Origin of the sequence: Paenibacillus sp. FSL R7-277, from assembly GCF_000517965.1 — a bacterium.
Classification (GTDB): domain Bacteria; phylum Bacillota; class Bacilli; order Paenibacillales; family Paenibacillaceae; genus Paenibacillus_AQ; species Paenibacillus_AQ silagei.
This window is the reverse complement of sequence record NZ_ASPX01000054.1, coordinates 1-57,671: the sequence shown is the minus strand read 5'-3', so window position 1 is coordinate 57,671 and position 57,671 is coordinate 1. Positions and strand designations below refer to the sequence as shown.

The following is a 57,671-nucleotide window of genomic DNA, read 5'->3' as shown; positions in this document are numbered from 1 at the left end:
CAATAAAGCGCAGAATTCTCCATTTGGACATCCGCAGGAGCGAAACCAGGATGCCTAGTACGAAACCGAAGAATACCCCCAGCACCGCAAGCAGCAGTGTATACTGCAGACCGGATAAGAATAAATTGCGGTACTCATAAGCCATATCGAATACATTCATTGCCCTCAAACCCTCCTCTTCTCAAAAAAATAGAAAACGGCGGATCACCGCCATTTTCTGCATGGTAGAGCATAATCCCGCAGCCAGCTGCGGGCCTATCTTGATCTCCGCTAACCTTATATGCGGCTTTCGCGTGTTATTTGCTCTCAGCAAGCTCGCTTGCTGCCGCTACAAATTCATCAATCTTGCCTTCGGATTTCAGCCGTCCGAGTGTCTTATTCACTTGATCGAGCAGCTCGGTGTTGCCCTTCTTCACACCGATGACATAGCCGTCATCTTCAACCTCCGGCTTGGCATCCGTGATCACGAGGCCCTTGACGTTCTTCACAAAGGACTTGGCAACAGGTCCTTCCATGATGGAAGCATCCACCCGGTTCGACTGCAGCTGCAGGACGATTTCGGAGATTTTGCTGAGGGAGGTCAGTTGTGCGCCTTCGATGCCCTTGGCGATCCCCTCCTGGATGGAACCGGTCTGAATTCCGATCTTGGCACCCTTCAGTGCGTCCATGCTGGCGAATTTGTCCTTGTCGGCTTCACGCACTACGACAGCCTGCTCTGCCTTATAGTAGATGTCCGAGAGACCTACAGCTTCAGCGCGTTCCGGTGTCGGGCTAAGTCCCGAGATCACCATATCGATCCGGCCGCTTGCCAGCTCATTCAGCAAAGAGTCGAACGGAAGATCCTTAACCTCCAGCTCCTGGCCCAAATCAGCGGCAATCTCCTTGGCAATCTCGATATCAAAACCAACAATCGTATCCGTACCTTCAACCATCTTGTGGAATTCATATGGAGGAAAGTCTGCGCTTGTACCCATAATCAGCTTCTTGGCCGGCGCCTCCGTGCTTGCAGCACCGCCATTTCCGCTTGCTGCGGTATTGTTCTTATCGTTATTGGAGCCGCATCCGGCCAAGAGTCCTGCTGCCAGCAGCAGTCCCATAGAAAGTTTACCCCATTTGTTCATTTGTCTCGTCTCCCTGTTCTATTTATATTCTCTATTCTATCCGTCCCATGGACCGACTTATTATAAATCACTTCGCATGAATATGCAAAGACGATTTTGTGACAAAAACCTGTTACGGCGACAAAAAAATGCACATCCTATGAAGGTGGTATATAATACTATCTACTATAGATTATCTCCAAATGCCGCACGAATCATTACAGCTTCCACCCAACTTACAGGAGGTGCTACTATGCTGCTTGAAGCGATGTACCATGTTCCCCGTGACAAATGGGCCTATGCCTATGATACTGAAACGATTCATCTGCGTGTGCGCACCAAACGTGATGATGTGGACTACGTAGTCGCCCTTACCGGCGACAAGTATGATTGGCAGCATACCTCTTATGACATTATCATGGAGAAGGCCGCCTCCGATGACAAATTCGATTACTGGGAAGCAGCGGTCCGGCCCAAATATAAGCGGCTTAGCTATACTTTTCGCGTAAGTAAGGGTATGGAGACGGTCTATCTGCTCGATAACGGTATTCGCTCTGAGTGTCCTCCTCCGCCGAATCACTTCTACGAATTCCCATATATCCACGGGATCGACTTGTTCCGGGTTCCTCCCTGGGCAAAGGATGCCGTATTCTACCAGATCATGACCGAGCGTTTCGCGAATGGCAATCCCCTGATTAATCCGGAAGGCACGCAGCCTTGGGGCGGCAAGCCTGAGCTGAATAATTTCTTCGGCGGCGACCTTCAGGGCGTGCTGGACCATCTGGATGATCTGCAGGAGCTGGGCGTCAACGCCCTCTACTTCACGCCGCTATTCGTCTCCCCTTCCAACCATAAATATGACATTGTGGATTACCGGAGAGTTGACCCGCATTTCGGCGATAATGAGCTGCTGAAGCAGGTTGTCGAGGAATGCCACAGACGGGGCCTGCGCGTCATGCTTGACGCGGTGTTCAACCATTGCAGCGATCAGTTCCCGCCCTTCCAGGATGTGCTGGCTAAAGGGGAGTACTCCGTCTACCGGGACTGGTTCCATGTGAACTCTTTTCCGGCTGAGATTGTGGACGGTATTCCCACCTATGACACGTTCGGCTTCTACGGCAATATGCCGAAGTTCAACACCGCCAATCATGAAGTAAAATCTTATCTGCTGGAGGTGGCCGAATACTGGATCAAGGAGATCAAGGTGGACGGCTGGCGGCTGGATGTGGCCAACGAGGTGGACCATCACTTCTGGCGTGATTTCCGCAAGGTGGTCAAGGCCGCGAACCCGGATGCCTACATCGTCGGCGAGGTATGGAGCGACTCCTTAACCTGGCTGCTCGGCGACCAGTTCGATTCGGTGATGAACTATCCCTTCTCGGGGACGGTGCTGGAATTCTTCAACGGCGGGATGGACGGCATCACCTTCGGTCACCGGATCGGCGGCCTGCTCATGCGTTATCCGCAGCAGACGAACGAGGTGGTCTTCAATCTGCTTGGCAGCCATGACACCCCCCGCCTGCTCACCGTGCTTGGTGAAGACAAACGGAAGCTGAAGCTGACGGTCGTCTTCCTGTTCACCTTCATGGGCACCCCCTGCATCTATTACGGCGATGAGATTGGCCTGACGGGCTACGAGGACCCGGATTGCCGCAAATGTATGGAATGGGATCAGGGCAGGCAGGACCGCGAGCTGTATGACTTTTACCGGATGATGATTAGTTTGCGCAAGGAGCATAAGGCGCTTCGTGAAGGCCGCTTCCGGATTCTTCAGGCCTGTGAGCATGACCCGTGCATTGTCTATGAGCGCGCAGATGAGCTGATCCATTTCACGGTCTGGATGAACAATTCACCGCAGCAACGCACGCTCAGCCACCCGATGGAGACCAGTGACTGGCTGGATGCGCTGACCGGCGAAGCAGTAGCCCCGGAACGCGGGATGATGAATGTGGCACTGGAGCCGTACGAGTACCGGATTCTGTTCCGGCATATTGTGGAGGCTTGATGAAATTAGACACATTTAAGTTTTGAACACGTTGCATGGTCGCCGTTGCGGTGAACAACGTCAAAAAGGCATCCCTAAGTTCATCATGAACTGAGGGGTGCCTTTTCCCATCTAAACCTTACTGTACCTATTCCGCTGCAGTCACAGTAATCTTGTTATAAATATCAATGTACTGCTGTGCAGACACGTTCCAGCTGTAGTCGCCGGAGAATGCGTTTTTGGCTACTTTTTTCCAGTGCTCGGGCTTGTGGTAGAACGATACGGCGCGGCGGAGCGTGTGCATCATATCATGGGCATTATAATCCTTGAAGGTGAAGCCGTTGCCCTCTCCGGTGTATTCGTTGTACGCCTGCACGGTATCGTTCAGCCCGCCTGTCTCACGGACCACCGGAATGCTGCCGTAACGCAGCGCGAGGAGCTGGCTGATGCCGCAAGGCTCGAATTTGGACGGCATCAGGAAGATGTCGCTGGCGGCGTAGATTTTGCGGGACAAGGCATCATTGAAGGTAATCTGTGACGACAGCTTGGTCGGATAACGCCACTGCGCCTCACGGAACCAGCGTTCGTAGACCTCATCCCCCGTGCCTAGCAGCACGAACTGAATATCATCGTAGTACAGCAGCTCATCCAGCACACGGGTTAGCAGATCCAGTCCCTTGGAATCCACCAGACGCGTAACCATAGCTACCATTGGAATGTAAGGGGCCACCGGCAATCCAAGCTCCTGCTGGAGTCCCAGCTTGTTCTCGGCTTTTTTGGCCAGGTTAGAGCGGTACTTGGTGAAGATTGCCGTATCACTGGACGGATTATAGCTCTTGGTATCAATTCCGTTCACAATGCCGCTGAGCGCGTCAGAGCGCGCAGTCAGGAGACCATCGAGACCATAGCCGTAGTACGGGGTCCGGATCTCATCGGCATATGTCGGGCTGACGGTGGTGACATGGTCACTGTAGACAATCCCGCCCTTCATATAATTCACATTCCCGTAATACTCCACGCCCAGGAAATAACTGTCGTCCAGACCCAGCAGCTCACCCAGCACGGTATACGGGAAGACTCCCTGATACAGGAGATTATGTATGGTGAATACCGTACGCATCTCACTGTAGAACGGATTATGCCGGTAATGCGCCTGCAGCAGCAGCGGAACCACCGCAGCATGCCAGTCATGGCAATGGATTACATCCGGCTGGAAGCTAATGGCCGGCAGACATTCCAGCACCGCCCGGTTGAAGTACGCGAACCGCTCGCCGTCATCCATATAGCCATAGATTCCGTCACGGCCGAAGTAATACTCATTGTCGATGAAATAGACGGGAATCCCTTCAAATACCACCTTTTCGATCCCGCAATACTGATTGCGCCAGCCAATCGGGACCTCCAGAGTAGCGACATGCTCCATCTGAGCGGAATACTTCTCAGGAATTCCTTTGTATTTGGGCAAAATTACCCGGACATCGACCCCGGCCGCCTTGAGGGCTTTCGGCAAAGCGCCGATGACATCGGCCAGTCCGCCTGTTTTGATAAATGGATGGGCTTCCGCCGCAGCAAATAATACTTTCATTCCATCTCCCCCTTATATAGTGGCTTATTCGGACACTTCCTGCCCTTAAACGGTCTTGCGGCCTGACTTCTTAAGCACCAAGAAGCTAAGTGGCGGCAGGGTCAGTTCTATACTGTTCACCTGATTATGCCACTCGGTCTTGGTGCTCTTCAGCGGCTCATTATGGAAGCCCGATCCGCCGTATTCGTTGCTCTCCGAGCTAAATAACTCTTCATAAACACCCGGACGCGGCACGCCGATACGGTAATGGCGGCGCTCGGCCGGCTGGAAGTTGATAATAATCAAGAGCGTGTCTACCGGACGTTTGCCTCTGCGGATATAGGATACGACACTCTGCCCGCTGTCATCGGCATCGATCCACTGGTAGCCCGTCATGTCATGATCGAGCTCCCACAGCGCTTTTTCGGCAAGGTATAGCTTATTCAGCGCAGCTGTATAGGCCTGCATCCGCCGGTGGCTCTCATAATCCAGCAGCAGCCAGTCAAGCTGATCCTGATCCTTCCATTCTATGAATTGCCCGAACTCTCCGCCCATGAACAGCAGCTTCTTGCCCGGATGGCTGATCTGATACCCCAGAAGCTGGCGCAGACCGGCGAATTTCTGCTCATAGGACCCCGGCATTTTGTCCAGCAGCGACTTCTTGCCGTGCACTACTTCGTCATGCGACAGCGGAAGTGTATAGTTCTCGGCATACGCATAGCATATCGGGAAGGTCAACAAATTATGATGATAAGGGCGCGAATCGAAATCCCGTTCTATGTAGCCCAAGGTGTCATTCATCCAGCCCATATTCCATTTGTAGTTGAAGCCCAGGCCCCCTTCATGCACCGGAGAGGTTACACCGGGCCAGGCACTGGATTCTTCCGCCATCATGAGCGCCTTCGGATAATACCGGAAGATCGTCTGGTTGAGCTGCTGAATGAACCGGATGGCCTCCAGATTCTCCAGCCCGCCATGCTCATTCGTCCGGTACTGATGGGGTTCCTTCTCGAAATCAAGCCGCAGCATACTCGTAACCGCGTCCACGCGCATGCCGTCAATATGATACTTCTCGAACCAGAACAAGGCATTGGAGATCAGGAAAGATGAGATTTCCGGCTTGCTGAAATCGAAGGACAAGGTGCCCCAGCCCGGCTTCTCCGCCAGCATCGGATCAGCATACTCATACAGCGGCGAACCGTCGAACAGGCGCAGGCCATGAGCATCCTTGGCAAAATGGGCAGGAACCCAGTCCAGAATAACCCCGATGCCGGCCTGATGCAGCTGATCGATCAGATACATCAGATCCTGCGGCTCTCCGAAGCGGCTGGTAGCCGCAAAATAACCGGTTCCCTGGTAGCCCCAGGACAGATCATATGGATGTTCAGCGAGCGGCATAAACTCCACATGGGTATAGCTCATTTCGCTCAGGTAAGGAATCAGCAGACTGCTGATCTCCCGATAAGTATAGAGTTCACCGTCTTCCTTTTGCCGCCAGGTGCCCAGATGCATTTCATAAATATTCATGGGTGCCTGATACGGACCTTTACTCTTCCGCCTCCAAGCAGCATCCCCCCATTTATAGCCGTCCAGATTCGCTACAACGGATGCTGTTGCCGGGCGAACTTCCGCGTGGAAGGCATATGGGTCTGCTTTGAGGAAGCTTGTACCATCTGCTCCTGTAATCCTGTATTTGTAAAAAGTTCCCGGCTCCATTCCCGGAAAAAAACGACTCCAAAATCCTGAATCGGGTATCTTATATAACGTATCAAGATCGGATGTTCCATCCCAGCTGTTATGATCTCCCGCCAGTCCTACATATGCCGCATGAGGAGCCCACACGGTAAAGCGAACGCCGGCCTGCCCTTCTTGGACGGCAATGTGCGCGCCAAGCATCGTATAGCTGCGATAATTCGTGCCCTCATGGAACAGATAAATATCTTCAGCGGACGGGAGGTTTTCTGTTTTTGGTAAATCGGCCAAATCATCACCACCTTAGGATATATGATGCACCTATTACATTACCCGAATATATAGATTTTGAAAATGATTTTGAGAGAAGTCCGGGCAATTTCTGAATATTGAAAATAAACATGTAATTTTTGCAGATATGCAGCAATATAATTCACCTATGTCGTTTCAAGCGCTTGATCTGCGTGTATATTACAAGCATTGACAAAAAAATGGGAGGGATAACACATGAGTAAGAAAGAATGTATCGCCATGCTCCTGGCAGGCGGGGAAGGCCGCAGATTAGCCCCGTTGACTTCCAGCATGGCTAAGCCTGCAGTCCCTTTCGGCGGACAGTACCGAATTATTGATTTTCCCCTAAGCAACTGTGTGAATTCCAAGATTGATACCATCGGAGTACTGACTCAGTACGAAGCAGAATCGTTGCATCAGCATATCGGTGAAGGTGAGCCCTGGGGGCTGCACAGCCGCAGTGACCGGGGTGTAAGACTGCTCCCTTCTGGGATTGAAGGCAGAGACAGCTATACAGGCACCGCCGATGCTATTTATAAGAATATTGAATATATTGACAGTCAGAACCCGGAGCATGTACTTATTCTGTCGGGAGACCATATCTACCACATGGACTACCGCAAAATGCTCGATTATCACATCGCCAAGTCTGCGAAGGCAACGATATCGGTTATGGAGGTTCCTTGGGATGAAGCGAGCCGCTTCGGCGTGATGAACGTGGATGAAGATTTCAAGATCTCCGAATTTGCCGAGAAACCGAAGGCTCCGAAGAGCAATCTGGCTTCCATGGGTATTTATCTGTTCGAGTGGGCGTACTTGAAGGCTCATTTGCTGCGGGATGCCGCAAATGCGGAATCCGGTCATGATTTCGGCAAGGATGTCATTCCAGCTATGCTGGATGCGAGTGATGAACTGTTCGCTTACCGCTTCGAGGGCTATTGGAGAGATGTCGGTACAGTTGGCAGCCTCTGGGAAGCTCATATGGATCTCTTGCAAGAAGACGGCTTCCAGCTTGATAATTCACGCTGGCCGATGTACAGCCGTGCACAGCGGACCAAGCTGGCTGCGCTCAGACCCCGCACTCAACAAGCGGCTTCAGCAGATTGCCTGATTCACGAGACCTGCCAGCTCGAAGGCAGCCCTCAGCGCTCGGTCATCTTCAGCGGTGTAGAGATCGGCAAGCAGAGCAGAATCAAGCAGAGTGTGGTAATGCCCGGTGCCCGTATTGGACGCGGTGTTCTGATTGAACACGCCATTATCGGTGAAGGTGCTGTGATCAAGGACGGCGCTGTGATCAAAGGCAGTGCAGACAACATTGTGGTTGTCGGCCCGCATGAGATTGTAGCTGCCAAGCCGCTGGTCCGTACCCAGCCTGCCCGCCTGCTTCAGGAGGTCTATGAGAAGGCCGGCCGTCTGCGTGCGGAAGGAATGCCTTCATAACAATCGTTCAGCACAATCGTTCAGCCCTTAGGGCTGCTACATACAAAGGGATACAGCTCCGGTCTGTCCGGACGATAGCTGTATCCCTTTTGTATAAATATAAGAAATTATATGTTTCACACGATAACTTATCCTTCTATTTCTCGCTGAAACGGGTGCCGTCCCTGTAAGGACGCCAAAGCCGTTTCCAATTGGCTTGCTTATGAAGTTACCGGTGAGTTGCTGGGACGGGCATTCCCCTGCTGGCTGTCATCCAGCGGCAGAATGACGGTAACCTGGGTACCCTTGCCCAGCTCACTGTCCATTTCCAGCTTGCCGTTATGAAGCTCCACAATCTGCTGGGAGATCGCCAGCCCGAGGCCCGTTCCCCCGTTAAGGGCATCGACCTGGAAGAAGCGGTCCCGTACTCTGGCCAGGTGCGCTTCACTAATGCCAATACCGCTGTCACGGACAGTGACAGCCATCTCGGTACCGGAGAGACGCTCCGCCGACAGCACGATACTGGAATCCTCCGGCGAGAATTTCACCGCATTATCCACCAGATTGAGGAAGACTTGCTTGAGACGGTTGGCATCCGCCTTGATGAAAATCGTCTCCTCACATTCCAGCAGCAGATGAATCCGTTTCTTCTCGGCCTTGGCCCAGATATTGAGCAGCGTCTCCTGCAGCAGAACCTTAATATCCACCTGCCCCATCGACAGCTTCATTTCGTTCTGTTGCAGCTTCGAGAAGTCGAGGATTTCCTCCACCAGCCCGATCAGCCGGTCACTCTCCCTGGAGATAATTCCGACCCCAAGCTTGGTCTCTTCAGGGTCATAGCCCCCGGAGACCAGCGTCTCGCTCCAGCCCTTGATGCTGGTCAGCGGAGTGCGCAGCTCATGAGAGATCGAGGAGATGAAATCATCCTTGATCTGGTTGCTGCGGACAATCTCGTCCGCCATATAGTTGAGCGTTGAAGCGAGTTCGCCGATCTCGTACCGGTAATCGCCTTTGATCCGGGTAGTGAACTTGCCCTTCGCCATCTGCGCCGACACGGCCGTAATATTATTCAGCGGACGCACAATCGAATTGGCGAGCCCGAAGCTGAGCAGCAGAACAATCGTCAGCACTACCACACCGATGCCAATGGAGAGCAGGGTCAGATTAAGCAGATCTTTATTAACGCCTTCCATGGAAGTCAGATACCGCAGAATATAAGTATCGTGAGCATTAATACGCACCATCTTGGAGACCGCCATGACACTTTCATTAGTTCCGGCTTGCCGGCCTAGCCAGCGTCCTATACTGCCGCCCACCGCCTCCGGGACATCACTGGTGGTGATGGTCCGGTCCGGCTGAAACCCTGTTGTACTGGTAAGGATGTCCCCCTTAAGGGTCAGGACCTCCAGCTCGGTATACTCCAGATTAAAATAATCGAGTAACCCCTTCAACTGGTTCGCTGATGTGCCGTTTAAGACCCCATATTTAACCATACTTTCGGCTGCACTAATCTGTGTAGTGATCTTGGTGTAGATGCTGTCGTAATAATAGGTGCGGATCGCCAGCAGAAAGGTTGTCTCAACCAGGAGAAGCGCTACAAAGACTACAAGAATATAGTGCAGTACGATCTGTCTGCGCATCCCCTTCTTGATCATTGTACCTGGCCTTTCCATTTATAGCCGTGCCCCCACACCGTCTGCAGGTACTCAGGCTCCGATGGATTGTTCTCGATTTTTTGGCGCAAGCGGCGGATATTGACGTCAACAATCTTAGGGTCCCCCATATATTCCTTGCCCCAGACATGATCAAGCAGGGAGTCACGGCTGAGCGGCGTATTCTCCTTCTCCAGGAAGAACTGCACCAGCGAGAATTCTGTTGGGGTAAGCTCAATGGCTTCCCCGCTCCGCTTGAACTGCTTGGAGATCAGATCTAATGTGAACGGACCCGACTGGAACGAGACCTTGGCCGACTGCTCGCGGTGAACATTGACCCGGCGCAGCAGCGACTGGATACGTGCGATCAGCTCGGTTGGACTGAACGGCTTGCTGACATGGTCATCTGCTCCCACCGACAGCGCATAGACCTTGTCCTGTTCCTGTACTTTGGCCGTCAAGAAAATAATTCCGAGGCGTTCATTGGTCTCCCGGATGCGTCTGCATACCTCAAAGCCGTCGATGCCGGGTACCATAACATCCAGCAGGGCGATATCAATGTCATGTATAGTAGTCAGCTTATGCAGCGCCTCATGGCCATCTGCCGCCTCCAGCACCTCAAAGCCGTTACGCTTCAGATTAATAACAATAAAACTGCGGATAGACTCTTCGTCCTCCAGTATCAGTACTTTACTCATTGATTCCCTTCCTTTCAATAGAGGATTGAATTCGCCCGTCTCCTCCTCCGATTGTATTTTGTTCCAGTCCTCCCCGGTACCCGATCATTTTATCCAGATCGCGGCCGAGCAGCTTCCAGCCGGTGTTCTTCGCATTGTCCCATTCCGCAGGCGAGAAGAATGTTACTTCGGCGACCGTCTCTCCGGTATCCGTCATAATGAATTTGAGTGATTTGTTCTGAACCGACTTCGTGTCCACGGTCACCCGCTCCTGCCATTCGGGGGCGAAGTTAATAGTGAACCGGTCCAGCGGATCATTATAGAGCTGGGTACTGAAGGTCAAGCCGTCTTTCCCGTCCCATTTGTAATAGGAATTGAAATACGGAATGGTCTCCGGATCGAAATACTCCCATCCCTTGGGGGGAACCAGCATCCCTATCTCAATAATTCCGTCCGAATCAATATCCTCGCTGACTATTTTGCGGTCCTTGAAGGTGAGGTCATTCCCGGGAATAGCGACACGCAGCTTGTTATTCTCCATTACAACCACTGTTGTATACGCTGAGTGAGAATCCACGGCTGAATCCAGGACTATACCTTCTTTGTTCGCAGCTACTTTTCCTGAGACAATATTGTAATAACTATTGAAATAAGGGTCTAAGTCGTCCAGTTGATCCAGCACCTGGAAGCTGTCATTGTACTGGTAAGTAGCAATTGTTGCGAATTCATTACGCTTGAAATACACCACGGTAATATCCGCGATTCCATCCTCATTCAGATCATCGATGATGTATTTGGTGTACGGCTTCGTTAGAATCTCTTCCAGCACTCCCCCGGAATAGCTGTAGACGACCATGCCCTTCTCTTCCCCACGGGAATACCCGGCAATAATGTTGAGCTTACCGTCACCTGTTACATCCTTAAGATCTACAGAATCAAGATTGTTGCCAACACCATCGAACGTAAGCTTCTTGACCCAGGTATCCCCCTGCTTCTCCAGAATCATTCCGTGATTAACCACGGCTTCATTCTTGTTCTGGTAGAACACAAGCGTCTCCATCACGCCATCCTGGTCCAGGTCCTCTGTAAAAATAGAGCTGTTATCATCATTGGCCGGACGGGTCAAGGTGCCATCCAGCGCCTTCAGAGAAGAGTTAATGGCGGCCATCAGCGAAGCCTTGTCCGCAGGCAGCTGGGGCACCCTCATCTGGGATACCGGATCACTGATGAAAGTGCAGCCCGACAGGGCAAACAGCGACAGGGCGGCTGCGGCAAGTCCTCCCAGTAGACGCATACGCATATTCAACTTCATTTACGCTCTCCTTACTGAACGCCTTGCCTCACTTCACAGATGCAGCCGCTCCTGTGAGGTTAGCCGGCGTCCTTTGACATCATGCTTGATTCTTCCGTCCTCCAGCACCCACAGACGGCTGGCATAACGCTCGGCCAGCTCGATCGGCAGCACCGTAAGCACGGTAAGGCCTGTCTCCTTGCACAGATTGCGGAGGGTCTCCAGCACATTCTCCGCAGTCTTGGGGTCAAGGCCCGTCACCGGCTCATCCGCCAGGATGACTTTGGCGCCGTGGACCAATGCCCGGGCAATGGCTACACGCTGACGTTCACCGCCGCTGAGCTGGCCGGACTTCAGCTTGGCCTTGTCCAGCAGGCCAAGCAGATCAAGCTGGTCCATCGCCCCCATATAATCATCTGAGCGGACCATGCCTGTAGCCATCCGCCACAGCGGCGTCTGGGAGGCCTGTCCAATCAGCACATTCTTCAGTGCAGTGCGGTTCGGATTCAGCTCCGCATTCTGCTCCAGATAAGCCCATTCCCGGCGGATTTTACGTTTGCCGGCGAAGGGGCTCTTCATAATATCCTGCCCATCTACCCTGAAATTCCCTCTGTCCCACTTCTCACGCAGGGCCAGGCAGCGCAGCAGTGTTGATTTCCCGCTGCCGCTGGCTCCCAGCAGCGCTACAAATTCTCCCGGTTCTAATTGAAATCCGATATCCTGAAGCACCGGTGTTTTATCTTCCCCGACCGCTTTGGCCAAATGTTCAACTGTAATCATAGGTCAGCCTCTCCTGTCTTCGACTCTACTCTATAGTGTACTCTGAAAGCGGGATCAAATTCCATGCGAGCATTCGTTCTTATTCTACCTCATATCGTCTTCCGTGGCGAGAACAATAACCCTGCCAGCCCAAATACAATATACAGGCCGCCCATTACGGCAAACACACTGCCGCCCCAGCCGAATTGCAGCAGCAGCCCGCCGATGCCCGGCCCCGCAATACTTCCCAGACTATAATGGAAGGAAGCGACTACATTGGCAGCGGGAAGCAGCTTGCGCGGCAGGATATCGGCGGCATAGCTTAATCCTAGCGAGAAAAAGGAGCCAACAAGCCCCCCGGCCACCATCAGCACCAGCAGGGTGAGCAGGACATGGTCGCCGGTAAGCGGCTGCAGCGTGAAGGCCAGGCCTCCTCCTGTCCCCGCAGCAATCAGGATGGCCTTGCGGCCATAACGGTCGCTCCATATGCCGAGCGGCAGCTGGAGCAGCAGGCCTCCAATGCCTGCAAAGGGCAGCAACGCGGCAATCTGGTCTGCACTGAACCCGGTGCGCAGCCCGTATACCGGGAAGCTGCTGTTCAGGCTGGCTTCCATATAGCCGTATAGCAGTGCCGGAATCAGCGCATACCAAGCAAGCCGGTAGCTCCGGCCGAATCTGCTCGCCTGGCCTTCGCTGTGATCCATAGCTTCCGGCCGCGAGTCAGGCAGCTTGAAGCCCACAATCAGCAGCACGATTACGAACAGCAGGGCTGTAATCAGGAACGGTGCGGGCTGCCCGAACCGCAGCAGGCTGATGCCCAGCGGTCCGAGGCTGAAGCCCAGTCCGTAGGACATCCCGTAGAGCGACAGGTTCCGTCCACGGTGCTCCGCCGGTGTCATGAGCAGCACCCAGAGCTGCGCGGCGTAATTCACCGCTGAATCGCCGATCCCGACCAGCACGCGGAGCACGAACCAGACCTTCACGCCGGTAAGGAGCGGGAACAGCAGGAGTGATACCAGCACCAGCGCGAGACCCGCGGCGATTAGCTTCTTGAAGCCGATGGCGCCAAGTACCCTTTCTGCAATCAAGGTCATGGCAAATGAGCCTACATACAAGGCAGCCGCATTAAGTCCGTTCAGCGAGGACGATACGCCTTCCTGCTCCAGTAGAATAGATAAGACCGGCAGCAGCATCCCCTGGCTCAGCCCTGCCAGAATAATCACGGCAATCAAAATCGAATAATTCATTCTACCGCTCTGTCCATGCGGCATCGGTATAGAATCTGACACAAATAAATCCTCCTATGTAATTCATTGATGAACGGAACCAGATGTCCATGCGGCAAACACCGAACATTATAGTAGACAACCCTCTTCAAAACAAGAGATAATATATAGAAGTGACTGATTTTCTGGAGGTGACCCGGCTTAAATGAAGTATGAACTGAACATTGATGTTTCCCCCGTATACGAACTGCTGGACAGTTTCATGTTATATGTGACCAAGAAATGGACCTCCAATCTGGACATCGGCACCGACTGGATCCGGGATGTGGATGGCCGCTTCACTCCCGCACAGCTGGCTGCACTGAAGCAGGCCGCCGAGTGGCCGTTCGAAGATTATGATGTACTCTACGCCTGGGCCTACAGCCGGGGCGAGGCTTCCAAGGTGCTGCAGTTCCTGGCTGAGCTGGAGAGCTTGTCTCTGGAGGATTGCCTCCGGCGGACCGAGCCTTTCTTCCATCAATTCACGGCCGAGGAATGCGCACGGATCAAGAACGGATATACGCCTCTTTTGCGGATATGGTATGAGCATTATTTCCGCCATGTGGAGCATACCCTGCTGCCGCTGCTGATTGAAGACGCTTCTGAGAAAAAAATGCTGGAAAGCAAAATGGACATGGTCCCGCTGATCGAATATGCTTCCGGCGGAATTGTCATTGAGGACATTCCCGGACTGAAGACGATTGTGCTGCTGCCTACCGTGCATAACCGGCCGATCAACACGTACTGCTTCTTCAAGAACCTGATGCTGGTGCAATATCCGGTTGATGTCCCCTCAGACAATGAGGAGGAGCCTCCAACGGTGCTGCTTCGTTTAACACAGGCTCTCTCTGATCCTACCCGGCTGAGACTGCTGCGCTTCGTAGCGAACGAACCGAAGACACTGTGGGAGATGCAGTCCGAGCTGAGCCTGTCCCGGGAGATGCTGATGCATCACCTGCTTAGTCTAAGAGTCGCCGGGCTTCTGCGGGTCCATTTGCGCGGTGAAGGCACCGAACGCTACAGCATACGTCCTGACGGGGCCTCGGAGCTCCAGATGTTTCTGGAGTCCTACATCCGTATCTAACAGACCAACTTAGGAGTGAACCTCATGAAGTATTTGACCCAACAAGTGATCTTTGATCTCGACGATACCCTGGTGCATTGCAATAAGTATTTTGACCTTATCCTTGGACAATATTTCGAGCTGATGTCTGACTGGTTCAGCGATTACCAGCCTACCATCGGCGAACTGCGCAGCAAGCAGGTGGAGATCGATGTCGAGACCGTTAGCACAAGCGGCCTGGCCAGCGACAATTTCCCGAAATCGCTGATTGCCACCTACCGTTACTTCTGCAGCAAATATAACCGCAAGCCGGATGCCTTCGAGGAGCGGCAGCTGATGAAGCTGGGACTGAGTGTGTACGACCAGGAGGTGGAAGCTTATCCCGGCATGGTAGAGACGCTGGATACCCTCAAGCAGGACGGCCATTCCCTCTATCTCTATACCGGCGGCGACGACACCATCCAGCAGCGCAAAATCGCCCAAATGAAGCTGGACGCCTATTTCGATGACCGCATCTATATCCGCCAGCACAAAAATGTGGAGGCGCTTGAGAATATCCTGACTACCTATCCGTTCGACCGTAATATCACCTGGATGATCGGCAACTCCCTGCGTACAGATGTACTGCCCGCGCTGACTGCCGGGATCAATAGCATCTATCTGAAGCAGCCGAATGAGTGGCTCTACAATCTGATTGAGCTGGAACGGGAGATGCAGCAGTCCGTCCTGACCATCTCTGCCATTCACGAGGTGCCTCCGGTGATCCGCACCGCTGCGCTGCGGGAGCATCACGGCTGATTGACTTGCACCATCAGAATCGGGCAATTGTTACAAATGGCATAGGCAGCCTGCCGCCGGTATGATTATACTATTTGAGTAGATTTTCACATCGTGCAGGAGGCTGGCCATGAATAACAAAGCTAACCGTTCCAGGAATACCCCGAATCACGGGCGTCTGCTCCCTATGCTGCTTGCAGTGATTGCCGTGCTGCTGATCGCCCTTCTTGCCTTCTTCCTTACACAGGGCAAATCGTCCGGCACTGAGGCGCTCGATAATCTCCCCAACTACACCGATGTGAAGGGCAAGATCGTGGTGGACGGGCTGAAATACGAGAAGCAGCCGCATCTGGGCAGCGAATCCGCCAAGGTGAAGGTGATTGAATTCGCCGATTTCAAATGCCCTGCCTGCAAAAATTGGACCGCCTCCTACCTGGATACGTTCATCAAAGACTACGTAGACAGCGGGAAAGTCCAGTTCTACTTCATGAACTTCGCCTTCATTGACCGGGACTCTTACCTGGCCGCCAGTGCGGGGGAAGCTATCTATCAGCAGAATAATGAGAAGTTCTGGGAGTATCTCCACAAGCTCTACGAGAGCCAGGGCGATGAGAGCAAGATCTGGGCAACCCAGAAGTTCATCCTTAAGTTCGTGAAGGACAATATTGCAGGGATTGACCAAGAGCGGTTCGAGCAGGATCTGAAGAACCATACGTATATGTACGATGTCAAAGAGGACTTCAAAATCGCCGGAGCTTATGGCGTCAACGGCACACCGAAATTCATGGTGAACGGCGTCCTGCTGCCGGATTCCTCCTATGAAGGCTTAAGTGCCGCCATTGAAGCGGCTTTGAATGTATCCCCGTAATCTTTCTTGCAGGTGAAGCTCATCATCCTATAACAAAGCGCCCCGCCATGAAAATCTGGCCGGGGCGCTTTTGGTATTCAGGAATTATGATTCCACGGCCAGCTGGCCGGTATCCATATTCTGCAGCACCAGCTTGCCTTCAAGCGGCGCGCCGTCCTCACCGGTCAGCTTCAGCTTCCCGGTTCGGCCCTTCTCAATCAGGGCCTTCACCTGGGTATCGGTGAGCGTGCGCCCGTGATTCTCCTTCCAGATCACGAAGGCGCAGCCCTCCTTATAATGGGAGCAGCCGTAGCCCTTGCGGCCCATGAAGATCATGCCGCCGCAGCTTGGACGCGGGCAGCTGCCGATGACCTTCGGCCCGGCATCCCCGCTCTTCCCGGCAGCGGCAGACGCCGCGCTGCGCGGTTTGGCCGTTGCCGGCTTGCGCCCGGCCGCCTTGGATTCGGCGGGCTTGCGCGTCGCAGCAGCCGGGCTGCGGCCCTTGCCGCCGCTGTTTAGCGAAGGTGTATCCCCTTCGAAGGAGGTCTTAGCGGCGCGCGACTGCACACGGACCTTGTCCACAATCATCGAAGCGAATCGCTTGACGTTCTCCATGAATTGCCCGTCCGCTGCGGTGCCGCGGGCAATCTCATTCAGGCGGCGCTCCCACTGCCCGGTCATTTCCGGGGAGGTCAGCAGCTCCACGCCAGCGCCGCGGATCAGTTCAACCGCCGTCCGCCCCTTTTGGGTGATGGCGATCTTTTTCCCCTGCATCTCCACATAGCCGACATTCTTCAGCCGTTCAATCGTAGCGGCTCGGGTCGCCGGAGTGCCCAGCCCCGAATCCTTCATGGCATCGCGCAGCTCTTCGTCCTCAATCTGCTTGCCTGCGCTCTCCATCGCCTTCAGCAAGGTTCCTTCGGTGTAAGCTTTTGGAGGCTGGGTATCCTTCTCCTTCACAACCGCATCGCTGCAGATCACTTCACCCTCCGCTTGAACCGAGAACGGCTCGTTCACCTCAAGCTCCTCTTCCTCCTCGTCTTCCTTGCCTTTGCCCTTGGCCGGTTTGGACTTGTCCTTCTTCTGGTCTGCGTAAATCACCTTCCAGCCGAGGCTGAGCAGTTCCTTGACCGTAGTCTTGAACTTCTCGGCTTCCACTTCGGTCATCACCGTATGCACCTTATATTCCGCAGCCGGGTAGAACTGGGAGAGGAAGCGGCGGACAATCAGATCGTACAGCTTAGCCTCGTCCGCACTCAGCCCGTTCGCCTTACGGTTCGTAGGCAGAATCGCATGGTGATCCTCCACCTTAGACGGATTACAGATAAACTTGTTGCCTTTATGGACCAGGTTACGGTTCGCACCCTTCACCCAATCGTCGTACTGCGTGCCTTGAAGGGCCGACAGCGTCTTGTGCATTTCAGGAATATTCTGCTCCGTGACATAGTTGGAGTTAGTACGCGGGTACGAGATTACTTTATGCTTCTCATACAGCGCCTGGGCGATATCCAGTGTTTTTTTGGCGGAGAAAGCATATTTCCCGTTCGCCTCACGCTGCAGCAGCGTCAGATCGTACAGCTTATTCGGATATTCCTTGGTCTCTTTGACCTCATAGAGAACAATCCGGGCGGGCTTGCCTTTGACCTTGGCCGCAAGCGCCTCTGCCTTCGTACCCTCCGTTAACCGGTCGCCTTGCCACATTCCCTTATACATCAGCTCATTCTGGGTGAAATGCCCTTCCACCTCAAAGAACTTCAGCGAGGAGAAGGCTTCAATGGTCTTCTGACGGTCATAGATCAGCGCCAGCACCGGGGTCTGCACCCGGCCTACAGAGAGCAGCACATTATGCTTGGTGGTAAAAGCGCGCGAGCCGTTCATCCCGATCAGCCAGTCCGCCTCGCTGCGCGCCCGGGCCGCTTTGGTCAGATTCTCGTATTCCGATCCGTCCTTCAGCTCCTGGAAGCCCTTGCGGATCGTCTCCGGCGTCAGGTCGGAGATCCACAGCCGCTTCACCGGCTGGTTCAGCTCCAGGTAACGCTGGATTAATGAGAAAATATGCTGGCCCTCACGCCCGGCATCGCAGGAGTTCACCAGCAGATCGCTGCGCTTCGCCAGCTCCCCGATTACCTTCAGCTGATCCATGGTACGTGCATTGGGCAGCAGCTTGAACTCCTCGGGGATGATCGGCAGATCATTCATGTTCCATTTTTTATATTTATTGTCGTAGGCTTCGGGCTCTGCCAGGCCAATCAGATGCCCAATCGCCCAGGTGATGATGTACTGCTCCCCTTCCAGATAGGAACGGTAGTTTTTGGCCTTCGGTTCTATTGCGGCGGCGATATTCCGCCCCATGTCCGGTTTCTCCGCAATAATGAGTGTCTTCAACAATAATCGCTCCTTACCCTTGGTTCATTACAAAAGTTGTCCAGTAGTTTATTATACCATTCCTGGCCCCCAAAATCCGCTGCTCATTATTGAGGCCTGCTTACGCGCAGCACGGCCTCGCCCATATCAATGACTTCCTTGTTACCCGTTCTGCGGTCCATGTATTCAATCCTTTGCTCTGCGGCCAGCTTGCCGACCACCAGCGCAACCGGTATACCGATCAGTCCGGCATCCTTGAATTTGACCCCGGCCCGCTCATCGCGGTCGTCAAGCAGGGTATCGATGCCCAAGGCGGTCAGCCGTGCATACAGGGCTTCGGCCAGCTCACGCTGCGCTGTATCTTTGACCGACATCAGCAGAATATGAACCGCATACGGAGCTAGGCCCTGCGGCCAGATCAGCCCCTGGTCATCGTTGTTCTGCTCAGCCACTGCGGCCAGCAAGCGGGAGATTCCGATGCCGTAGCAGCCCATTACCATAGGCCGGGTGCGGCCGTCTGCATCCAAATAATCTGCCCCCAGCTTCTCACTGTAGACCGTGCCCAGCTTGAAGACATGCCCTACCTCGATGCCCTGCTGGAAATCCAGCTCCCCTTCGCCGCACTGCGGACATCAGTCGCCGGCAACCGCATTACGGAAATCCCCCACCTGCGTCAGCGGAAAGTCCCGGCCGGGCACCACTCCACGCAGATGGTAATCCTCTTCCCCCGCGCCTGTGACTGCTTCTGTCATGGCTGCAACAGCAGCATCCACCAGGATAGGCACGGACAATCCGGCAGGACCGACATAACCACTTCCGGTTCCGGCAGCCTCCTGCACATGCATGGCATCAGCCAGCGTAATGTCACCGCAGCCGAGGTGCTTTTGCACCTTCAGCTCATTCACCTCATGATCTCCACGGACCAGCACAGCAACTGTCTTGCCTCCGCCCGTGTAGATTAATGTCTTGATGATCTCATGCGGTCTGAGCAGACTCTCCTGCTCCAGCTGCTGAATTGTCTTCTGGGAAGGCGTATGGAATCGCTCTGGAGCAGGTCGTCCGGCAAAATCTTGTCTATCCGGTTCGGCTCCGCTCCGCACTTCCGCCTGCTCCAGATTCGCAGCATATCCGCACAGGGAGCAGACTGCTATCGTATCCTCACCTATCTCTGACAGGGCCATAAATTCATGATTCTGGCCATTGCCGCCAATCGCTCCGGCATTCGCCTGCACCGCCCGGTACTTCAGGCCGCAGCGGTCAAAGATCCGCTCATAAGCGCTGTACATCACCTGATAGGCCAGATCCAAGCCCTCCCAATCCGTATCAAACGAATAGGCATCCTTCATCAGGAATTCCCTGCCCCGCAGAAGCCCTGAACGCGGACGACGTTCATCCCGGAACTTCGTCTGAATCTGATAGACAGTCACCGGCAGCCGCCGGTAAGAGCTGATCTCTGCGCGCATTAGCGCTGTAACCACTTCCTCATGGGTCGGACCCAGCACGAACTCACGGTCGTGACGGTCCCGGAGCTTCATCAGCTCTTTGCCGTACACCTCATAACGTTCCGATTCTCTCCAGAGCTCTGCGGGCTGCATTGAAGGCATAAGAACCTCCTGCGCACCGGCGGACTCCATTTCCTGGCGTACAATCTGTTCCATTCTGCGCAGTACCCGCCGTCCAAGCGGCATATAGGTGTATACCCCGGCAGCGAGCTGCCGGATATATCCGGCACGCAGCAGCAGCTGGTGGCTCCTTGTCTCTGCTTCCGCAGGAGCTTCGCGCAGAGTGGTAACTAATAGATTGGTTTGACGCATACAGATCAGCCTCTTTCGTCGAAAAGTGTGTCCAGCTCCAGAACATTTCGCTGCCATAATGAGAACGCAAAAAAGACGCATCCGTCAGGGACGAATGCGCCGTGTTACCACCCTGTTTCAACCCCAAGACTCTCTAAGCCTGCGGTCCTCTAATCCGGATAACGGCCGGTTCCGGCAGACTTATGCCCATCTTCAGCATAAGCTGCAGCTTCCAAGGCAGGATTGGTGTCTTACGCACTCGGGGGATCTTTCAGCCGGTGAATCCCCTCTCTGCTTACGGCGTTTACGGATACCAGGTCCTTGGTCAACGCTGTTACGTTATAAATGTTGGTTCTTAATCTATACGATATTCGAGGCCGCGTCAAGCGGGCGATGAATAGATTGTGAATGCAATTAAATATTTTACACCAAATCCTTAAGATATGAAAAGAATGTGTCGATAAACCGAATATGAGTTGAGGTATTCAGAGAGAAACGGCTAGCTACCAGCCGATTTCCATGTACCAGAGGGGGAACCGTTCCAATGTTCAAGTCAGTCAACCGCTTCACCGGCAAGCTCAGATCGCGATCACTGCAAAGACAAATGATGATGCTTTTCACCATTATGCTGGTGATCCCGATCCTCTTGGTCAGTTATTTCTCCTATTCCAGTGCGAAAGGGGAATTGGAGCTTAAAATGCAGAAAGCCACGCATTCCAGTGTAGATCTGGTCGCCGGGACCATTCAAGAATATGTATCCGCTGCTATGCGGAATGTAGATTTGCTCAGCCGCCAGATTGAGTCTTCCGGGCTCGATGTGAAGGCTCCCGCAACACGCACACTCATCGATCAGTTCATGAAGGCACATCCTGAGCTTGAGATTCTTACGGCGGGCAACGAACAAGGTGCCTGGATGAAGGCTCCGGACCCCGGCAAACAGGATTATGATCCGCGTACACGGGACTGGTATAAGGCGTCCATGCAGAATGCCGGTACCACTACAATCATTGATCCTTTTGTCTCCGCAACAACCGGCAATTATACGCTGTTCATCTCCCATTCGCTGGAGGATGGCAAAGGAGCTGTGACCACAAGCCTCAATCTCAAGGCAATGAGTGAAAGAATCCATACTACCCATCCGGGTGAAACCGGCTACTTCTACATTGTGGACCGTAATAATAAATTCGTCTCTTATCCGGGCAAAGCAGCAGGTGAGGATGTAGCAGATTATATAGTGAAAATGCTGGCAAACGACAGCGGGGACCTGCACTATACCAATCCGGACACGGAGATGGACATGCAGGGTTATTATACAACCGACCCGAACACCGGCTTCAAAATTGTCGGCATTCTGCCTACCCAAGAATTCTCGGATGCCTCACAGCCCATTATCTATACCGGACTTATGGTTCTGGCCGTTGCCCTGATTGTCGCCTTAACCTTGATGTACCTGATTGTCCGCTCTATTACGAAGCCGATCCGCAGCCTGAACCGTTCTGCACAGCGGGTAAGCGAAGGCTATCTGAATGAGCAGATTCAGATGAACCGGGTGGATGAAATCGGTCAGCTGGCACAGAATTACAACCTCATGGTAGGCTCTCTGCGCGGCATCGTATCGGATATTTCGGACACCTCGGGACAACTCGCAGCCTCCAGCCAGCAATTGAATGCAACCACTGAAGAGAACTCCAGAGCCACCGCTTACGTGGCTGAACTGGTGCAGGATTCTTCCGAGGGTGCGCAGACACAGACCTCGGCCATGGCAGAGACCTCGCGCGCGATGGAGGAAATGTCTTCCGGTATTCAAAGGATCGCCGAAGCCGCCGCCTCCATCGTCGATTCTTCCGCCAGCACTGAAGCAGATGTGCGCAGCGGCAGCCGGAAGATGGAACAGGTCAGCCAGCAAATGGATGCCATCCGGACCTCTACCCACCACTCTTCGCAGCTGATCGGGCAATTAAACGGCTTGAACGATGAGGTGTCCGCGATGAGCAGTGCAATTTCGGCGATCGCCGTACAGACGAATCTCCTGTCGCTGAACGCCGGCATTGAAGCGGCCCGGGCCGGAGAGCAGGGCCGGGGCTTCGCCGTCGTGGCTGCTGAGGTGCGGAAGCTGGCCGATCAATCGAAGAATACCGCCGGAGATATTCAAGATACCCTCCAGCAGATGACCCGGTTGATCGACCAGACCTATGAAGCGATCCGGCATACCGTTGCAGCTGATGTTGAGCTGGGTATTCAGGTTACCGCCGAAGCCAAGGAATCCTTCAACAGCATTGAACAGTCTACAGCCAAAATCAACAGCCAGCTGCATGACATCTCGGCTATTACCGAGCAGATGTCAGCGGGAGCGCAGGAGGTCGCCGCTTCCGTTCACGAGATCTCCGGCATCTCCCGTTCTACTTCTGACGCCTTCCAGAGTGTAACGGCAGCTACAGAGGAACAGCTCGCTTCCATGGAAGAGATCTCCGCCTCCTCTACGGAGCTGTCCAGGATGGCGGGCGATCTGCAGCTTAAGATTGAACGGTTCAAGCTGGAAGACTAGCCCCCGTAATCATGTGAGCGGTGAAGGCCATTCAATAATATAGCAGCATAATAAAAAGCCGTCTCTCAGCAATGCTGAGAGACGGCTTTTTGGTACATATAGGGTTAAGCAAGTACAGTCGAACCCATCAGGTATTTATCCACTTCACGCGCTGCTTCACGTCCCTCGTTGATAGCCCAGACGACCAGACTCTGTCCGCGGCGCATATCTCCGGCTGCGAATACTTTATCCACGTTCGTGTTGAATTTGCCATAACGGGCCTTCACATTGGTACGGCGGTCCGTATCCAGCTTAAGCTGCTCAATGATATCCTGCTCCGGTCCGTCGAAACCAATCGCGATCAGCGCCAGCTGGGCCGGATAGACAGCCTCGGTTCCCGGAACCGGCTGGTAGATCTTCCGTCCTGTCTCGTCCACCATCCGGCGGATCTGCACCGTGTGCAGCTCCTTGAGGTTGCCTTCTTCATCGCCGACGAACTTCGTCGTCATGATAGAGAATTCACGCGGGTCTTCACCGAAGACCGCTTTGGCTTCCTGCTGGGCATAATCCAGGGTGTAGACATTCGGGAACTGCGGCCAAGGGTTGGCAATCGGATCACGCGTAAGCGGTGCTTTGTCGTGAGTGCCGAATTGGGTGATGCTATTGCAGCCATGCCGCAAGGAAGTCGCTACACAGTCAGAGCCTGTGTCGCCTCCGCCCAGCACGATTACGTCCTTGCCTGCGGCGGATACATAGTTGCCATCCTCCAGATTGGAATTCAGATAGCTCTTGATCGTGCCGTTCAGGTAATCCATGGCATACATAACCCCTTTGAGGTCATGGCCCTCCACGTTGAAGCGTCTTGCCTTGGTAGCCCCGCCGCAGAGAACAACGGCATCATATTCATCCACCAGCTGCTGCGCCGGAATGTCTTTACCAATCTCCGTGTTAACCACGAACTCGATACCTTCTGCAGCCAGCAGATCGACACGGCGCTGTACGACACGTTTGTCCAGCTTCATCGTCGGGATGCCGTACATCAGAAGTCCGCCGATACGGTCACTGCGCTCAAAGACCGTTACCGTGTGACCCGCCTTGTTCAGCTGGGCGGCTGCGGCCAGTCCTGCCGGACCGGAGCCGACAATGGCGATCCGTTTGCCTGTACGCTTCTCCGGCGGACTCGGGACTACCCAGCCCTCTTCAAAGCCCTTGTCCACAATGGCCAGCTCGATCGTCTTAATCGTAACAGGCTGTCCAATCAGACCGACGGTACAGGAGCCCTCGCAGGGTGCAGGACAGATGCTGCCGGTAAATTCAGGGAAGTTATTGGTCTTGTGCAGGCGCTCCAGCGCTTCCTTCCACAAGCCACGGTAGACCAGGTTATTCCACTCCGGAATCAGGTTATGCACGGGACAGCCTGAAGTACCGCCGCTCATATCCATGCCGGTGTGGCAATACGGTGTGCCGCAATCCATACAACGGGCACCCTGGGTCCGAAGCTCGTCCTCGGTCAGATGCTCGTGGAATTCTTCCCAATCCTTCACGCGCTGCTCGGGATCGCGGTCCCCTGGGAGCTGGCGCTTATACTCCATAAATCCAGTAGGTGTAGACATATATACGTTTCCCCCATCCGTTCTCTTCGTGTTGATGTATAGTACACCATTTCTAATTTTAATTATATTAGCATTCAATACTTTCGCACTGTAATGGACTAATCTGCTGATTATTTGTACTATTTCACATCTTGTGTCAGAGAAAACGCTTCATTGTCACTCCTTGCGGTCGTACACCATAAAACGATAATCATACGGATTCTGCTCATTCTTGAGTCCCGGTGTATTGGAAACTTCCTTCCACCGGCTCCAGTCTACCTCAGGGAATGTCGTATCGCCTTCAATCTCCGCCTCTATCCGTGTAACACGCAGCTTGTCGGCATACGGCAGCATCAGGCTATAGATCTCGGCTCCGCCGATCACCATCAGCTCATCCTCTTTGCGCCCCTCAGCCAGCGCCTCAGCCAGCGTATGGATGACCTCAGCCCCTTCGGGTACGAAGCTCTTATCGCGGGTCAGAATCAGGCTGGTACGGCCCTTCAGCGGCTTGCTGCCCAGCGACTCCCAGGTTTTTCGGCCCATCAGCATCCGTTTGCCGAGTGTCTCTGCTTTGAAATAAGCGAAATCCAGCGGCAAATGCCAGGGCATGTCATTATTTTTGCCAATTACGCCATTTGAGGCCATCGCCCATATCATGGTAATGCTCATATAGCAACCGGTGCCTTGATTCCCGGATGATAGACATAGTCGGTAAATTCAAAATCCTCAAAGGTATAATCAAAAATACTGTCCGGTACTCTGCGGATGTTAAGCTTCGGCAGCGCATAAGGCTCCCGTGCAAGCTGTGTGGCCACTTGTTCCATATGATTTGTATATATATGCACATCTCCGCCGGACCAGATGAAGTCTCCGACCTCAAGCCCCGTCTGCTGCGCCACCATATGCGTAAGCAGCGCGTAGCTGGCAATGTTAAACGGAAGCCCCAGGAACGTATCCACCGAACGCATCGTAAGCATGCAGGAGAGCTTGCCGCCCGCTACATAGAACTGAAATACGAAATGGCAGGGCGGAAGCTTCATCTGCTCGATCTCGCCTACATTCCACGCACTAACGATATGACGCCGTGAATCGGGATTATGCTTAATTGACTCAATCACATTCGCAATCTGATCGATATGCTGCCCGTCCTTGCTCTCCCACGCCCGCCACTGCGAACCGTATACCGGTCCCAGCTCCCCGTTCTCATCGGCCCATTCATCCCAGATCGAGACGCCGTTCTCCTTCAGATACGTTGTATTGGTATCCCCTTTGAGGAACCATAGAAGCTCATGTACCACCGATTTCAAATGAATGCGCTTGGTGGTCATCAGCGGGAAGCCCTTCGACAGATCGAAGCGGAGCTGACGCCCGAAGACGGACACTGTACCTGTACCTGTCCGGTCGCTCTTAGCTGTACCGTTGTCGAGAATATCCTGCAATAAATCCAAGTAATTACGCAAGCCGTATCACACCCCACTCTCTTTTTTCTTCTATTAGTTTACCATGAGCTGACGGTCGTTGTAACTTCCCTAACGATAAAAATACGCAAAAAAACATACATTTCTCTGCCCGAATTGGGCTGACTGCCAGCTATTTCCGAACGTTCAGGACAGTGACCTCAGTCAAAAGAGGATGTTCCCTGACCATCTGCATGGCTTCGGGAACATCCTCTTGTGTTCTTACCGCATAAGCTTAAGCGGTTATTATTTCATTACGTGGATCGGGTGGCCTTCTACCAGCTCAGCCGCTTCCATAACGATCTCGCCAAGGGTTGGATGCGCATGGATGGTCAGTGCGATATCTTCAAGCGTTGCGCCCATTTCAATCGCCAGACCCAGCTCAGCGATCAGGTTGGAAGCTTCGATACCGACGATTTGTGCGCCGAGCACCTGATTGTTGTCGCTCTTCGCTACAATCTTGATGAAGCCTTCAGGAGCATTCAGGGACACCGCACGGCCGTTGCCTGCGAACGGGAACTTGCCGGCCTTAACCGCATAGCCCTTATCCTTAGCTTCCTTCTCGGTCAGACCTACGCTGGAGCATTCAGGATCTGTGAAGACTACAGCCGGCATTACCTTGTAATCTACAACCGATTTGTGTCCGGCAATGGCTTCCGCAGCAATCTTACCTTCGTAAGAAGCTTTGTGCGCCAGGGCAAGACCCGGAACGATATCGCCGATTGCGAAAATGTTAGGAATATTAGTCCGTCCCTGATGGTCTACCTTCACCAGACCGCGGTCATCCAGCTCAACGCCGATCAGATCCAGGCCCAGCTCGCCGTCAGTATTCGGACGGCGTCCTACGGTTACCAGCAGGTATTCAGCAGTCACTTCTTTGGACTCTCCGCCTACGGAGTACTTTACAGTAACTTCCTTGTCGTTCTGAACCGCAGATTCGGCTTTGGCATTAGTCACAATTTCAATGCCGGTCTTAGACATATTCTTGGCAACCAGACGGGTCATGTCTTTGTCGAAGCCAGGCAGAACGGTATCCAGACCTTCAATGATGGTAACCTTGGTGCCGAATTTGGAATACATCTGACCCAGCTCCGCACCAATGTAGCCGCCGCCGATAACGATCATGCTCTTAGGAATTTCAGGCAGATCCAGCGCTTCCGTGGAGGACAGGATGCGTCCGCCGAACGGGAATGGCTTCAGTTCAATCGGACGGGAGCCCGTTGCAATAATGCAGTTATTGAACTTGTAACGCGGGGATTCATGATCATTGAACAGACGGGCTTCGTTTGTGCTGATGAACATAGCTTCTCCGCTGAATACTTCGATCTTGTTGCCCTTCATCAGGCTGGTAACGCCGGAAGTCATTTTCTTGACTACGCCGTTCTTGAAGGCCTGAGTCTTGGACCAGTCCACCTTGACGTTCTCGGCAGTAACACCGAATACTTCACCGTGCTGGGCAGCCTCGAATTGATGAGCGGCTGAGATCAGGGCCTTGGAAGGAATACAGCCGCGGTTCAAGCACACGCCGCCGAGTTCCGATTTATCTACAATGATGACCTTTTGGCCGAGCTGGGCGGCACGAATTGCCGCCACATACCCGCCGGGACCTGCACCAATAACCAATGTGTCAATTTCGATTGAAGCGTCTCCGACTACCATTAATTACACCTCCATAACTAACATATCAGGATTTGCAAGCAGGGTCTTAATGTAATTCATGAAATTCTGTGCTGTTGCGCCGTCAATAATCCGGTGGTCAAAGCTCAGGGACAGTGCCATTACAGGTGCTGCAACGATTTCGCCGTTCTTCACAACAGGCTTCTCAGTGATACGTCCGGTTCCGAGAATAGCAACTTCAGGGAAGTTGATGATCGGAGTGAAGAACATACCGCCGGCAGAGCCGATATTGCTGATCGAGATCGTGCTGCCCTTCATTTCATGCGGAGCCAGCTTGCCGTCGCGTCCGCGCACAGCCAGATCTGAAATCGCGCTTGCGATCATCCAGATGCTCTTGCGGTCAGCGTCCTTGATGACAGGAACGATCAGACCGTTGTCTGTATCTGTAGCAATACCGATGTTGTAGTATTTCTTGTAGACAATTTCGTTGGTAGCTTCGTCAATCATCGCGTTAAGCGCCGGGAACTGACGGGAAGCGGCCACGAGTGCCTTCACGATGAACGGGAGGTAAGTAACCTTCACGCCCTTCTTCTCGGCTACCGGCTTCATGCGGGCACGGAAGGCAACGAGCTCCGTAACATCCACTTCGTCCATAATCGTAACATGCGGTGCAGTGTAAGCCGATTTAACCATGGCATTGGCAATCGCCTTACGGATACCCTTGAATGGTACGCGTTCTTCTTCCAGACTTGCATTGCCGGAAGCTGCTGCTGCCGGTGCTGCCTTAGCTTTTGGCGCTTCTGCTGCTGCCGGTGCAGATGCTGCTGGAGCCGATGCCGCTGGTGCTGTAGAGCCGCCCTTCAGGAAGGCTTCCACATCTTCCAGGGTGATCTTACCGTTCTTGCCGGAGCCGTTCACCTGGGAGATGTCCACACTCTTGTCGCGGGCGAATTTGCGCACGCTAGGCGTTGCCAGTACTTCACGGTTAGGAGCTGGAGCTGCCGCCGCTGTCGGAGCAGTACTTTGGGAAGGAGCTGCTGCCTGGGCACCGGATGCTTCAGCATGGCCGCCCTCCTCGTGAGGAACATCACCTTCTGCAGCAATGATCGCCACAACTTCACCTACACGGCAGATCTGGCCGTCTTTGGTGAACACTTCGACTACAGTACCGTTGACTGGAGAAGGAACTTCCACAACTGCTTTATCATTCTGAACTTCCATAATGATATCGTCGTCAGTGATTTTGTCTCCAACCTTGATGTGCATCTTGATGATTTCCCCTTCATGCAGGCCTTCGCCTAGTTCAGGGAACTTGTATTCGAAGTTCGTTGCTCCGCCAGTAGCCGGGCTGCTGGTTGCCGGAGAAGAAGTAGTATCCGCTCCGCCCTTGGCTGCATCAGCTTCCTGGGAAGCCTGCTCTGCCGGATGGCCGCCCTCTTGCTCAGGGATGTCGCCTTCTGCATCAATAATGGCTACAACTTCCCCTACACGGCATACTTGTCCGTCCTTGGTGAAGACTTCAAGCACTGTGCCGTTGACCGGACAAGGAACCTCTACTACCGCCTTGTCGTTCTGAACTTCCATTACGATATCGTCATCGGTTACTTTGTCGCCGGCTTTGATATGCATTTTGATAATTTCGCCTTCATGCAGACCTTCGCCCAGCTCAGGGAACCGGTACTCAAATTTTGCCACCTTGATAACCTCCTATAAATTATGTTGAGTTATTCCAACAGTCCTGTTTGATAGAAGACAGAAACGGCTGCCGCCCTTAAATACAAGGACGGCAAGGTCGTTACTTACTAGAATTCCATGACTTTCTTAACTGCCGTGATGACACGTGCAGGGGTAGGAATCCAAGTATCTTCGATTTGAGCAAACGGGAAAATTGTATCTGGACCTGCTACACGAAGCACAGGGGCTTCCAGGTGCAGCAGAGCTTTTTCGTTAATCTGGGCAATAACCTCAGCGGCTACGCCGGAGCTCTTCTGAGCTTCTTGTACAACAATCGCGCGGTTAGTCTTCTTGATGGAAGCCACAATGGTGTCGATATCAATCGGGCTAACGGTACGAAGGTCGATAATTTCGACTTTGATGCCTTCTTTTTCGAGCTGGTCGGCCGCTTTGGTCGCTGTATGTACCATTAGGCCGTAGGTAATGATAGATACATCCGTACCTTCGCGTACTACATTCGCTTTGCCGAGTTCAACGGTATACTCACCTTCAGGCACTTCTGCCCGGAAAGCATGGTACAGGTTCAAGTGCTCCATGAAGAATACAGGGTCATTGTCGCGGATCGAAGCGATCAGCAGTCCCTTCGCATCATAAGGATTAGAAGGAATAACTACCTTGATCCCAGGACTCTGGGCGATCAGACCTTCCAGAGAATCGGTATGCAGCTCGGCTGCCTTAACGCCGCCGCCGAATGGAGTGCGGAAGACTACAGGAGCATTGTACTTGCCCCCGGAACGCCAGCGCAGGCGCGCTGCCTGAATAACGATCTGATCCAGAGCTTCAAAAATGAAGCCTACGAACTGGATCTCAGCGATCGGGCGGAAGCCCTGCACGCCAAGACCGAAAGCCAAACCGCCAATGGCAGACTCTGCCAGCGGTGTATCGAAGACGCGCTCCTCGCCAAATTCCTTCTGCAGCCCTTCCGTTACACGGAATACGCCGCCTACATTACCAACGTCTTCTCCGAAGATAAGAACATTGGGGTCACGAGTCAGTTCAACGCGCATTGCGTCACGAATTGCTTCTTTCATATTCATCTGTGCCATTGCCTGATATCCCCCTTATTCAAAATCGGCTTTTTGTTCTTCAAGATGTTTCGGAGTTACCTCGAACATGCTGTCGATCAAGCCGGGAATGGTCATTTTTTCGGTCTGTTCTGCTTTCTTAATCTGCTCGTTGACAGTAGCTTTCGCTTCTTCTCTTACGCGCAGAGTGTCCTCTTCAGTCCAGAGGCCTTTCTTCTCCAGGTACTTGGCGAGACGGGCAATCGGATCTTTCTCATTCCATTGGCCTTCTTCTTCCTTCGTACGGTACTTACTGGCATCATCGGACAGGGAATGCGGACGGAAACGGTAGGTTACCGCTTCGATCAGTGTGGCGCCTTCGCCTTTGCGGGCACGTTCAGCAGCCTGCTGTACAGCAGAGATTACTGCAAAGACGTCCATACCGTCGATCTTGATTCCGGGAATCCCTGCGGCAACTGCCTTGTGGGCGATGGATTTCGCTGCTGTCTGCTTCGAGAACGGAGTGGTGATGGCATAGCCGTTGTTCTGAACGAAGAAGATCACCGGCAGCTTGTATACTCCTGCATAGTTAAGGCCTTCGTAGAAGTCGCCTTCAGACGAACCGCCGTCACCGGTATATGTGATTGCAACGTTCTGCTGTTTCTTCAATTTGAAGCCCATAGCAATACCGGTAGCATGAAGAATCTGTGCTCCGATAATGATCTGCGGCATAAGTACATTAACGCCATCAGGAATCTGTCCGCCATGCTGATGTCCGCGGGAATACAGGAACGCCTGATATAATGGAAGGCCATGCCATACGAGCTGTGGAATATCGCGGTAGCCCGGGCAGACGAAATCTTCCTTCTGCAAAGCGTACTCGCTGCCGATCATTGTAGCTTCCTGACCGGATACCGGTGCATAGAAGCCGAGACGGCCTTGACGGCCCAGGTTGACAGCACGGTCATCCCAGGTACGGGTAAATACCATACGGTACATAATTTCTTTCAATTGATCATCGGTAAGGTTAGGCATCATTTCCTTGTTGATAATTTCTCCATCCGGGGAAAGAACCGTAAGGGCTTCAACGTCCTCTGTATACACTTCATAAGGAACTCTAGTCATTATCTTCACCTCAATAAAAAAATTTGAATATCAGTGGTCTCTGTTATAGAATTATTATACACCTGTTGTATCTGTTTCGTCAAAGAAATACGCATAAAATTTATGTTTCCATAAATTTTGTATGTATAACAGGCGTTTAAATATCCTATAACAGATTGAAGGATATTTATCAAGTAAATGATATATCCCACATTTGCCGCTTGGTTAATTTTAACGCAACACTAAGTCTTAAGCAAAATCCGACATGAAAGGTGACGATTTGACAATGAGCGAACCTGTTTTTCTGAAACGTACAATTGTAAAACAAACACTGTGGAGCGAACACCTGCAGGAAGAGCGCAAGCTGCGTATCTATCTTCCCCCCGGATATAATGAAGTACTCAGCTATCCCGTCGTCTACTGCCAGGACGGTGAAGAATTCTTCAACTTCGGCCGGATTGCCACCTTGGCTGGTCAGCTGATTCTGGAGCAGGATGTGGAACCCTTCATTATAGTGGGCGTCGAAGTGAACGTGGCAGTCCGCACCGCTGAATATGCTCCGTTCGGCAGCCGCTTCAAGCAGTACCTTGCATGCTTCGCCGAAGAGATTATTCCCTTCATTGAACATAATTATCCTGTCCGGCGCACACCGGAGGAGCGGATCGTAGCCGGTGATTCCCTGGGCGGCAGTGTCTCCCTCCACCTGGCGCTGGCGTATCCGGGATTATTCAGCCGTGTGCTCAGCCTCTCCGGCGCCTACTATCCCGAGACCCGCGAGCTGTTATCACAAGAGGAAGATCTCTCCTGGCTTCAGATCAACATGGTTGTAGGGCTTGAAGAGCGCGACTACAAGACCGATACCGGCGTCTATGATTTCGTGGAGATGAACCGGGAGACCAAGGCCATGCTTGAAGCCAAGGGAGCCACGGTGTCCTACCGCGAGAAGGACGGCCAGCATCTTTGGGGTTTTTGGCAAAAAGAGCTCCCGGAATCATTACTCTATTTCTTCAGCTCCTGAAACAGCAAATAGAACCCCAAAAGTGAACATCTTACGAACTTATGTATGCAGTACGATTGACTGCGCTTTCATCACGAATCGGACATACGGTGCCGTTCCTTAAATCATAAGGACGGCAACCGGTCCGGCTGTAGCACTATGCCTGCCAAGTGGAAGCGGCTTTGCCGTCCTTTTAAAGGACGGTACCGTTTCAGCGAGAAATAGAAGGATAATTTATTTCTCCTGAATAATCCGTTCCAGCAGCACATCACAACCGGCGTTGATTAAATCATAGACCTGCTCGAAATTACCGGTGAAATACGGGTCAGGCACTTCACGCAGCTCCTCATCCGGCAACAGATCCATGAAGAACAACAGCTTGGACTGCTCACCGCCGGGAATTTTGCGCACATTCTCCCCGTTGGACTTGTCCATGCAGATGATATATTCGAATCTCTCGAAATCCTCACTGGCTACCAGCCTTGCTCTCATATGCTCATAGCTGATGCCATGCAGATCAAGGATACGCCTTGTCCCTTCATGTGGCGCTTTCCCGATATGCCAGTCTCCCGTTCCTGCAGAATCCACTGTAATCTGATCCGTAAGCTGACGCTGTTCAATCTTGCTGCGCAGCACAGCCTCCGCCATCGGCGAACGGCAAATATTCCCCAGACATACAAACAACACGTTAACGATCCCTCTCACCTCCTGCGCTCAAGCATACCTTATCATCCGTAATGGATGGGTGCGGTCAGACGCACTAACCCTATTTTAGCGTCAGCGCGGCAATTGTACAACTTTTGAAACTGCTATATACTGTTCAGGATGATGAACTTAATTGAACAACAAGGAGGGGGAGCTATTGCCATCCGGGCGTATTGTAATTGTTGCAGGCGGTGAACTGACCGCGGAATGCCTGCGCTTATTAGATGAAGAGGATTATATTATCGGTGCTGACCGGGGAGCGCTGTTCCTGATTGATCATGGCTTCACCCCCCAGCTTGCCGTTGGTGATTTCGATTCTGTCTCTCCTGAGGCACTGGAGCGGATTCAGGCGGGAAGCAAGAAGACTATAAGCTGTGATCCGGTCAACAAAGACCTTACCGACAGTGAAATGGCCCTGGATCTTGCCCTGAACCTCCAGCCGCAGTCTATTCTGATGATCGGGGTAACGGGTACGCGCATGGACCATACGCTGGCCAGCATTCAAATGATGACAAGAGCACTGCAACGGCAGGTAGCCTGCTCTATTATGGATGCGAACAACTACATTACGCTTACCGGCTCTCAGGCGGTTGTAGAGGAACGGGGGTATTCCTATGTCTCCTTGCTGCCTCTGACTCCCGAGGTAACAGGCATCACCCTTCAGGGCTTCCAATATCCTCTGGAGAACGCCACCCTCAAGTTAGGGCAATCCTTGGCCGTGAGCAATGTGCTGCTGGAGCAGAGCGGAACCGTTCATATTGAGAGCGGACTTCTGCTAATTATTCAGAGCAAGGACTGAATACATAGATTTTTGGAGACATCGCTGTAACCTTTGTTTCAAAATCGTAAAGCCGGGAAACCCTTTGTGCATCAAGGGTTTCCCGGCTTTTTTCGGCGAACTCAATACGCAAATATTAATATTTTGTAACTTTTAATGTGATTTTAATAAAACGCTTACATTGCATATCCCGCCCGCATTTAGCCCATCTCTTCCATAATTTAGGCCTGTCATAACCTGCTATACTACGAATCAGACGAACGAAACTACTAGAATTCATTACAACCTTGGAGGTATACAACATGAATAAGCAACAATGGTTCAAGCAAGCAATGACAATTGGTCTGTGCACAACAATCGGGTTCAGCGCCTTACTCGCAACCGGAGCAGGAACAGCCCCTGCTGCCGCTTCAGCTGTATCCGCTGATGCTGTATCTGCCGATTCTGTAAGTGCCGATTCTGTATCCGCATCTTCCACTGGCTCCAAAGTGGTCAGCTTCGGTAAAAAGTATCTGGGTACGCGTTACCAGTTCGGTGCCTCCACTTCAACTACACGTTATTTTGACTGCTCCTCCTTTACTCAATATATTTTCAAAAAATATGGTGTAGATCTGCCCCGTACGTCCGTTGCCCAATCTAAAGTGGGTAAATCGGTCAGCAAAGCCAATCTGCGTGTCGGCGATCTGGTGTTCTTCTCCAGCGGAAGCCGGGCCAACGGCAAGAACGTCACCCATGTGGCTGTATATGCCGGCAATGGCAAGATCCTTCACACTTACGGCTCACCCGGCGTGACCATTTCAGATCTGAATTCGGGTAACTGGAAAAAAACATACCTGAAATCACGCCGCGTACTGTAACAGCCAGAAGATCTATTATAGCTTGTACCAAGAGAGTACATGTCTATTAGCCGGAGAGCTGCTTGCAGCGGCCGTCAGCTTGTGGCCCCGCTCTCCGGTGTCCGCAGTACATATCCGGTTCCACGCACCGTATGAATCAGTTTATTCCGGCGGCCTTTATCCACCTTCAGTCGCAGATGCCGGATGTACACATCCACCACATTGGTATCCGCTTGAAAATGATACCCCCATACCTGCTGCAATATTTCAGCACGGGGACAGACTTCACCCAGATTCTCTGCCAGATAATACAGCAGGTCGAATTCCTTGGGGGTCATCTTCAGCTCGGCTCCATCCCGGATGACCTGCCGGCGTCCGCGATCGAGGAGCAATCCGTCCACCTTAAGCAGCGAGGCCGCATCTCTACGGCGGCCTGTCAGCTTAAGCAGATTCAATATTCTGTGTTTGAACTCACCGGTATGTACAGGCTTCTCCATGTATTCGTTGCCTCCGGCATCGAATACGGAGACAGCCGCTTCCCCTTTCACTCCAGGCGCCCCTCCGGATATGACCATCACCGGCAGAATCATCCCCTCCTTCCGCGCCTCCGAGACAGCTTCCCAGCCCGCCCAGCCTCCGGGTTCCTCCAGCTCCGCGAGCAGAAGCACAGGCTCACCGCCTGAGAGCAATAAGCGAAGACTATCCAGGTCTTCGCTTATTGCTGTTCTTATACCAAGGCTATGGATGGCCTCCTCAAGCCCGATATGGCCGGCAGCCCTATCCTCTCTGTCTGCATCAGCTTCAAGGCTATCCGGGCGCGGACCGGGTATATACCATGCTATCTTTTCATTCACCGGGATAGTCCCCCTGTACCAGTCTTGCACCGGCTGTGCCGCCGCAGATGATACCTAGAATTCCCGCAAAACAAAGAGACCATTCGGGGGAATGGTCTCTTTGCGGCACTAATTATAGTACGAAATCGATCTCCTGGAATGCGGCCACCTGGGTGTCCCAGCGCTCTGCCACAAAAGCCTGATGCGCCGGATGATTATTGTAGGCATCATAAGCCGCCTGATCGGCGAACTCCATCGAGAAGCCGAACTGGTGCTCACATTTGGCGCTGACCTGACGCAGCACCTCGAAATTCTCCACCACCGGAATAGCGCTAAGAATCTCAGCTCCATCCCGCAGAAAAGCTCTGGTCTCCTCCGAATCCGGGGCGGATTTCAGTGTAAATACAGCCATATGACGGATGGTTCCCTTGTTCATTGCGCTTCTCCTCCATTATCCGAAATACCGGTGATAATAGCTGCGGGCGGCAGCGATATCACTGGTTCCATGTATTAAGGCTCTCCCGTCTGCGAACACAACCATCCGGTACGGCTCCTCTGTAAAAGAAACCAGATACGGATTGCTCTCCACCTTGCCGCTATTCAGCCTGGACAAGCGGGCAGCTGTCTCCTCCAGATCTAGACTTCTGCGGTGTGCCGGACGGATCTGCACCGTATCCCTGCCGCACAGCACATCACTGCGCTCTGTGTTAGAAGCTGATAGATACGGGTAGCTCCGTGATTCGCCGCATGAGGGACAGTCCGTCTTTTTCGCCATCTGAACCCCAATCTCCTGCTGCTCATTACGCCAGATATCGAAGGTCAGCAGCTTGCCGCGCAGCTTGTCCTTGAATCCGCCGAGCAGCTTCAGCGCCTCAGCCGTTCCATTCGTAGTAACCATCTGCACCGCTTGCGGAAGAATGCCCGCCGTATCGCAGGTATCCCCGCCGAGCGGGATCGTGCCCAGCAGGCAATTCAGACAAGGGGTTTCACCCGGCAGAATCGTATACGTAATGCCGTAACTTCCGACACAGGCTCCGTAGATCCAGGGGATGCCGTGCTTTTGCGCCAGGTCGTTAATGATCAGCCGGGTATCGAAGTTATCGGTCCCGTCCATAATCAGATCCACGCCGGGAAGCAAGCTCTCCAGCTCCTCTGCACGCACATCGAGCACATGGGCCTCGATCACAATCTCCGAATTAACCGCCATCAGCCGGGTATGGGCTGCAGCCGCCTTGGGCGTCCGCACACGGGCATCTTCTTCCGTATACAACTGCTGGCGTTGCAGGTTGCTCCATTCCACATAGTCACGGTCAACAAGGATAAGCCGCCCTACCCCGCAGCGGGCCAATGTCTCGGCGATGCCTGTCCCCAGCGCCCCCATGCCAACGACCAGCACACAAGAACGAGCCAGCCCCTGTTGTCCTGCTGCGCCGAACGGCGCGAAGCGGACCTGTCTTGAATATCTGCCATCCCTGCCGGCCGAAGAAGCCGGAACCGGCGTGTTTTGATCAGAACCCATCTCTGAACAGCCCCCTATGTAGGTAGGTTTTTGGTGAAAACCGGGAAAAGCGCAGACCTCCACTTTTCCCGGACTCCATTAGTATACGGTCTGCGCGGACCACTGCTCCACGTTCCAGACCTTCGTCACCCAATCCTCGTAAAATTCCGGTTCATGAGACACCAGCAGAATCGTTCCCTTGTATTCCATAAGCGCCCGCTTAAGCTCAGCCTTGGCTACAATATCAAGGTGATTCGTAGGCTCATCGAACAGAATCCAGTTGCTCTCACGCATCATCAGCTTGCACAGGCGGACCTTAGCCTGCTCGCCGCCGCTCAGCATGTTCATTGGACGGGTGATATGCTCATTTTTGAGACCGCAGCGGGCCAGATGGCCACGCACTTCATTCTGGGTCAGACCGGAGAATTCATTCCATACGTCTTCAATCGGCGTGATATTCTCCGCCTTCAGCTCCTGCTGGAAATAGGCAGAACTCAGATAATCACCAAGGTAGGTTTTTCCGCTGTACGTAGGGATGACACCCAGGATCGTTTTGAGCAGCGTCGATTTGCCGACCCCGTTGTAGCCGACAATCGCAATCTTTTCACCGCGTTCAATCATCATATTCAGCTTGCTTGGCAGCAGCGGACGGTCATACCCGATCTCGAAATCAACGCCCTCGAACACCGTCTTTCCGCTGGCCCGGCTCTCCTTGAACTGGAACGTAGGCTTCATCGCCTCTTCCGGCTTGTCAATCCGCTCCATCCGTCCAAGCTGCTTCTCGCGGCTCTTGGCCCGGCCTGAGGTGGAGGCACGCGCTTTATTGCGCTGAATGAAGTCCTCCTGCTTTTTGATGAAATCCTGCTGCTTCTCGTACGCATCAATATGCTGGGCCTTATTCATTCCCGCCATCTCCAGGAACTTCTCATAATTGGCCGTATAGCGGGTCAGCTTGGAGAACTCCAGATGATAGATCACATCAACCACTTTGTTCATGAATTCCGTATCATGGGAGATCAGCATGAACGCATACGGATATTGCTTCAGATAATTCGTCAGCCAGTCAATATGCTCCACATCGAGATAGTTGGTAGGCTCATCGAGCAGCAGTACATTCGGTTTCTCCAGCAGCAGCTTCGCCAGCAGAACCTTGGTCCGCTGTCCCCCGCTCAGGGAAGTGACATCCCGGTCCAGACCGATCGCCGTCAGGCCCAGTCCGTTCGCCATTTCTTCAACCTTCACATCAATAAGGTAAAAGTCGCCGATATCGAGCTGCTCCTGAATGTCGCCCATCTGCTCAAGCAGCAGGTCCAGCTCCTCGGGCGTCGCCTCCCCCATTTTATCGGTAATCGCCAGCATCTCATGCTCCAGCTCCAGCAGCGGCAGGAAGGCATCTTTAAGCACATCGCGCACGGTTTTACCGGCGGTAAGCAGGGTATGCTGATCCAGATATCCGTAACGGACCCGCGGCGTCCATTCCACCTTACCGTTGTCCTTCAATAATTTGCCGGTCAAAATATTCATCAGCGTCGATTTGCCCACGCCGTTCGCACCCACGATTCCCACATGCTCTCCATCCAGCAGACGGAAGGACACATCCTTGAACAACACCCGGTCCCCGAAATTATGGGAAACGTCTTCTACACTAAGTAAACTCATAAATTCTCTGCAAGCTCCATTCTATATTGTAAATACCAAGAGGTTCAATAATTATAGATATCGCTCCATTCTAGCACACCTGCACCCTGCACTGAAATAGAAATAAAGCCCGATTTCTGAAAAACTGTCAAAAAGCTCTGAGCGTTCAGCTCTTTTTCTGAAACAATCTAATATTCTTTGCAGGAGAACGTGCACCCTTAAGCGGACCAATCAGCCCCCTAATGGCCTGAACCAGCTTTCCTTTACTCTGAAAAGGGTCCTGCTGAAGCGGCAGGCTGTATACGCTGGCAGGTTCAAGCAGGGAAGCCAGCAGCGCCACCGTATGCTCTCCGGCCAGTGGCAGACCAATAAGCCATTCCGGCCGGGGAGTCAGACCTCTGCGGCGCAGCCAGTGCAGGGTATCCTCCAGCCGCCAATCCGCACCTGAGGCGATCAACAAGGGGAAGCTGCTGCCGGTGAACACCTCCAGCGCCCCCTCCCCGCAGCCGGTTCCAAGATCCAGGACGATATAAGCATAGGCCTGGTCCGGCCCCTGCGGGAGTCCCTCCGAAGGGGGAAGCTTCCAGTAGTCTACCCCCATCCAGGTGAACGGCTTCTCCTGTGTCCCCTGAACACCGCTAGTTTCAGGACACCCCGCCATTTCCTTCATGCGGTTAAATACCTGCGAACCTGGATTACAATCTACCCATGCCGTCCGTCCTGCGGGCGACAGGCAGCGGCTGACAGCAAGCGAGGTATGTGTGGTCCCAATTCCGGGGGACACCCCTAATACGGCCACCACCACAGTAGAGGGCTGCGCTTGCTTGTCCTCCGCAGCCTTGAGCATGTTCGTTCGCTCACGCTCATGTCTGGCTTCCCACGCACCGCCAATCTCCAGCTGCTGGAGAGCCGCCCTTACCTCCTCAGCACTGCCATAGCGTTCCTCCGGGTGATGCCGCAGCAGCCGCCTGATGACCGGAATCATCCGGCCCGGGAGCTGACCCTGCAGCTTCCGCTCCATCCCGGGCTGCCAGGCGCTGAACTCGCCGCGGGAAGCCATATACAGCAGCAGCGCACCAAGCCCGTACAGGTCCGACACCGGGCTGCTCTGCCCGCCGCCGTATTGCTCCGGGGCCGCGAATCCGGCAGTTCCAAGCTTCTCGGTGTCCTCACCGGAGCCGCTCCTCAACCTGCGCGCAATCCCGAAGTCAATGACCTTCAGCTCATGCTCTCCAGTCAGCATGATATTCGAAGGCTTGAGATCCCGGTAGACGATCGGTGGCTCATGGCTGTGCAAATAATGCAGCACCTCCAGCAGCTGCCGCGCATAGCTGAGGATTCGCTCCCCCGTCATTGCAGCGGGCTGCTCTGCCATATACTGATGCAGGGTGATGCCCTCGATATAATCCATCACCAGGTAGGTGTAGCCGTCAGCGTCCGGCGGGAAGAAATCCGCAATCTGCGGGAGCAGCGGATGACGTAGCGAGATTAACAGCTCCGCTTCCGCCTGAATGGCGCCCGCACCATAACTCCCCTCCCGGATGACGCTCTCTTTAATGGCCCGCAGCATACCCGGCAGCCGTACATCCTCCGCCAGATATACCCGGCTCATTCCGCCTGTTCCTATCAGCCCGGTTACATAATAACGCCCTCCCAGAATCTGTCCGGGACTTAACTTTCCTGTGAATTCCATCTCTTCCCCGCCTGTTCATATAGAATGTTGTATAACGCAAAAAAAGCCCCCCACTGCCCGCACCGGAACCGGCAAGAAGCCGGAGGTGCAGACTGCGGGATGCTTTCCCATAATCCTGCAAATATGAATTAATACTTAATCATATAAAGTGTAATCTCGTCCCGGTTATGGAACAGCTGCTTCGCACGCTGGACCTGCATCCGCTGGCCTTCAAACATGGTGATGATCTCCTTGATCACCGCCATTGGCTTCTTGTGCATCAGCTTCACGGTAACAATCGCGCTGCCGCCCGGTGTCAGGCTATGCAGCAGCTCAGTGACCAGCTTCGCCATCAGCTTGGGGCTCCAGCTCATATCGCAGACCAGCAGGTCAAATTCGTTCTCACGGAATTTGACCTCTCCGGCATTTTTGCGCAGAATCTTGAGTGCCGGATTCTTACGTAAGGATTCGTGCATCAGCGCCGGATCAACAGCGGTAACCTTGAGACCGCGCTCCAGCAGGAACGAGGTCCAGCCGCCCGGAGACGCGCCGATATCGACCGCATTCTTGAAGCTGTAGAACGGAATGGCGAATTCCTTCTCCGCCTCCATCAGCTTGAATTTGGCCCGTGAGATCTGTCCATCCTCCTTGCGGAAGCGGATCATGCCGCCATTCCAGCTGGACAGGTTCGCCTCCGGCCGGGATACACCGGCATACAGCGCGTCACCGTCCGCATAGACGGAGATCACCCAAGCGGGCTCCTGCACGGTGAACTCAGCATCCAGGCTGTCAAGCCTGCCTTGCAGCCACTCGCGCAGCTCACCCGGACTCTGCTCCCAGAAGGAGGTAGCGCCTTTACGGACATGCAGCGACACCTTCTCGCCTTGCAGCTCCGCACGCCGGCTTAAGTATACCGCCAGCCGTTCCAGTGCCGGCAGATCACCGGTGTCCTGGAAATCAACAGGCTGGATGTGGCGCAAGAAGACCGGCAGGTTCTGTGCCAGCCGCTGCACTACCTCCTCCGGCTCCGCCTCAAGCGTGGCCAGGAAGATTTCTCCCGGCAGCAGCAAGGTGCTTTTCACCGCTCCGAACAGGCGTCTAAGCTCCTCCTGTGCATAGGGGGCGAAGCCATGATTCGCCGTGCAGATATATCTTGAAATGATCTTGTCTTCCGTAGCATCGTTCAAATCGCTTGGCCTCCAGAACTTATTTTTATCCAGGGACGTCCGTTATCCCATTCAACCTTGACCGGAAGATCATAGGTAGCCATCAGCATCTCCTGCGTCAGCACCTCTTCCTTGGGACCGGCTCCTGCCAGCTTCCCGTCACGGATCAGCGCCACGTGAGTGAAGAGCGGAACAATCTCCTCCACATGATGGGTGACATAGACCACTCCAACGTTATGCTGCCGCAGCTTGTCAATCTCGGCAAGCATTTTCTCCCGTTCATATAAATCAAGACCGGCGCAAGGCTCGTCCATAATAAGCAGCTTAGGCTCTGCGATCAGGCAGCGGGCCAGCATAGCCTTCTTACGCTCCCCCTGGGATAACAAGCCGAACGGATGATAAGCCAGTTCGCCGAGGTTCATCTCCTCCAGCAGCTTAAGCGACCGGTCCTTCACACTTTGCGGAATCTCCTGGTAGAAGCGTAAATACGCATAAGCGCCAGTAGCTACAACCTCCCAGACCGGGTCGGTCAGCGAGAGCTTTTCCATCAGGGACGGGCCGATATAACCGATTCGCTTGCGCACCTCGCGCAGATCACATTGACCGTACTTGTACCCCAGCACTTCAACAGAGCCCTTGCTGGGGAACAGGTAGCCGGTCATCATTTCCAGCAGGGTGGTTTTGCCGGAGCCGTTACGTCCGAGAATGACCCAGTTCTCCCCCTGCTTCATGGTAAGGGATACATCGTCAAGAATCAGGCTCTCCTCCCTGCGCAGGGACAGATTTTGTAAAGATATCATTATAATGTCACTCTCCTTATGTATGCCAGCACCCGTTCAACAGAGTGTAAGGAATAGATGATGTCCGGTTCAGTGCTGCGGTCAGCAGATATGGCCAGCAGAGCGGGCACACTTGAGATTTGATAGGTGTTCACCAGATCAGGGAGCATATTCACATTCCCCTCAGCAATCACAAGATTAGGCGGAAGCAGATGCTCCGCCACCTCAATCATCCGCCGGGCTGCCTTACAGGTTCCGCATAGCGGGGTATGCAGGAACAGGACAAGCGGCTCGCCCTTCGTGGCCAGCAGCTCCAGCAGCTCCGGCTGATTCATTTCTTTCATCTTCAATCCTCCCCCGCCTCAAACCAGGTCCTCACAGCAGCAATCTCCGCTCTGTGCGTGCCATCCGGTCCCTTTTCTGTTTCCATAACGATCACTTTATCAGCCAGGAACTCCATCTTCACAAGCTGGCTAAGCGCCGCACCCCCGATGTATCCGCTACCGATTCCAGCATGTCTGTCCCGCCTTGAGCCGTAGGGGAACCGGGAGTCATTCAAATGCACAGCCGCCAGATTCGCCCAGTACCCCAGCTTCTCACCGCGTACGATAAGCTCGTCCGTCTGCTCCGGATTCCAGATGCCTGCAGCGAAAGCATGGCAGGTATCGAAGCAAAAGCCGATCTTCTCCGGGTAGCGGCACAGCTCACGGACCTTAACCAGCTCTTCGGGCGTCATGCCTTCATACCCATGATTCCCTGCCATATTCTCAAGCAGCAGCTTGGTTCGTCCGGTCCAGTCTGCCAGCACCTCGTTCATACATTGTATAATTTTTTGATAACCCTGTAACGGCTCCATCCCGGCAAAATGACCGAAATGCACCACAATGCCCACCGATCCGCACGCCTCGGCAATCTCCAGATCGTTGCGCAGGGAGGCAATCATCACCTCTCTGTCGCCCGGGCCAGCAGCCAGATTCGTCGGATACGGGGTGTGGGCAATGGAAGCCATCCCCTGCTCCCGGCAGTATTCTGCGCAGCTGCTTGCATCGCGGTAGTCTACCGGCTTCAGCTTCAGACTGCGCGGATTCTTCGGAAAATACTGAAAACATGTAGCCCCGCTCTCCCTGGCGGACCGGGCAGCCTGCCCGTACCCGCCGCGTATGCTGACATGCGCCCCTATGAAGGGGCTATGCGTCATGCTGGCAATCCGGGCAATAGAATACCTTGCGTCCGGACAGCTCTGTCTTCACTATGGTTCCCCCGCCGCGCAGGCAAGGCTCGCCTTCACGGTCATACACTTTACAGGCATCATTATAAGAACCGGTCACGGTGTCGCCGGTCATGAACGGCATTTCCATATACCCGCCGATTTCAGTGGCATCCGTTAACACCTTACGCACGCTGTCGTACAACCGGGTCACCGCTTCCGGTGACAGGTTCTGAACAAGCGTAGATGGTAGCAGACGGGCTTCATAAGCAATCTCGTCAGCATAGCAGTTGCCGATTCCGGCCATAACATGCTGGTTAACCAGCAGACTCTTCAGCGCGCCGCGCCGTCCCTTGAGCAGTCCGGCGAAGCGTTCGGCCGTCATCCGGCGGTCCAGCAGCTCGGGTCCAAGCTTCCCCATTGCCGCTTCACCCTCCTTGACAGACAGCAGATGGAGATAGCCCAAACGCAGTCCCATGAAGTAGAGAATATGCTCACCGAACGCAAGCTCAACCTGTGTAGTACGGTCAGGACGTTCTTCCTCTGTACCATAGAACAGTAGTCCGCCCAGCATCAGATGCAGCAGCAGTCTGCGGCCGTCATGCAGATGGAAGAGGATATGCTTGGCGCGGCGTTCCACGAATACAATTCGGGCACCAACCAGTCCCTTCACAAATTCTTCAGTCTCCATATTGATAGTCTTTTCTCTATTTACGGTTACCCCTGTAATGGGTACGTTTATTAGATGCTGGCTAAGCAGCTTTCTGTAATTCTCCATTTCCGGCAATTCCGGCATATTGTCATCTTCCCTTCTTGGATGGTCAAATGGTCACCTTTGTCATTATACACCGAGCAGTACCATAAGTTCAGCTAAATCAGCACAAATTTCATCAGGCTTGACTCCGGTCAGCTGCTGGTAATGCTCCAGATTATCCCGGGTGGTAAGTCCCGTAAGCACCAGTACAGTCCGGCAGCCTGCATTGGCACCCGCCAAGATATCCGTTCTCATATTGTCACCCACCATCACCGCATCCTCCGGCTTGATACCGAGCAGAGATGTCGCATATGTCACCAGGTGCGTCTCGGGCTTGCCGATGACCACGGGCGCCACTCCGCTGGCTGCTTCAATAGCTGCACCTATCGTACCTGCACCGGGCATCACTCCGTCATCGGAGGGAAGCATCAGGTCGGGATTGGTCAGGACGAATCTGGCTCCTTCACGAATCCAACGCGAGGCGCGGGCCAGTGCTTCATATGTAAAAGAACGGTCGATCCCCTGCACGACAACCTGCGGATGCTCGGAGACCAGGGTTAGCCCTGCCTCTGTGCAGGCTTCCACCAGCCCCTCTTCTCCAAGTATCGCCACGGATGCTCCCGGAGATTCTCCGGCAATGTAACGGGCGGCAGCCAGCGATGAAGTGCAGACCTCCTCGGGCCTGGCTTCAATGCCCATTCCGCGCAAATGTGCAGCTACACTCGCCGGTGTTCTTGAAGAGTTATTCGTCACATACAGGAACGGAATCTCCGCCGCACGAAGCGCTGATATCAGCCGCTGGGCCCCGGGAATCATTCTGCCGCCATGATACAAGGTGCCATCCAGATCAATTAACAAGCCTCCGATATTGTTCATAACTCCTCCTGTCGATTCGAACTCGGTGGTTCATCTCATTTATTATTAACCCTATGAATTATATTTCAGAGCAGCGGGAGCTTCTCCGGGAAGCGCGCTGCGAATGGATTTATTGCCCGCCTGCCTGCTATTTTTAGCCGCTTTGTTTCGGCATTTTCTCTACTGCTTCGTACCCTTAATCCTTACCTTTTACTTTAAATTTAACATTCTTCGTCGAACGCTAGCGAACGCCAGCAGCCCCCGGCTATTTTTGGCACAGGCCTGTCATTTCCTGCGCTTTCCCGGAAAATAATTCAGTCCGCAGGGTCATTTCCCGGGGTTCTCCGGTAGACCGGGAAGGTGCAGAATTCCTCTGCCAGCAGTGTATTCGGGAAGATCTCCTGCGCTTCCTTCAGCAGCGGAGCGAGCTCCTCCTGCGAAGTGTAACGCGAGCTGAAGTGGGTCAAGATCAGCTCAGCCCCGCCTGCATCCCTTGCCAGCTCCGCAGCCTGCTGTGCCGTGCTGTGATGATATTGATGAGCCATTTCTGCCAGGCCATGGGCAAATGTCGCCTCATGAATAATCAGATCGGCATCCTGCGCCAGCGGCAGTGAGCCCGCACAAGGCCGGGTATCTCCCAGAATAACTACGATACGTCCGCGCTTGGGTGCATGAATCACCTCGGCCGCCCGGATCAGCACGCCTTCATCAGTCGTGATATCCTCACCTTTTTTTAACCGGCCATATAGCGGTCCCGGCTTCAGTCCATAGCTCTTCAGCAGCTCCGTATTCAGGTTACCCGGACTGTCCTTCTCCGTAACCCGGTAGCCATAGCTGTCAATCCGGTGCTCCAGCAGTCCTGCTTCCACCTTGAAGGTCTCATCCTCAAAAATCAGCCCGCCGCTGTGCTCCACAATCTCCAGCTTATAAGGAATGCGGGACTGGCTGACAGACAGCGATATGTCCAGATATGCCTTGAGCCCGGGAGGTCCGTACACCGTAAGCGGTGAAGTCCCGCCCTGGTAGCCCCTGCTGGAGATGAGTCCGGGCAGGCCAAACAGATGATCACCGTGCAGATGGGTGATAAACAGCTTCTCCAGCTTGCCCAGCCGCAGCGGCGAGCGCAGAACCTGATGCTGTGTCCCTTCCCCGCAGTCGAACATCCAGAGGGTTCGCCGTTCTTCAAGCAGCCGGAGTGCAACCGACGTCACATTGCGCTGCAGCGTCGGCACCCCGGCATTCGTTCCGAGAAAATAGATTTCCATTATGCCCCTCCTCTCTCTCACTCTGATGTCTTCATTATTTTTTGTGATCTTGTCTGTTCTTATGACAAGAATTCTACTCTGTTTTTGCTGCAAAAGCATCTTTTGCAGCAAAAAACCTCCCGGTAACGGGAGGTTCCGAAAAGTCGGGGCATAGCCCCTTCTGACCGGTAAGTATGCGGAAGGCTCAGAGCTTCTCCACATTGAAGTACTGCGCTTCAGGGTGGGCAAAGACCATCGCCGAGACCGAAGCCTCCGGCTCCATCATGAAGCCCTCGGTAAGCTGCACGCCGATATCCTCAGGCTTCATGAGCTTGAATAACGGCCCCTGATCCTCCAGATCCGGGCAGGCCGGGTAGCCGAAGGATACACGGATGCCCTGGTAACGCGCGCCATGTCTTTGCTTCATAGTCATATCTGCCGGGTCCGGGAATCCCCAGGTATCGCGCATCATATGATGGACACGTTCAGCCAGACCCTCTGCGACTTCAAGAGCGACTGCCTGCAGAGCATGGGAACGGAGATAATCACCCTTATCCTTAAGTTCAGTCGATAATTCACGGACACCATGTCCCGCAGTAACCACCAGGAAGCCAACATAGTCCATGACTCCGCTCTCCACTGGCTTCAGGAAATCAGCAAGGCAGAGATACGGCTCCACATTCTGGCGCGGGAAGGTGAAGGTATGCAGTACCTTAGCCTGATCCTGCGGATCATAGATCAGTATGTCATTCCCGCGTGACTGGGCCGGGAAGAACTGGTACATCGCATGTGGGACGATCGTGCCTTCGAGCATCGCCTGATGCAGAATATCGTCAACAGTCTCTTTCAATTCTACCGTACGCGGGTCCCGCGCTGCCAATTGCGCCTCTACAGAGCCGCGCAGACCGAGATGATGGCCGAGCAGCATCTGCATATTCACATAAGGAATCACATGTCCCAGCGGATAATTCCGCAGGACATGACGCTCCAGATCTGGCGGGATGAACACCGGGGCATCAGCCGAGATTTTGGAGCGGACTGCGCGCGTAAGCTCGGGAAGCGGCGCTTGCGGAGCGACAGCTACGGCAGCCTCAGCCTCCTCGCGGACCTCCTCCTCAATCTTCACCCGCTCCAGCGGATTCATCAGCCGGTTGGCGATATCCAGACCGTCCATGGCATCCTTGGCATATAAGACGAGCCCGTCATACTCCGGACGGATTCGGGTCTTGGTGAATTTGCGGGTCAGTGCCGCACCGCCCACCATAATCGGTACATCAATACCGGCGGACCGCAGATCCTGCGCAGTCAGTACCATCTGCTGCGCCGACTTCACCAGCAGTCCCGACAAGCCGATGGCGTCAGCCTTTTCCTTGCGGAAGGCTTCAATAATATTCTCTGGCGGAACCTTGATCCCCAGATTGACGATCTCATAACCGTTGTTGGAGAGAATAATCTCGACCAGGTTTTTACCGATATCATGCACATCACCCTTGACGGTCGCAAGCATGATTCTCCCCTTAACCGAGGTCTCATCCTTCTGCATGAACTGCTCCAGATGGCTTACAGAGGCCTTCATGACCTCCGCACTCTGGAGTACCTCTGCCACGATTAATTCATTGTTATTGAACAGCCGACCTACTTCAGACATCCCCGCCATCAGCGGTCCATTAATGATCTCCAGCGGAGGCGAGGTCTTCAGCGCTTCATCCAGATCCGGGATCAGCCCCTCCTTAGTGCCTTCTACCACATAGGAAGCTAAGCGCTCGTCCAGGGAGAGATTCGAGATCTTCTCCTTCTTCTCCACCTTTTTGCCGCGAAAAGCCGCCACGAACGCAGACAAGGTATCGTCGTTCGTATTATAGATCAGCTCTTCTGCAAGCTTGCGCTCCTCTTCAGGAATCGATGCGTACCGCTCCACCTTCTCGGTGTTCACGATGGCATAATCCAGACCGGCCTTGGTGCACTCGTACAGGAATACCGAATTGAGCACCTCGCGGCCGGCTTCCGGCAGACCGAAGGAGACATTACTGATACCGAGAATCGTGTGAACAGCAGGCATGGCCTCCTTGATCAGACGGATGCCGTCAATCGTCTCTTTGGCGGAGCCGATATACTGCTCATCTCCGGTTCCTACAGGGAATACCAGGGTATCGAAGATCAGATCCTCGGGAGCCAGACCGTATTTGTTGACCAGCAGATCGTAAGAACGTCTGGCCACCTCCAGCTTGTCCGAAGCCAGAATAGCCTGGCCAGTCTCGTCGATGGTGCCTACAACAATCGCTGCTCCGTATTTATGAATCAGAGGTGTGACATGCTCGAATTTTTCTTCACCATCTTCAAGGTTAATGGAGTTAATGATCGCTTTACCCTGACAATACTGCAAGGCCAGATCAATGACCTTCGGGTCCGTCGTATCGATCATTAACGGCACCTTGACCTTCTTCACCACCAGCTCCAGGAACCGCATGATGTCTTCCGTCTCATCCCGGTCCGGGTCCTGCACGCACACATCAATAACCTGTGCGCCGCTCTTCACCTGGGCACGGGCTATCTCCGAAGCTTCCTCATATTTCCCCTCGACGATTAGACGCTTGAACTTCCGGGAACCGAGGACATTGGTCCGTTCACCAACCATATACGGACGGTTCTCACTCTCCACGTACACCGGCTCTATCCCCGACAAGGCCGGAGGATGCTGGCCGTCAAGCTTACGCGGCGGGTAAGCCGCCATCACTTCAGCCATCGCCCGGATATGATCAGGAGTCGTTCCGCAGCAGCCGCCGGCAATGTTCAGCCAGCCCTTCTCCGCGAAGCCGCCCAGCTTACGGGCCAGGGAATCCGGAGATTCATGATAATTCCCGTTCTCATCCGGCAGACCTGCGTTCGGGTAACAGCTGACGGCCGCTGAAGAGATCGCGGACAGCGAACGGATATGATCCCGCATGAACTCCGGTCCGGTAGCACAGTTCAGTCCGATGGACACCGGCTTCAGATGCTCCAGCGAAATATAAAAGGCTTCTATATTCTGTCCGGCCAGCGTGGTTCCCATAGGTTCAATCGTTCCTGAAATCATCACCGGCAGCGTAATTCCGCTCTTCTCGAAGGCGTTACGGATGCCAATGCTTCCAGCCTTCACGTTCAGAGTATCCTGGGATGTCTCCAGGAGCAGCGCGTCCACCTTGCCGTCGATCAAGGCAACCGCCTGTTCTTCATAGCTGTCTATAAGCTCCTTGAAGGTGACTCCCCCGGTGACAGAGAGCGTCTTGGTGGTCGGTCCCATAGCTCCTACAACATAACGCGGGCGCTGCGGTGTATCATATTTATCTGCGGCGTTACGTGCAAGTCTGGCGGCCGCAAGGTTAATCTCCCGGGCACGGTCCTGTATATCATATTCGGCAAGCACCACTGAAGTGGCACCGAAGGTGTTCGTCTCAATCAGATCCGCACCGGCATCCAGGTATTTCTCATGAATGTCCTGTATAACCTCCGGCCGGGTCAGCACCAGCATTTCATTACAGCCATCCAGGTCATCCCCGCCGAAATCCTCGCCGGTGAGCGGCACCTGTTGAATCATGGTACCCATAGCTCCATCCAGTATCAATATGCGCTGCTGCAAGCTCTCAGCAAGTGTGTATTTGGCCACTTTCCATCCCCCCAGTGAAACATTAGAGTAATTTTAGCAGAATAAAGGGATTTCGGAAAGCCTTCCTTTCCACCCTGCATTATTTGTATTTCCATTGATTTCATTTCTATTACGGCGCTACCACAAGTTTCTTGCTTGGCATGGAATGCTGCGTCCGGGCAGTCACATGTGAAGTGACACTGAATTCGCCTGCCTCTGCAAAGGTATGTTCCCCGACATAAGCCCCTTCTCCGGCACTTTCACCCTTGATTTCAACCTTCTTGGTCTTATCCGCTGCCTCGTTGACCTCAAACATTACTTCTCTCGCATCATCCACTGGTTCACCGTCCTGTGTCACCACAGCCTTGAAGCTAACTGCCGTCCCTGCGGTTACTTCCTCCGGGGTCCAGCTCAGCTCCACCTTAATCGGTGACATGGAGGAATTGGCCGCAGCATGCATCTGCATCTCATCTTCCTTATTCCCCGAGCATCCGGCTAGCGTCATCCCCATCACAATGCATATAAGTCCCCTGCGTATCCTTGGCTTCATCATCTGAAGTCCTCCCGGTTCATAGGTAGATTCTTCTTCATCCACGAACATATCCATTCTATATTACAATGAAAGTCAGATCGCTACTCTTCTTATTATACACATTTTATTCAATTTGCCTTAAAGAAGCTGCATGATTCACTCGTGAACATGAGAATAGTCATATCTTTATAAAAAAAGCCAATATCCACTAAATAGGATACTGGCCTCATAGAATTCAATTATAAGGAGTCTACCAGCGGCAGAAGCTCCGAGAGATGGCTGATCTGGTAATCCGGTGTAATCTCCGGGTCGGAGGCTTTGCTATTTCGGTTGATCCAGACCGTAGTCAGTCCGGCAGACAAGCCCCCAAGAATATCTGTCGTAAGCTTATCGCCCACCATTATACCTTGTTCCGGAGTAATATCCAGCAGTCCGAGCGCATGCTCGAAGATTCCCTTGTCCGGCTTGCCTTTGCCGAAGCTTCCCGAAATCACAATGTGGTCAAAATACGGGGTAAGCTCCGGCACACCATCCAGCTTCTCCTGCTGAAGAGCCGGGCAGCCGTTCGTCAGCAGCAGCAGCTTCACCTTACCGCGCAGCTCGTCCAGCACCTGAAGCGTCTCCTCATAGATATAAGGACGGCTGCGGCGCTCTGCGGCGAACTTGTCAGCCAGCTGTGCAGCCAGCGCTTCATCCTCTACCCCGAGTGAGGCCAGGCCACGGCGCCAGGATTCCTTACGGTAGACAGGGGCAAGCTGTTCCAGTTGACGGAACTCAGTCTGCTCACCGGCAGTGAAGTTCGCCCACAGCGCTTCATACGGGTTAATACCGATCAGCTTCGTGAACGGATACGTCTCATAGGATTCGTACAGTGTACGGGCTTCCCTGCGTACAGCAGCTTCCAGCTCTCCGGGATCAACGGAATCTCCAGCAGCCTCGCAAGCATAGCGGAAGGCTTCTTCCACACTGCGGTCATCCCACAGCAGAGTATCGTCAAGGTCAAATAGTACGGCGGTAATCGGCATTTGTTCTCCCACTCCCTATATGCTGGTCTGTCTTCCTATTCGTGCACGACCTCAATGTTGTTGTTCTTGGCGAACTGCTCCAGGCGTTCCCCCATCGCAGCAGTGTCATAACGGTTAATCAGCTTGGAGAAAATCCACTGCTTGCGCTTACCCTTATACTTAATGGTAACTACACTGCGCGATAAAGTGATCTTCTCAATATCCGCCGCAGCCAGGAAGCGTTCGCGGTTGTATTTAATAGTAGAGATACGCGCACGCTCAACCTTAAGGAACGGACGGCGGAAGAACAGCAGCGCAGCGAGCAGGAAGTACAGCACTACACCCAGCCAGTTAGCCAGAATCCCGCTTCCTTTGGCTTCGTCAATTGAGCCGACCACCCAGAACATGATACCGAGCAGCATCAGTACAACGGGGAATACAATATTGCGACCTTTGAAAATATCGATGCTTTTCGCGGCAGTCTTAGTGCTGGAAGTGTAAATGGAGTCCTTCCCCTGCTTCTTTCTTTGCTGGTTAATTTGCTTCGTGTTGCGTTGAACCATTCTTTCCCAAGAACGGGCCATGTAAGTTCCCCCTAGTCATCCTGTATTATCTATGAAAAGGCAACAGGCTAATGCTTAAGTCCGTTATTGCCTTCTTCATGCTCCGGATTGTCCACAATTTCGATGGTATCAAGCTGGGCCCGAAAGTTAGTGCGGATATTCCCCAGGTACATCTCGCGGAGCTTGGCACGTTCAGCCAGTTCCTCGTCATTCAGGCCGCCGTTCTTAGCTTTGCGTGCCAATTCATTGATGCGTGCGACCAATTCGTCAATATTCAATACGTTTCCCTCCCTCTAAATTCATTTTAACTTTGCCATGAGAAAAAGAGCTTGTCAAGGTCTACCCCCTGAAAGCTCTCACAGTCGATCATTAGTCTGACATATTCCTTCAGTATAAAGGTAAAGTCAGAATATCTCCGGCCTTAATGCCGCTGTTCTCCAAATGATTCGTCTTCATTATTCCTTCTATATATACGGCAGTCTTCATGTCCTCAGGCTTGTTGCTTAACGCAATACTCCATAAGGTATCTCCGCGTTCGACTACGATCCGCTTATCCGGCTTCATCGACGAGACCGAACCGGCAAAAACATTCCCCACCACAGTGAATCCCGAAATAACAAGCATCAGCACCAGAACCAGCTTCATCAGGCTGACCTGACGGAATAGTGATGAGAGCGCAGCGAGACTATGAAGAATACCGTCCTTGATCTTGGTTACATAACTATGAGCAGTTGGATTACCGGGAGCGGACACCTTGATATCCTCATTATTGTAGATGCTGTTGTATGTACTATACTTTAACATGATCATCATCCTCCAAACACATGTTCTTGCTTTCGAAAATAATATAACACGAACATGTGTTTCGATCAATAGTTTTTTCGGAACATTTGTTCTCTTTATTTCCGTTCTCTTATTTTCCTCATTTTAGAACTTATGTTTGTACGAACGGAAGTTCTATGTTATAATTTTCCCAAACATAGTATATGGGGTTGATTCCGATGTCAAAGATTTCTAGTCGTCAGCTGGCGATCCTGGAATTTATACGTAATGAAGTCCGCAGCAAGGGTTATCCTCCGTCCGTCCGCGAGATTGGCGAGGCTGTCGGCTTGGCCTCCAGCTCAACCGTGCATGGTCACTTGGACCGGCTTGAGAAGAAGGGCCTGATCCGGCGTGACCCAACGAAACCGCGTGCCATTGAATTACTCGGCCAGGAAGATTCAGAGAATGTGCATCAATTCGTCCAGACCGTTACCCGCATCCCGGTCGTGGGTAAGGTTACAGCTGGTGTTCCTATTACAGCTACAGAGAATATTGAGGATTACTTCCCATTGCCTGCTCATTATGTAGGCGATAACAAGGTATTTATGCTATCTGTTCTTGGTGACAGTATGGTAGATGCCGGAATTATGAACGGGGATTATGTCATCGTGCGCCAGCAGCAGACTGCCGACAACGGCGATATTGTTGTAGCGATGACCGAAGAAGATGAAGCAACTGTCAAGACCTTCTACAAGGAACGGGATCATATCAGGCTGCAGCCGGAGAATCCGGCGTACGAGCCTCTCCGCCTCAACCGCGTTACGATTTTGGGCCGGGTCATCGGATTATTCCGCGATATCCACTAATCTACTCCCCGCTTAAGAACAGGCTGCTCCGCACCATGCGAAGCAGCCTGTTTTATGTTCATTTTACTTCGTGTAGTGGCCAAAAAGCTGTATACAAACATTTGTTCGCATTCGTCTTTATGGCCATTTTTCTGCGAACCGCTGCATAGCTCCGCACATATCCTGTTACAAAGGAGTGCTGATCTGTATGCCCAATTACCGAATTATCGTCGATCTGTCACAGCGCATGCTGTATTTGCTGGATAATGACGTTGTCACCAGAGGCTTCCCTGTCGGCATCGGCAAAATGTTAACCGTCTCGCCGGTAGGCGAATACACCATCATTAACAAACAGCCCCATCCAGGCGGCCCGTTCGGTGCCTTCTGGATGGGACTGTCCAAGCCGCATTACGGCATCCACGGAACCAATGACCCATCCTCCATTGGCCACATGGTCTCACACGGCTGTATTCGTATGTATAACGCAGATGTTCTGGCTCTAGCCGCCCTCGTTCCCATAGGTACCCGTGTTACCATCCGGGAATAGGAACGTCACAAAAACCCTTGAGACGCCAGATTGCGCCCCAAGGGTTCTTGTGATTCATATGAATTAGAGCGGATACAGACTACAGCACACTTCTCAACAGACGGATAGCCACCGTATTCAAACGGATGGCCTCGCGGATCGATTCTCTGGCTGCCAGCAGTTCTCTTCTGGCCCGCGAACCTCTAGGCACTCTGCGCAGATTCTCATTGATTTCTTCCAGTCTCTCCAGCAGAATTGCCCGCTGTGTCAGCAGGACATTAATGGCTCTGCGAATCCGGTTACGTTCTCTTTGGCTCATCTTTACACCTCTCTTTTACACTTGGATAGTATAAGAGATGCCAAGAATGGCTCCAAAGATTGTGTGATTCGGCAGTAATGTTAGTTAGAGCTGCAGGTAGTGGGCAGCGAATCTGATTACTTTTTGTTCAATCGTACCCGGAATTCAAATTCATCGCGTCTATAAGTCATTCCGGCCAGCACAATGTACTCCGGTGTCCATTTCTGTACAGGTCCGGCATAATCAGCAATCACATGCGGTTTGCCATCAACCAGCTGAACGACGTAGACCTGTACCTGTGCCAGTGCAGCAGCGAATAGATCAGCATCACTGGACAGTACTTTATAAGCCGTATTCAACTTCGTTCCTCCTTGTTCCACAACCATATTAAAGATTCCGTCTCGAATCTATTCAATTATACCGGGTCATGGAACAATATGTAAACCATATTTACAGCTTAATAAAAAGGATTTTGAACAATCCGATATACTTCTTCGTGGCCCCGCCATCCCGGGTAAAAAAATTGGTATTCTTAAGGTCTGGTACACTGAATACTGAGAACAAAAAGTAGTTATCTCTCTCGGTCAAAGACTCAATTACAGGCTGGGCCACCACTTTGCTAATTCCGTCGCCTATTTCCTGATCAAGCGTATTCTCCAGATTCTTTACAGAATATTTACTGAATGCTTCCTTTCCCGGATTCGTAACAGCCATCACAATCAGAACAAGGATAAGGACCAGTAACGACTTACCGCCCGATCTCCTGTGGACTCTGCGTGCAGGACTTGGCGTATCATAACGCGAATTCATGCTTTTCCCCCTCTACTACAGAATATATAGTATCTCTAGCAACATGACCCCCAGCGGATTCAACATCATCCGGTACACGAACAGCATCCCACCTGTAATTCCACTGACCCCGACATCAACGCTGCTCCAATCCCACAACGGCAGAGCCGGCGCATCCAGCCCATATTGCTCCATAAGCCTCGCTTGGGTCTCCGCTGGCACAGCCGCTCCTTCCGCCCCAGCCACCTGACCTATCAACGCCATGATGAGCATCAGCGAAAGCATAATCTTATATGTATTCTTCATCATCCGCTCCCATAACTCCCACTAGGATTCTGTTCTGGTTAAGTATATAGGAGATGGAATAGTATGTAAAATGAAGTGGATTGATCTGGAATTATAATTCCTTTATATTATGATATAAGGGTTTTGCTTAGTCTTCATCTTCATCTTCATCTTCAGCCTCTCCCCCACACTAAAAATCGGGAGAGTTTTTTTATTTAGGAGGTAAATGTATGAACGGAAATAAGGTTATCATCATTCTTCTGTCCATATCCATACTGGGTATACTCCTTTACTTCGGAATAGCTTATGGACTGCTATGGTATGCCTTCCGGTCCTCGGTTCCTGTTGAAGAATAATCTATTAAACCTGGGAGGGAACGTGAATGGATTTTCGCTTAAGGCTATGCCGCTCATCCAAGGCGTTCTGATCACCGAATATTCGCCAGAGATCCTCGCTACGATCAACCAACTTACAGAGCAGCTAGGCACATACTACGTTTGGTGGGAGTAGGCGCCTTTTTTATAAACATACTTCGGAATAACTTATATACTAATGTAGCAGATCTTCCGCCCCCCGTTTGACTTTGAACAATAATCTTAGAACTTCACCATCTAAGTAATGTCAACATGTTAAGATTACTTATAATCAAAAAGCACCTCCAAAATATATATTTCATGAGATAAACTTATAGAATAGTGATATTATTTGGAGGTGTACTTATGCGAAATATAGATTATACAAACTATTATTGGCAAGATGATGAAATTAGATTGCGTTCAATAGAGGCTGAGGATTGGGAAAGTATATATTTAACTGCATTCGATACCCCTGCCCGTCGTTTTCTGGAATGTACTATTGAATTGCCGCCTACAATCTCGGATGCGAAGAAATTCGTTGAAGAGAACGTTGAATTTTCATCCACTAATGGCCGAATCATGTTTACTATTGAAGATATGAATGGTGAAACGGTAGGTGGTATTAATTTAAACAGCATTGACGAGAGGAATGGTACTTTCAGCATAGGTATTGTAATTGATCATCCCTATCGAGGTAAGGGTTACGGTACCAGGGCAGTGCACATGCTCTTAAAATATGCATTTTTCGAGCGTAGACTTAATAAATTTAATGATTATGTTCTGGACGGAAATGAGGCATCGGCTGCTATGCTTAGAAAGGTAGGATGCGTTCAAGAAGGAGTCCGACGTCAAATCTTCTATATCAATGGTAAATATCATGATTCTATGTTGTTTGGTTTAACAAAGAATGAATATAGGGATCTTCATCATAAGGATCACCAAAATATATAATCATACATTAACCTAATCAGAGACGTTCAGTTCCATATACCAACAGCAGTCCGGGATTTATTTCTCGGTAAAAGAGAGCTGTTGGTTTTTTATATTAGAGTTTGTTGAGGTGATCAAATTGAAGAAATACAACAGATCTGAAAAAGTCATTATTGGAGTGCTGCTTGGTATGACAGCTGTGCTAGCTTTAGGAAGCCTGTTCTTTTGGTATGTCTTCAGCACAATATAAAATAATCTCCTCGCTGCCGCCAATTGTATTCGGTTTTTTGCATACATTGGGCCTGGTCGTCTCCGTGACACCCATTGTATTCGGTTTTTCGCATACATTTGGCCCTCATGTCCTCGCCACTGTCCAATGTATTCGGTTTTCCGTATACACTGGGCCTTGTCACCTCCCCGGCGACCCATTGTATTCTGTTTTCCGCATACATCTTGGCCCCCACATACGTACGTAAGAGCACTAGATCCACGCGCAGATGTATATCATACCCTCTTAAAAAATATATAAAAAAACCCCGGCGCGTATTGCGAGGCCACTGAAAAAGTCCATAAAGAACTGAAAGAGACATTCGACACAAAGAATGTCTCTTTTTTTCGATACAATTA

Annotated in this window: 54 protein-coding genes and 1 pseudogene (1 of these 55 running past the window's edge); 14 read left to right on the top strand and 41 right to left on the bottom strand. The window is 52.6% G+C overall.

From position 1 onward, the window contains the following. Together C173_RS16475 and C173_RS16470 are read right to left on the bottom strand one after the other, a co-directional pair. On the bottom strand, window positions 1–160 hold the beginning of the coding sequence (locus C173_RS16475; RefSeq protein ID WP_036726482.1) for an amino acid ABC transporter permease. Its footprint begins 500 nt before the window's first position; only the first 160 of its 660 coding nucleotides appear in the window; the start codon lies at window positions 158–160; its stop codon lies off the left edge, out of view. Between the two features lie 136 nt (window positions 161–296). After that, window positions 297–1,121 carry a transporter substrate-binding domain-containing protein gene (locus C173_RS16470; protein ID WP_036726480.1) on the bottom strand — a complete coding sequence of 275 codons (825 nt, stop codon included), beginning with the start codon at window positions 1,119–1,121 and terminating at the stop codon, window positions 297–299. 232 nt (window positions 1,122–1,353) lie between these two features. Here C173_RS16470 and C173_RS16465 point away from each other — a divergent pair, with 232 nt between their 5' ends. Next, a complete protein-coding gene (locus C173_RS16465) occupies window positions 1,354–3,105 on the top strand; it encodes an alpha-glycosidase (protein ID WP_036726479.1) in 1,752 nt (583 codons plus the stop codon). 127 nt (window positions 3,106–3,232) lie between these two features. On the opposite strand, the gene glgA is transcribed toward C173_RS16465, so the two are convergent. Together glgA and glgB are read right to left on the bottom strand one after the other, a co-directional pair. Continuing rightward, on the bottom strand, window positions 3,233–4,669 hold the full coding sequence (gene glgA, locus C173_RS16460) for a glycogen synthase GlgA (protein WP_036726477.1): 1,437 nt from the start codon (window positions 4,667–4,669) through the stop codon (window positions 3,233–3,235). 45 nt (window positions 4,670–4,714) lie between these two features. Further along, window positions 4,715–6,631 carry a 1,4-alpha-glucan branching protein GlgB gene (gene glgB / locus C173_RS16455; protein WP_036726475.1) on the bottom strand — a complete coding sequence of 639 codons (1,917 nt, stop codon included), beginning with the start codon at window positions 6,629–6,631 and terminating at the stop codon, window positions 4,715–4,717. Window positions 6,632–6,847: 216 nt separating this feature from the next. Between glgB and C173_RS16450 the strand changes: the two genes are divergently transcribed. Further along, window positions 6,848–8,071, top strand: a complete 1,224-nt coding sequence (locus C173_RS16450; RefSeq protein WP_036726474.1) for a glucose-1-phosphate adenylyltransferase — start codon at window positions 6,848–6,850, stop codon at window positions 8,069–8,071. 200 nt (window positions 8,072–8,271) lie between these two features. Here the strand turns inward: C173_RS16450 and C173_RS16445 are convergent, their stop codons facing one another. From C173_RS16445 to C173_RS16425, 5 genes are all read right to left on the bottom strand, one after another. Next, on the bottom strand, window positions 8,272–9,705 hold the full coding sequence (locus tag C173_RS16445) for a sensor histidine kinase (RefSeq protein ID WP_036726472.1): 1,434 nt from the start codon (window positions 9,703–9,705) through the stop codon (window positions 8,272–8,274). Continuing rightward, a complete protein-coding gene (locus tag C173_RS16440; protein ID WP_036695433.1) occupies window positions 9,702–10,400 on the bottom strand; it encodes a response regulator transcription factor in 699 nt (232 codons plus the stop codon). Before C173_RS16440 ends, C173_RS16445 begins: the two co-directional genes overlap by 4 nt. After that, window positions 10,393–11,691 (bottom strand): hypothetical protein, encoded by a 1,299-nt coding sequence (locus C173_RS16435; protein WP_200869552.1) that lies wholly within the window; start codon window positions 11,689–11,691, stop codon window positions 10,393–10,395. The genes C173_RS16440 and C173_RS16435 overlap by 8 nt, the downstream gene beginning before the upstream one ends. 33 nt (window positions 11,692–11,724) lie before the next feature. Further along, window positions 11,725–12,450: a phosphonate ABC transporter ATP-binding protein gene (locus C173_RS16430; RefSeq protein WP_036726471.1), complete on the bottom strand. Its 726-nt coding sequence runs from the start codon at window positions 12,448–12,450 to the stop codon at window positions 11,725–11,727. Between the two features lie 89 nt (window positions 12,451–12,539). Further along, complete coding sequence (locus tag C173_RS16425; protein WP_036726469.1) at window positions 12,540–13,700, bottom strand: MFS transporter; 1,161 nt, start codon at window positions 13,698–13,700, stop codon at window positions 12,540–12,542. A gap of 160 nt (window positions 13,701–13,860) precedes the next feature. Between C173_RS16425 and C173_RS16420 the strand changes: the two genes are divergently transcribed. The 3 genes from C173_RS16420 to C173_RS16410 all read left to right on the top strand — a co-directional run bounded on the left by C173_RS16420 (window position 13,861) and on the right by C173_RS16410 (window position 16,402). Beyond that, window positions 13,861–14,778, top strand: a complete 918-nt coding sequence (locus tag C173_RS16420) for an ArsR/SmtB family transcription factor (RefSeq protein ID WP_036726468.1) — start codon at window positions 13,861–13,863, stop codon at window positions 14,776–14,778. A gap of 24 nt (window positions 14,779–14,802) precedes the next feature. Further along, complete coding sequence (locus C173_RS16415; protein WP_036726466.1) at window positions 14,803–15,555, top strand: HAD family hydrolase; 753 nt, start codon at window positions 14,803–14,805, stop codon at window positions 15,553–15,555. A 109-nt stretch (window positions 15,556–15,664) separates the two neighbouring features. After that, entirely contained in the window at window positions 15,665–16,402 is a 738-nt protein-coding gene (locus C173_RS16410) for a DsbA family protein (protein WP_036726465.1), read from the top strand. An 84-nt stretch (window positions 16,403–16,486) separates the two neighbouring features. Here the strand turns inward: C173_RS16410 and C173_RS16405 are convergent, their stop codons facing one another. Further along, on the bottom strand, window positions 16,487–18,766 hold the full coding sequence (locus C173_RS16405) for a type IA DNA topoisomerase (RefSeq protein WP_036726462.1): 2,280 nt from the start codon (window positions 18,764–18,766) through the stop codon (window positions 16,487–16,489). An 86-nt stretch (window positions 18,767–18,852) separates the two neighbouring features. Next, window positions 18,853–20,559 (bottom strand): annotated as a pseudogene (locus C173_RS16400) (proline--tRNA ligase). Between the two features lie 523 nt (window positions 20,560–21,082). Between C173_RS16400 and C173_RS16395 the strand changes: the two are divergent. Beyond that, a complete protein-coding gene (locus C173_RS16395) occupies window positions 21,083–23,083 on the top strand; it encodes a methyl-accepting chemotaxis protein (RefSeq protein ID WP_036726460.1) in 2,001 nt (666 codons plus the stop codon). A 104-nt stretch (window positions 23,084–23,187) separates the two neighbouring features. Here the strand turns inward: C173_RS16395 and C173_RS16390 are convergent, their stop codons facing one another. The 7 genes from C173_RS16390 to pdhA all read right to left on the bottom strand — a co-directional run bounded on the left by C173_RS16390 (window position 23,188) and on the right by pdhA (window position 31,591). Beyond that, on the bottom strand, window positions 23,188–24,675 hold the full coding sequence (locus tag C173_RS16390; RefSeq protein ID WP_036726458.1) for a glutamate synthase subunit beta: 1,488 nt from the start codon (window positions 24,673–24,675) through the stop codon (window positions 23,188–23,190). A 156-nt stretch (window positions 24,676–24,831) separates the two neighbouring features. Further along, on the bottom strand, window positions 24,832–25,323 hold the full coding sequence (locus tag C173_RS16385; protein WP_036726455.1) for a dihydrofolate reductase: 492 nt from the start codon (window positions 25,321–25,323) through the stop codon (window positions 24,832–24,834). Beyond that, window positions 25,320–26,114 (bottom strand): thymidylate synthase, encoded by a 795-nt coding sequence (gene thyA / locus C173_RS16380; RefSeq protein WP_036726453.1) that lies wholly within the window; start codon window positions 26,112–26,114, stop codon window positions 25,320–25,322. The genes C173_RS16385 and thyA overlap by 4 nt, the downstream gene beginning before the upstream one ends. A 243-nt stretch (window positions 26,115–26,357) precedes the next feature. Beyond that, on the bottom strand, window positions 26,358–27,770 hold the full coding sequence (gene lpdA / locus C173_RS16375) for a dihydrolipoyl dehydrogenase (protein WP_036726452.1): 1,413 nt from the start codon (window positions 27,768–27,770) through the stop codon (window positions 26,358–26,360). Between the two features lie 3 nt (window positions 27,771–27,773). Continuing rightward, entirely contained in the window at window positions 27,774–29,423 is a 1,650-nt protein-coding gene (locus C173_RS16370; protein ID WP_036726450.1) for a 2-oxo acid dehydrogenase subunit E2, read from the bottom strand. A gap of 107 nt (window positions 29,424–29,530) precedes the next feature. After that, window positions 29,531–30,508, bottom strand: a complete 978-nt coding sequence (locus C173_RS16365; protein WP_036726449.1) for an alpha-ketoacid dehydrogenase subunit beta — start codon at window positions 30,506–30,508, stop codon at window positions 29,531–29,533. A 15-nt stretch (window positions 30,509–30,523) separates the two neighbouring features. After that, window positions 30,524–31,591: a pyruvate dehydrogenase (acetyl-transferring) E1 component subunit alpha gene (gene pdhA, locus C173_RS16360; protein ID WP_036726447.1), complete on the bottom strand. Its 1,068-nt coding sequence runs from the start codon at window positions 31,589–31,591 to the stop codon at window positions 30,524–30,526. 265 nt (window positions 31,592–31,856) lie between these two features. On the opposite strand from pdhA, the gene C173_RS16355 reads away from it, so the two are divergent. After that, on the top strand, window positions 31,857–32,588 hold the full coding sequence (locus C173_RS16355; protein WP_036726444.1) for an alpha/beta hydrolase: 732 nt from the start codon (window positions 31,857–31,859) through the stop codon (window positions 32,586–32,588). A 213-nt stretch (window positions 32,589–32,801) separates the two neighbouring features. On the opposite strand, the gene C173_RS16350 is transcribed toward C173_RS16355, so the two are convergent. Beyond that, the gene (locus C173_RS16350; protein ID WP_036726628.1) at window positions 32,802–33,263 is read right to left on the bottom strand and encodes a low molecular weight protein-tyrosine-phosphatase; all 462 of its coding nucleotides are present in this window, start codon (window positions 33,261–33,263) and stop codon (window positions 32,802–32,804) included. A 166-nt stretch (window positions 33,264–33,429) separates the two neighbouring features. Between C173_RS16350 and C173_RS16345 the strand changes: the two genes are divergently transcribed. Continuing rightward, entirely contained in the window at window positions 33,430–34,071 is a 642-nt protein-coding gene (locus C173_RS16345; RefSeq protein ID WP_036726443.1) for a thiamine diphosphokinase, read from the top strand. A gap of 281 nt (window positions 34,072–34,352) precedes the next feature. Continuing rightward, window positions 34,353–34,907, top strand: coding sequence for a C40 family peptidase (locus tag C173_RS16340; RefSeq protein ID WP_036726441.1), 555 nt, complete (start codon window positions 34,353–34,355; stop codon window positions 34,905–34,907). 74 nt (window positions 34,908–34,981) lie between these two features. On the opposite strand, the gene C173_RS32920 is transcribed toward C173_RS16340, so the two are convergent. From C173_RS32920 to C173_RS32915, 18 genes are all read right to left on the bottom strand, one after another. Further along, window positions 34,982–35,740: a winged helix-turn-helix domain-containing protein gene (locus C173_RS32920; RefSeq protein WP_051478102.1), complete on the bottom strand. Its 759-nt coding sequence runs from the start codon at window positions 35,738–35,740 to the stop codon at window positions 34,982–34,984. 112 nt (window positions 35,741–35,852) lie between these two features. Beyond that, window positions 35,853–36,155, bottom strand: coding sequence for a Dabb family protein (locus C173_RS16330; protein ID WP_036726439.1), 303 nt, complete (start codon window positions 36,153–36,155; stop codon window positions 35,853–35,855). A 15-nt stretch (window positions 36,156–36,170) separates the two neighbouring features. Then, the gene (locus C173_RS16325) at window positions 36,171–37,238 is read right to left on the bottom strand and encodes a ThiF family adenylyltransferase (RefSeq protein WP_036726438.1); all 1,068 of its coding nucleotides are present in this window, start codon (window positions 37,236–37,238) and stop codon (window positions 36,171–36,173) included. Between the two features lie 78 nt (window positions 37,239–37,316). After that, on the bottom strand, window positions 37,317–38,876 hold the full coding sequence (locus C173_RS16320) for an ABC-F family ATP-binding cassette domain-containing protein (RefSeq protein ID WP_036726437.1): 1,560 nt from the start codon (window positions 38,874–38,876) through the stop codon (window positions 37,317–37,319). Window positions 38,877–39,021: 145 nt separating this feature from the next. Further along, window positions 39,022–40,548, bottom strand: coding sequence for a serine/threonine protein kinase (locus C173_RS16315; RefSeq protein ID WP_036726435.1), 1,527 nt, complete (start codon window positions 40,546–40,548; stop codon window positions 39,022–39,024). 128 nt (window positions 40,549–40,676) lie between these two features. Continuing rightward, complete coding sequence (locus C173_RS16310; protein ID WP_036726434.1) at window positions 40,677–41,714, bottom strand: SAM-dependent methyltransferase; 1,038 nt, start codon at window positions 41,712–41,714, stop codon at window positions 40,677–40,679. After that, on the bottom strand, window positions 41,711–42,493 hold the full coding sequence (locus C173_RS16305; RefSeq protein WP_036726433.1) for an ABC transporter ATP-binding protein: 783 nt from the start codon (window positions 42,491–42,493) through the stop codon (window positions 41,711–41,713). Before C173_RS16305 ends, C173_RS16310 begins: the two co-directional genes overlap by 4 nt. Beyond that, window positions 42,493–42,816: a thioredoxin family protein gene (locus C173_RS16300; RefSeq protein ID WP_036726430.1), complete on the bottom strand. Its 324-nt coding sequence runs from the start codon at window positions 42,814–42,816 to the stop codon at window positions 42,493–42,495. Before C173_RS16300 ends, C173_RS16305 begins: the two co-directional genes overlap by 1 nt. 2 nt (window positions 42,817–42,818) lie before the next feature. Next, window positions 42,819–43,670, bottom strand: a complete 852-nt coding sequence (locus C173_RS16295; RefSeq protein ID WP_036726429.1) for a deoxyribonuclease IV — start codon at window positions 43,668–43,670, stop codon at window positions 42,819–42,821. Beyond that, window positions 43,660–44,475, bottom strand: a complete 816-nt coding sequence (locus C173_RS16290; protein WP_036726428.1) for an Fpg/Nei family DNA glycosylase — start codon at window positions 44,473–44,475, stop codon at window positions 43,660–43,662. Before C173_RS16290 ends, C173_RS16295 begins: the two co-directional genes overlap by 11 nt. Window positions 44,476–44,520: 45 nt before the next feature. Further along, entirely contained in the window at window positions 44,521–45,309 is a 789-nt protein-coding gene (locus C173_RS16285) for a TIGR01457 family HAD-type hydrolase (protein WP_036726426.1), read from the bottom strand. Between the two features lie 293 nt (window positions 45,310–45,602). Further along, a complete protein-coding gene (gene rnz, locus C173_RS16280) occupies window positions 45,603–46,553 on the bottom strand; it encodes a ribonuclease Z (protein WP_036726424.1) in 951 nt (316 codons plus the stop codon). Between the two features lie 184 nt (window positions 46,554–46,737). Further along, complete coding sequence (gene metH / locus C173_RS16275; protein WP_442792648.1) at window positions 46,738–50,115, bottom strand: methionine synthase; 3,378 nt, start codon at window positions 50,113–50,115, stop codon at window positions 46,738–46,740. A 169-nt stretch (window positions 50,116–50,284) separates the two neighbouring features. Continuing rightward, window positions 50,285–50,761 carry a FixH family protein gene (locus C173_RS16270; RefSeq protein WP_051478100.1) on the bottom strand — a complete coding sequence of 159 codons (477 nt, stop codon included), beginning with the start codon at window positions 50,759–50,761 and terminating at the stop codon, window positions 50,285–50,287. Between the two features lie 164 nt (window positions 50,762–50,925). Then, window positions 50,926–51,711 (bottom strand): HAD family hydrolase, encoded by a 786-nt coding sequence (locus C173_RS16265; RefSeq protein WP_036726421.1) that lies wholly within the window; start codon window positions 51,709–51,711, stop codon window positions 50,926–50,928. Between the two features lie 35 nt (window positions 51,712–51,746). Then, complete coding sequence (locus tag C173_RS16260) at window positions 51,747–52,274, bottom strand: hypothetical protein (protein ID WP_036726420.1); 528 nt, start codon at window positions 52,272–52,274, stop codon at window positions 51,747–51,749. 47 nt (window positions 52,275–52,321) lie between these two features. Further along, window positions 52,322–52,531 carry a DUF896 domain-containing protein gene (locus C173_RS16255; RefSeq protein ID WP_036726418.1) on the bottom strand — a complete coding sequence of 70 codons (210 nt, stop codon included), beginning with the start codon at window positions 52,529–52,531 and terminating at the stop codon, window positions 52,322–52,324. A 109-nt stretch (window positions 52,532–52,640) separates the two neighbouring features. Continuing rightward, window positions 52,641–53,057 carry a LysM peptidoglycan-binding domain-containing protein gene (locus C173_RS32915; RefSeq protein ID WP_051478099.1) on the bottom strand — a complete coding sequence of 139 codons (417 nt, stop codon included), beginning with the start codon at window positions 53,055–53,057 and terminating at the stop codon, window positions 52,641–52,643. A gap of 197 nt (window positions 53,058–53,254) precedes the next feature. On the opposite strand from C173_RS32915, the gene lexA reads away from it, so the two are divergent. Both lexA and C173_RS16240 read left to right on the top strand, forming a co-directional pair. Continuing rightward, window positions 53,255–53,881, top strand: a complete 627-nt coding sequence (lexA, locus tag C173_RS16245; protein ID WP_036695466.1) for a transcriptional repressor LexA — start codon at window positions 53,255–53,257, stop codon at window positions 53,879–53,881. 187 nt (window positions 53,882–54,068) lie between these two features. Further along, a complete protein-coding gene (locus C173_RS16240; protein ID WP_036726417.1) occupies window positions 54,069–54,407 on the top strand; it encodes a L,D-transpeptidase in 339 nt (112 codons plus the stop codon). A gap of 79 nt (window positions 54,408–54,486) precedes the next feature. Here the strand turns inward: C173_RS16240 and C173_RS16235 are convergent, their stop codons facing one another. From C173_RS16235 to C173_RS16220, 4 genes are all read right to left on the bottom strand, one after another. Continuing rightward, the gene (locus C173_RS16235) at window positions 54,487–54,705 is read right to left on the bottom strand and encodes a hypothetical protein (protein ID WP_036726416.1); all 219 of its coding nucleotides are present in this window, start codon (window positions 54,703–54,705) and stop codon (window positions 54,487–54,489) included. 116 nt (window positions 54,706–54,821) lie between these two features. Continuing rightward, complete coding sequence (locus C173_RS16230) at window positions 54,822–55,043, bottom strand: hypothetical protein (RefSeq protein WP_036695469.1); 222 nt, start codon at window positions 55,041–55,043, stop codon at window positions 54,822–54,824. A 91-nt stretch (window positions 55,044–55,134) separates the two neighbouring features. Further along, a complete protein-coding gene (locus C173_RS16225; protein WP_036726414.1) occupies window positions 55,135–55,494 on the bottom strand; it encodes a DUF4359 domain-containing protein in 360 nt (119 codons plus the stop codon). 15 nt (window positions 55,495–55,509) lie between these two features. Continuing rightward, window positions 55,510–55,782 (bottom strand): hypothetical protein, encoded by a 273-nt coding sequence (locus tag C173_RS16220; RefSeq protein WP_036726413.1) that lies wholly within the window; start codon window positions 55,780–55,782, stop codon window positions 55,510–55,512. 206 nt (window positions 55,783–55,988) lie between these two features. Between C173_RS16220 and C173_RS35365 the strand changes: the two genes are divergently transcribed. From C173_RS35365 to C173_RS16215, 3 genes are all read left to right on the top strand, one after another. Next, window positions 55,989–56,114: a hypothetical protein gene (locus C173_RS35365; protein WP_268748453.1), complete on the top strand. Its 126-nt coding sequence runs from the start codon at window positions 55,989–55,991 to the stop codon at window positions 56,112–56,114. A 22-nt stretch (window positions 56,115–56,136) separates the two neighbouring features. Beyond that, on the top strand, window positions 56,137–56,268 hold the full coding sequence (locus C173_RS35360) for a hypothetical protein (RefSeq protein ID WP_268748452.1): 132 nt from the start codon (window positions 56,137–56,139) through the stop codon (window positions 56,266–56,268). A 209-nt stretch (window positions 56,269–56,477) separates the two neighbouring features. Further along, on the top strand, window positions 56,478–57,065 hold the full coding sequence (locus tag C173_RS16215; RefSeq protein WP_036726411.1) for a GNAT family N-acetyltransferase: 588 nt from the start codon (window positions 56,478–56,480) through the stop codon (window positions 57,063–57,065). Window positions 57,066–57,671: the final 606 nt, after the last annotated feature.

Coding starts and splice junctions, on each gene's coding strand:
- C173_RS16285 (WP_036726426.1), bottom strand. CDS start 45,309: ATGAACAATATCGGAGGCTTGTTAATTGATCTGGATGGCACCTTGTAT.
- C173_RS16355 (WP_036726444.1), top strand. CDS start 31,857: ATGAGCGAACCTGTTTTTCTGAAACGTACAATTGTAAAACAAACACTG.
- C173_RS16465 (WP_036726479.1), top strand. CDS start 1,354: ATGCTGCTTGAAGCGATGTACCATGTTCCCCGTGACAAATGGGCCTAT.
- C173_RS16315 (WP_036726435.1), bottom strand. CDS start 40,548: ATGGAATTCACAGGAAAGTTAAGTCCCGGACAGATTCTGGGAGGGCGT.
- C173_RS16295 (WP_036726429.1), bottom strand. CDS start 43,670: ATGACGCATAGCCCCTTCATAGGGGCGCATGTCAGCATACGCGGCGGG.
- C173_RS16420 (WP_036726468.1), top strand. CDS start 13,861: ATGAAGTATGAACTGAACATTGATGTTTCCCCCGTATACGAACTGCTG.
- C173_RS16440 (WP_036695433.1), bottom strand. CDS start 10,400: ATGAGTAAAGTACTGATACTGGAGGACGAAGAGTCTATCCGCAGTTTT.
- C173_RS16260 (WP_036726420.1), bottom strand. CDS start 52,274: ATGGCCCGTTCTTGGGAAAGAATGGTTCAACGCAACACGAAGCAAATT.
- lexA (WP_036695466.1), top strand. CDS start 53,255: ATGTCAAAGATTTCTAGTCGTCAGCTGGCGATCCTGGAATTTATACGT.
- C173_RS16390 (WP_036726458.1), bottom strand. CDS start 24,675: ATGTCTACACCTACTGGATTTATGGAGTATAAGCGCCAGCTCCCAGGG.
- metH (WP_442792648.1), bottom strand. CDS start 50,115: ATGGGTACCATGATTCAACAGGTGCCGCTCACCGGCGAGGATTTCGGC.
- C173_RS16450 (WP_036726474.1), top strand. CDS start 6,848: ATGAGTAAGAAAGAATGTATCGCCATGCTCCTGGCAGGCGGGGAAGGC.
- C173_RS16330 (WP_036726439.1), bottom strand. CDS start 36,155: ATGAACAAGGGAACCATCCGTCATATGGCTGTATTTACACTGAAATCC.
- C173_RS16385 (WP_036726455.1), bottom strand. CDS start 25,323: ATGAGCATTACCATGATATGGGCGATGGCCTCAAATGGCGTAATTGGC.
- C173_RS16445 (WP_036726472.1), bottom strand. CDS start 9,705: ATGATCAAGAAGGGGATGCGCAGACAGATCGTACTGCACTATATTCTT.
- C173_RS16470 (WP_036726480.1), bottom strand. CDS start 1,121: ATGAACAAATGGGGTAAACTTTCTATGGGACTGCTGCTGGCAGCAGGA.
- C173_RS16215 (WP_036726411.1), top strand. CDS start 56,478: ATGCGAAATATAGATTATACAAACTATTATTGGCAAGATGATGAAATT.
- rnz (WP_036726424.1), bottom strand. CDS start 46,553: ATGGAAATCTATTTTCTCGGAACGAATGCCGGGGTGCCGACGCTGCAG.
- C173_RS32915 (WP_051478099.1), bottom strand. CDS start 53,057: ATGTTAAAGTATAGTACATACAACAGCATCTACAATAATGAGGATATC.
- C173_RS35365 (WP_268748453.1), top strand. CDS start 55,989: ATGAACGGAAATAAGGTTATCATCATTCTTCTGTCCATATCCATACTG.
- C173_RS16430 (WP_036726471.1), bottom strand. CDS start 12,450: ATGATTACAGTTGAACATTTGGCCAAAGCGGTCGGGGAAGATAAAACA.
- C173_RS16340 (WP_036726441.1), top strand. CDS start 34,353: ATGAATAAGCAACAATGGTTCAAGCAAGCAATGACAATTGGTCTGTGC.
- C173_RS16325 (WP_036726438.1), bottom strand. CDS start 37,238: ATGGGTTCTGATCAAAACACGCCGGTTCCGGCTTCTTCGGCCGGCAGG.
- C173_RS16415 (WP_036726466.1), top strand. CDS start 14,803: ATGAAGTATTTGACCCAACAAGTGATCTTTGATCTCGACGATACCCTG.
- C173_RS16425 (WP_036726469.1), bottom strand. CDS start 13,700: ATGCCGCATGGACAGAGCGGTAGAATGAATTATTCGATTTTGATTGCC.
- glgA (WP_036726477.1), bottom strand. CDS start 4,669: ATGAAAGTATTATTTGCTGCGGCGGAAGCCCATCCATTTATCAAAACA.
- C173_RS16220 (WP_036726413.1), bottom strand. CDS start 55,782: ATGATGAAGAATACATATAAGATTATGCTTTCGCTGATGCTCATCATG.
- pdhA (WP_036726447.1), bottom strand. CDS start 31,591: ATGACTAGAGTTCCTTATGAAGTGTATACAGAGGACGTTGAAGCCCTT.
- C173_RS16435 (WP_200869552.1), bottom strand. CDS start 11,691: ATGAAGTTGAATATGCGTATGCGTCTACTGGGAGGACTTGCCGCAGCC.
- lpdA (WP_036726452.1), bottom strand. CDS start 27,770: ATGGTAGTCGGAGACGCTTCAATCGAAATTGACACATTGGTTATTGGT.
- C173_RS16300 (WP_036726430.1), bottom strand. CDS start 42,816: ATGAAAGAAATGAATCAGCCGGAGCTGCTGGAGCTGCTGGCCACGAAG.
- C173_RS16290 (WP_036726428.1), bottom strand. CDS start 44,475: ATGCCGGAATTGCCGGAAATGGAGAATTACAGAAAGCTGCTTAGCCAG.
- C173_RS16235 (WP_036726416.1), bottom strand. CDS start 54,705: ATGAGCCAAAGAGAACGTAACCGGATTCGCAGAGCCATTAATGTCCTG.
- C173_RS16265 (WP_036726421.1), bottom strand. CDS start 51,711: ATGCCGATTACCGCCGTACTATTTGACCTTGACGATACTCTGCTGTGG.
- C173_RS16305 (WP_036726433.1), bottom strand. CDS start 42,493: ATGATATCTTTACAAAATCTGTCCCTGCGCAGGGAGGAGAGCCTGATT.
- C173_RS16410 (WP_036726465.1), top strand. CDS start 15,665: ATGAATAACAAAGCTAACCGTTCCAGGAATACCCCGAATCACGGGCGT.
- C173_RS16320 (WP_036726437.1), bottom strand. CDS start 38,876: ATGAGTTTACTTAGTGTAGAAGACGTTTCCCATAATTTCGGGGACCGG.
- C173_RS16270 (WP_051478100.1), bottom strand. CDS start 50,761: ATGGATATGTTCGTGGATGAAGAAGAATCTACCTATGAACCGGGAGGA.
- C173_RS16395 (WP_036726460.1), top strand. CDS start 21,083: ATGTTCAAGTCAGTCAACCGCTTCACCGGCAAGCTCAGATCGCGATCA.
- C173_RS16365 (WP_036726449.1), bottom strand. CDS start 30,508: ATGGCACAGATGAATATGAAAGAAGCAATTCGTGACGCAATGCGCGTT.
- C173_RS16240 (WP_036726417.1), top strand. CDS start 54,069: ATGCCCAATTACCGAATTATCGTCGATCTGTCACAGCGCATGCTGTAT.
- C173_RS16225 (WP_036726414.1), bottom strand. CDS start 55,494: ATGAATTCGCGTTATGATACGCCAAGTCCTGCACGCAGAGTCCACAGG.